The organism is Acinetobacter sp. 742879 (assembly GCF_000588535.1).
GTDB lineage: Bacteria > Pseudomonadota > Gammaproteobacteria > Pseudomonadales > Moraxellaceae > Acinetobacter > Acinetobacter pittii.
This window is the reverse complement of the sequence record NZ_JFYC01000006.1, coordinates 170,206-227,876: the sequence shown is the minus strand read 5'-3', so window position 1 is coordinate 227,876 and position 57,671 is coordinate 170,206. Positions and strand designations below refer to the sequence as shown.

General features: G+C 38.6%; 53 protein-coding genes, 1 pseudogene and 1 riboswitch (2 of these 55 only partly in view). Of the genes and pseudogenes, 32 read left to right on the top strand and 22 right to left on the bottom strand.

Features of this window, described 5'->3' with window-relative positions:
• The 7 genes from J690_RS14180 to sbnA all read right to left on the bottom strand — a co-directional run.
• Positions 1–1,599 carry the 5' portion of a TonB-dependent receptor gene (locus J690_RS14180; protein WP_032036573.1) on the bottom strand. 639 nt of this gene lie to the left of the window's left edge, so only the first 1,599 of its 2,238 coding nucleotides appear in the window; it begins with the start codon at positions 1,597–1,599; its stop codon lies beyond the left edge, outside the window.
• Positions 1,600–1,752: 153 nt separating this feature from the next.
• On the bottom strand, positions 1,753–2,526 hold the full coding sequence (locus J690_RS14175; RefSeq protein WP_032036571.1) for an HpcH/HpaI aldolase family protein: 774 nt from the start codon (positions 2,524–2,526) through the stop codon (positions 1,753–1,755).
• A complete protein-coding gene (locus tag J690_RS14170) occupies positions 2,519–6,046 on the bottom strand; it encodes an IucA/IucC family protein (protein ID WP_032036569.1) in 3,528 nt (1,175 codons plus the stop codon). The genes J690_RS14175 and J690_RS14170 overlap by 8 nt, the downstream gene beginning before the upstream one ends.
• On the bottom strand, positions 6,043–7,248 hold the full coding sequence (locus J690_RS14165; protein ID WP_032036567.1) for an MFS transporter: 1,206 nt from the start codon (positions 7,246–7,248) through the stop codon (positions 6,043–6,045). Before J690_RS14165 ends, J690_RS14170 begins: the two co-directional genes overlap by 4 nt.
• Positions 7,249–7,251: 3 nt before the next feature.
• Entirely contained in the window at positions 7,252–8,892 is a 1,641-nt protein-coding gene (locus J690_RS14160; RefSeq protein ID WP_081405177.1) for an IucA/IucC family protein, read from the bottom strand.
• A 71-nt stretch (positions 8,893–8,963) separates the two neighbouring features.
• Entirely contained in the window at positions 8,964–9,977 is a 1,014-nt protein-coding gene (sbnB, locus tag J690_RS14155) for a 2,3-diaminopropionate biosynthesis protein SbnB (protein ID WP_000067058.1), read from the bottom strand.
• Positions 9,978–9,998: 21 nt separating this feature from the next.
• A complete protein-coding gene (gene sbnA / locus J690_RS14150; RefSeq protein ID WP_005068826.1) occupies positions 9,999–11,003 on the bottom strand; it encodes a 2,3-diaminopropionate biosynthesis protein SbnA in 1,005 nt (334 codons plus the stop codon).
• 537 nt (positions 11,004–11,540) lie between these two features.
• Between sbnA and J690_RS24600 the strand changes: the two are divergent.
• Positions 11,541–11,606, top strand: a pseudogene (locus J690_RS24600) (hypothetical protein); the annotation flags it as partial.
• Positions 11,607–11,631: 25 nt separating this feature from the next.
• On the opposite strand, the gene J690_RS14145 reads toward J690_RS24600, so the two are convergent.
• Both J690_RS14145 and J690_RS14140 read right to left on the bottom strand, forming a co-directional pair.
• Positions 11,632–12,654 carry an ABC transporter substrate-binding protein gene (locus J690_RS14145; RefSeq protein ID WP_032036564.1) on the bottom strand — a complete coding sequence of 341 codons (1,023 nt, stop codon included), beginning with the start codon at positions 12,652–12,654 and terminating at the stop codon, positions 11,632–11,634.
• Positions 12,655–13,245 carry an ANTAR domain-containing response regulator gene (locus tag J690_RS14140; RefSeq protein WP_002115726.1) on the bottom strand — a complete coding sequence of 197 codons (591 nt, stop codon included), beginning with the start codon at positions 13,243–13,245 and terminating at the stop codon, positions 12,655–12,657.
• A 456-nt stretch (positions 13,246–13,701) separates the two neighbouring features.
• On the opposite strand from J690_RS14140, the gene J690_RS0104475 reads away from it, so the two are divergent.
• The 12 genes from J690_RS0104475 to J690_RS14085 all read left to right on the top strand — a co-directional run bounded on the left by J690_RS0104475 (position 13,702) and on the right by J690_RS14085 (position 28,902).
• Entirely contained in the window at positions 13,702–13,971 is a 270-nt protein-coding gene (locus J690_RS0104475; protein ID WP_306308256.1) for a hypothetical protein, read from the top strand.
• Positions 13,972–13,982: 11 nt separating this feature from the next.
• Complete coding sequence (nirB, locus tag J690_RS14135; protein ID WP_017385976.1) at positions 13,983–16,529, top strand: nitrite reductase large subunit NirB; 2,547 nt, start codon at positions 13,983–13,985, stop codon at positions 16,527–16,529.
• A gap of 12 nt (positions 16,530–16,541) precedes the next feature.
• On the top strand, positions 16,542–18,164 hold the full coding sequence (gene nirD / locus J690_RS14130; RefSeq protein ID WP_032036563.1) for a nitrite reductase small subunit NirD: 1,623 nt from the start codon (positions 16,542–16,544) through the stop codon (positions 18,162–18,164).
• 18 nt (positions 18,165–18,182) lie between these two features.
• Positions 18,183–20,963 (top strand): nitrate reductase, encoded by a 2,781-nt coding sequence (locus tag J690_RS14125; RefSeq protein WP_032036562.1) that lies wholly within the window; start codon positions 18,183–18,185, stop codon positions 20,961–20,963.
• Complete coding sequence (gene mobA / locus J690_RS14120; protein ID WP_005068841.1) at positions 20,960–21,589, top strand: molybdenum cofactor guanylyltransferase; 630 nt, start codon at positions 20,960–20,962, stop codon at positions 21,587–21,589. Before J690_RS14125 ends, mobA begins: the two co-directional genes overlap by 4 nt.
• Positions 21,590–21,737: 148 nt before the next feature.
• Positions 21,738–24,011, top strand: a complete 2,274-nt coding sequence (locus J690_RS14115; RefSeq protein WP_032036560.1) for a molybdopterin-dependent oxidoreductase — start codon at positions 21,738–21,740, stop codon at positions 24,009–24,011.
• A gap of 225 nt (positions 24,012–24,236) precedes the next feature.
• Positions 24,237–25,277, top strand: a complete 1,041-nt coding sequence (gene moaA / locus J690_RS14110) for a GTP 3',8-cyclase MoaA (RefSeq protein WP_081405173.1) — start codon at positions 24,237–24,239, stop codon at positions 25,275–25,277.
• Positions 25,278–25,532 carry a MoaD/ThiS family protein gene (locus tag J690_RS14105; protein ID WP_032036556.1) on the top strand — a complete coding sequence of 85 codons (255 nt, stop codon included), beginning with the start codon at positions 25,278–25,280 and terminating at the stop codon, positions 25,530–25,532.
• Between the two features lie 3 nt (positions 25,533–25,535).
• The gene (locus J690_RS14100; protein ID WP_032036554.1) at positions 25,536–26,021 is read left to right on the top strand and encodes a molybdenum cofactor biosynthesis protein MoaE; all 486 of its coding nucleotides are present in this window, start codon (positions 25,536–25,538) and stop codon (positions 26,019–26,021) included.
• Between the two features lie 23 nt (positions 26,022–26,044).
• Positions 26,045–26,968 (top strand): bifunctional molybdenum cofactor biosynthesis protein MoaC/MoaB, encoded by a 924-nt coding sequence (moaCB, locus tag J690_RS14095; protein WP_032036552.1) that lies wholly within the window; start codon positions 26,045–26,047, stop codon positions 26,966–26,968.
• Positions 26,968–28,203: a molybdopterin molybdotransferase MoeA gene (locus J690_RS14090; protein ID WP_032036551.1), complete on the top strand. Its 1,236-nt coding sequence runs from the start codon at positions 26,968–26,970 to the stop codon at positions 28,201–28,203. The genes moaCB and J690_RS14090 overlap by 1 nt, the downstream gene beginning before the upstream one ends.
• Before the next feature lie 216 nt (positions 28,204–28,419).
• The gene (locus J690_RS14085; RefSeq protein WP_032036550.1) at positions 28,420–28,902 is read left to right on the top strand and encodes a winged helix-turn-helix transcriptional regulator; all 483 of its coding nucleotides are present in this window, start codon (positions 28,420–28,422) and stop codon (positions 28,900–28,902) included.
• A 16-nt stretch (positions 28,903–28,918) separates the two neighbouring features.
• On the opposite strand, the gene J690_RS14080 is transcribed toward J690_RS14085, so the two are convergent.
• Entirely contained in the window at positions 28,919–30,310 is a 1,392-nt protein-coding gene (locus J690_RS14080) for an aminotransferase-like domain-containing protein (RefSeq protein ID WP_032036548.1), read from the bottom strand.
• A 123-nt stretch (positions 30,311–30,433) separates the two neighbouring features.
• Between J690_RS14080 and J690_RS14075 the strand changes: the two genes are divergently transcribed.
• The gene (locus J690_RS14075) at positions 30,434–31,297 is read left to right on the top strand and encodes a DMT family transporter (RefSeq protein ID WP_032036546.1); all 864 of its coding nucleotides are present in this window, start codon (positions 30,434–30,436) and stop codon (positions 31,295–31,297) included.
• Between the two features lie 2 nt (positions 31,298–31,299).
• Here J690_RS14075 and J690_RS14070 read toward each other — a convergent pair whose 3' ends face one another.
• Genes J690_RS14070 through tusD form a run of 4 tightly spaced genes read right to left on the bottom strand, consistent with a single transcriptional unit; the run spans position 31,300 to position 32,695 of the window.
• Positions 31,300–31,611: a TusE/DsrC/DsvC family sulfur relay protein gene (locus tag J690_RS14070; protein ID WP_002115694.1), complete on the bottom strand. Its 312-nt coding sequence runs from the start codon at positions 31,609–31,611 to the stop codon at positions 31,300–31,302.
• 18 nt (positions 31,612–31,629) lie between these two features.
• Positions 31,630–31,914 (bottom strand): DsrH like protein, encoded by a 285-nt coding sequence (locus tag J690_RS14065; RefSeq protein WP_032036544.1) that lies wholly within the window; start codon positions 31,912–31,914, stop codon positions 31,630–31,632.
• A 17-nt stretch (positions 31,915–31,931) separates the two neighbouring features.
• Positions 31,932–32,282, bottom strand: a complete 351-nt coding sequence (locus tag J690_RS14060; protein WP_002115699.1) for a hypothetical protein — start codon at positions 32,280–32,282, stop codon at positions 31,932–31,934.
• Between the two features lie 44 nt (positions 32,283–32,326).
• Positions 32,327–32,695 (bottom strand): sulfurtransferase complex subunit TusD, encoded by a 369-nt coding sequence (tusD, locus tag J690_RS14055; RefSeq protein ID WP_002115623.1) that lies wholly within the window; start codon positions 32,693–32,695, stop codon positions 32,327–32,329.
• Between the two features lie 65 nt (positions 32,696–32,760).
• Between tusD and galE the strand changes: the two genes are divergently transcribed.
• The 3 genes from galE to J690_RS14040 all read left to right on the top strand — a co-directional run bounded on the left by galE (position 32,761) and on the right by J690_RS14040 (position 36,082).
• Positions 32,761–33,768: a UDP-glucose 4-epimerase GalE gene (gene galE / locus J690_RS14050; RefSeq protein ID WP_032036542.1), complete on the top strand. Its 1,008-nt coding sequence runs from the start codon at positions 32,761–32,763 to the stop codon at positions 33,766–33,768.
• A gap of 116 nt (positions 33,769–33,884) precedes the next feature.
• A complete protein-coding gene (gene fumC / locus J690_RS14045; RefSeq protein WP_005068873.1) occupies positions 33,885–35,279 on the top strand; it encodes a class II fumarate hydratase in 1,395 nt (464 codons plus the stop codon).
• Positions 35,280–35,635: 356 nt separating this feature from the next.
• On the top strand, positions 35,636–36,082 hold the full coding sequence (locus tag J690_RS14040) for a DUF6097 family protein (protein ID WP_032036540.1): 447 nt from the start codon (positions 35,636–35,638) through the stop codon (positions 36,080–36,082).
• Between the two features lie 162 nt (positions 36,083–36,244).
• On the opposite strand, the gene J690_RS14035 is transcribed toward J690_RS14040, so the two are convergent.
• Positions 36,245–36,538, bottom strand: coding sequence for a hypothetical protein (locus J690_RS14035; protein ID WP_002115649.1), 294 nt, complete (start codon positions 36,536–36,538; stop codon positions 36,245–36,247).
• Positions 36,539–36,711: 173 nt separating this feature from the next.
• On the opposite strand from J690_RS14035, the gene J690_RS14030 reads away from it, so the two are divergent.
• Entirely contained in the window at positions 36,712–37,413 is a 702-nt protein-coding gene (locus tag J690_RS14030) for an alpha/beta fold hydrolase (RefSeq protein ID WP_032036539.1), read from the top strand.
• Here J690_RS14030 and J690_RS0104470 read toward each other — a convergent pair.
• Complete coding sequence (locus J690_RS0104470) at positions 37,408–37,671, bottom strand: hypothetical protein (protein WP_032036537.1); 264 nt, start codon at positions 37,669–37,671, stop codon at positions 37,408–37,410. The two genes, J690_RS14030 and J690_RS0104470, sit on opposite strands and share 6 nt — an antisense overlap.
• A 228-nt stretch (positions 37,672–37,899) precedes the next feature.
• Between J690_RS0104470 and J690_RS14025 the strand changes: the two genes are divergently transcribed.
• The 3 genes from J690_RS14025 to J690_RS14015 all read left to right on the top strand — a co-directional run bounded on the left by J690_RS14025 (position 37,900) and on the right by J690_RS14015 (position 40,737).
• Positions 37,900–38,343, top strand: a complete 444-nt coding sequence (locus tag J690_RS14025; protein ID WP_032036535.1) for a BLUF domain-containing protein — start codon at positions 37,900–37,902, stop codon at positions 38,341–38,343.
• A 242-nt stretch (positions 38,344–38,585) separates the two neighbouring features.
• Positions 38,586–39,077 carry a hypothetical protein gene (locus J690_RS14020; protein ID WP_032036533.1) on the top strand — a complete coding sequence of 164 codons (492 nt, stop codon included), beginning with the start codon at positions 38,586–38,588 and terminating at the stop codon, positions 39,075–39,077.
• Positions 39,078–39,227: 150 nt separating this feature from the next.
• Positions 39,228–39,316: riboswitch (glycine riboswitch) on the top strand.
• A 176-nt stretch (positions 39,317–39,492) separates the two neighbouring features.
• On the top strand, positions 39,493–40,737 hold the full coding sequence (locus J690_RS14015; RefSeq protein WP_005068883.1) for a D-amino acid dehydrogenase: 1,245 nt from the start codon (positions 39,493–39,495) through the stop codon (positions 40,735–40,737).
• A gap of 44 nt (positions 40,738–40,781) precedes the next feature.
• Here the strand turns inward: J690_RS14015 and J690_RS14010 are convergent, their stop codons facing one another.
• Positions 40,782–41,426 carry an A1S_1983 family putative colistin resistance protein gene (locus tag J690_RS14010; protein ID WP_032036531.1) on the bottom strand — a complete coding sequence of 215 codons (645 nt, stop codon included), beginning with the start codon at positions 41,424–41,426 and terminating at the stop codon, positions 40,782–40,784.
• Positions 41,427–41,526: 100 nt separating this feature from the next.
• On the opposite strand from J690_RS14010, the gene ispF reads away from it, so the two are divergent.
• Positions 41,527–42,018, top strand: a complete 492-nt coding sequence (gene ispF, locus J690_RS14005) for a 2-C-methyl-D-erythritol 2,4-cyclodiphosphate synthase (protein WP_002115651.1) — start codon at positions 41,527–41,529, stop codon at positions 42,016–42,018.
• On the opposite strand, the gene J690_RS14000 is transcribed toward ispF, so the two are convergent.
• From J690_RS14000 to glnL, 5 genes are all read right to left on the bottom strand, one after another.
• A complete protein-coding gene (locus tag J690_RS14000; RefSeq protein WP_014206995.1) occupies positions 42,006–42,530 on the bottom strand; it encodes a protein tyrosine phosphatase family protein in 525 nt (174 codons plus the stop codon). The genes ispF and J690_RS14000 overlap by 13 nt on opposite strands.
• Before the next feature lie 193 nt (positions 42,531–42,723).
• The gene (argF, locus tag J690_RS13995; RefSeq protein WP_014206994.1) at positions 42,724–43,644 is read right to left on the bottom strand and encodes an ornithine carbamoyltransferase; all 921 of its coding nucleotides are present in this window, start codon (positions 43,642–43,644) and stop codon (positions 42,724–42,726) included.
• Between the two features lie 112 nt (positions 43,645–43,756).
• Positions 43,757–44,410: a TetR/AcrR family transcriptional regulator gene (locus J690_RS13990; protein WP_005803466.1), complete on the bottom strand. Its 654-nt coding sequence runs from the start codon at positions 44,408–44,410 to the stop codon at positions 43,757–43,759.
• 266 nt (positions 44,411–44,676) lie between these two features.
• Complete coding sequence (gene glnG / locus J690_RS13985; protein WP_002115702.1) at positions 44,677–46,170, bottom strand: nitrogen regulation protein NR(I); 1,494 nt, start codon at positions 46,168–46,170, stop codon at positions 44,677–44,679.
• Positions 46,157–47,266, bottom strand: coding sequence for a nitrogen regulation protein NR(II) (glnL, locus tag J690_RS13980; protein WP_002115631.1), 1,110 nt, complete (start codon positions 47,264–47,266; stop codon positions 46,157–46,159). Before glnL ends, glnG begins: the two co-directional genes overlap by 14 nt.
• A 342-nt stretch (positions 47,267–47,608) precedes the next feature.
• On the opposite strand from glnL, the gene rimO reads away from it, so the two are divergent.
• The 10 genes from rimO to lpxD all read left to right on the top strand — a co-directional run.
• Positions 47,609–48,952: a 30S ribosomal protein S12 methylthiotransferase RimO gene (gene rimO, locus J690_RS13975; protein ID WP_002115588.1), complete on the top strand. Its 1,344-nt coding sequence runs from the start codon at positions 47,609–47,611 to the stop codon at positions 48,950–48,952.
• A 51-nt stretch (positions 48,953–49,003) separates the two neighbouring features.
• On the top strand, positions 49,004–49,732 hold the full coding sequence (gene pyrH, locus J690_RS13970; protein WP_000852257.1) for a UMP kinase: 729 nt from the start codon (positions 49,004–49,006) through the stop codon (positions 49,730–49,732).
• Positions 49,733–49,816: 84 nt separating this feature from the next.
• The gene (gene frr / locus J690_RS13965; protein ID WP_002115638.1) at positions 49,817–50,371 is read left to right on the top strand and encodes a ribosome recycling factor; all 555 of its coding nucleotides are present in this window, start codon (positions 49,817–49,819) and stop codon (positions 50,369–50,371) included.
• Between the two features lie 5 nt (positions 50,372–50,376).
• A complete protein-coding gene (gene uppS / locus J690_RS13960) occupies positions 50,377–51,129 on the top strand; it encodes a polyprenyl diphosphate synthase (RefSeq protein WP_032036529.1) in 753 nt (250 codons plus the stop codon).
• On the top strand, positions 51,129–51,953 hold the full coding sequence (locus tag J690_RS13955; protein ID WP_032036527.1) for a phosphatidate cytidylyltransferase: 825 nt from the start codon (positions 51,129–51,131) through the stop codon (positions 51,951–51,953). The genes uppS and J690_RS13955 overlap by 1 nt, the downstream gene beginning before the upstream one ends.
• Complete coding sequence (gene ispC / locus J690_RS13950; RefSeq protein WP_032036525.1) at positions 51,954–53,150, top strand: 1-deoxy-D-xylulose-5-phosphate reductoisomerase; 1,197 nt, start codon at positions 51,954–51,956, stop codon at positions 53,148–53,150.
• 1 nt (position 53,151) lies between these two features.
• Entirely contained in the window at positions 53,152–54,507 is a 1,356-nt protein-coding gene (rseP, locus tag J690_RS13945; RefSeq protein WP_032036523.1) for an RIP metalloprotease RseP, read from the top strand.
• 36 nt (positions 54,508–54,543) lie between these two features.
• Positions 54,544–57,054, top strand: a complete 2,511-nt coding sequence (gene bamA, locus J690_RS13940; protein WP_032036521.1) for an outer membrane protein assembly factor BamA — start codon at positions 54,544–54,546, stop codon at positions 57,052–57,054.
• 41 nt (positions 57,055–57,095) lie between these two features.
• Positions 57,096–57,596 carry an OmpH/Skp family outer membrane protein gene (locus tag J690_RS13935; RefSeq protein WP_016145644.1) on the top strand — a complete coding sequence of 167 codons (501 nt, stop codon included), beginning with the start codon at positions 57,096–57,098 and terminating at the stop codon, positions 57,594–57,596.
• Positions 57,597–57,600: 4 nt separating this feature from the next.
• Positions 57,601–57,671 carry the start of a UDP-3-O-(3-hydroxymyristoyl)glucosamine N-acyltransferase gene (lpxD, locus tag J690_RS13930; protein WP_032036519.1) on the top strand. 1,000 nt of this gene lie beyond the right edge of the window, so the window shows 71 of its 1,071 coding nt (coding positions 1–71); its start codon is at positions 57,601–57,603; the stop codon falls past the right edge of the window.

Below are 57,671 nucleotides of genomic sequence, written 5' to 3'. Positions count from 1 at the left end.
TTCACCAGCATTACGAATAATCAAACCAACATCAGGTAATTGGAAACCTTGGTTAAAAGATGCATAAATCGAGTGTTGGTCATCTGGAGAGAAAGTCACGTTAGCATTGTACAACCATGCATCAGCTTTCACTTTCCCCCCCTCAACGGTGTAAGGGTTGGGCTTACCTAATTGTGATAAAGGAACAAAGCTATCAATTTGGGCATAGCTGTCTTCATAACGCGTACCAGCTTCTGCTGACCATTGGTCATTAAAGCGGTGTTTTAACTGTATAAAACCACCCACACTTTGCGTAGTGAGTTCAGGTAAATAAATAAGTTTGCCAATTTTTACAAACTCTAAGCCACCAGATTGATCATAAATTTTTTGATCGAAAATATCTAAAGGCATTTCGCTTTTTTCGCGGCTAAAGTCACCACCCCAAACCAGTGAGGTGTCACCTAAAAACTCAAGTGGTGTAGTAACAGTTAAGCGGCTACCAAGTACATTATTTTCTTGATAGATCTGATCTACTTGTCCTCCACGATTTGCATTTTTTCGTGCATCAAATGGTGAAAAACGTGTAAAGAAGTCGCGATAATAAATTTGTGCATCAACCTTATTACCAAAAAAGTCTTTATGGTTATAAGTTAAATTGTAGATCTGGTTTTCGTTTTTATTTTGGTCTTTGAGCTTTAAGCCTTTAATTGCTTTCGCTGGTACAGTCCCAGCAGGAGCATTTTTCACACTTGGGTCAGATGCATAATCTGAGTCTTGCTCGGCATTATAATAGTTTGCAGCGAATTGTAGGTATTGGTTGTCATCAATATGATAACCAAGTTTACCACCGATACTATAGCCATCAGAATCATATAAATCGCCCTGACTTGGTTCTGGTGCAACACGGTCACCACTTGCATCGTACGGGCTACCAATACGCTGATAACCAAAGTCGAGCGCATAGTCAAAAGCATTAAAGCTGCCTGTGAAATATTGGTGAATATCGCCACTTAAAGCATTAGAACGAAAATTTGTTAAAGGCGTTTGGAGCCCAACGACTGTTTTTGCTGTAGGTTCGCCACCCGCAGCTTTTGTGGTAATTGAAATAATACCGCCTGCCGCGCCGCCACCATAAATTGCGTTACTGCCTCGAATGACTTCAATGTTGGCAATGCTTTCAGGGTCAATTGCTGAAAGTCCTCTTGATGTGTCTCGTGTCAGGTTCATTGGAACGCCATCCACCAAGATGAGAGCATTACGACCACGTAAAGTTTGACCATAATCGGTAATGGTGCGGCTTGAGTCTGATAGGCCCGGGACGGCTTTTGCTAAAACGGTTGCAATACTGCCAGATGAACCATTTCTTAAAAGTTCAATTTGTTTTTGATCTAGCTTGGTCACTTGCTTGGCAGAAGTAGAAAGTTCATCTGCGCGTGAAGCAGTAATTGTAATTGTCGGGAGAGCTTCGGGTTTCTTTTCTGTTTCTGTAGTTTCAGCAGGTGAAGCAGCAAAAGCTGAATTGGAAAGAATAATGGCCCCACCAAGTGAAAGGATTGGAATGATATTTTTTACTTCAGACTTCCTCGTAAAAAGTTTGTGACTTTTTATCTTATTTCCCATTGTCTCGCCCTGAGAGTGATTTTAAATTTGTCGAATTATAAGTGAGAATGATTGTAATTCACAATATCGTTGTTGGACAAAAAATAATAAAATTTATTTTTATTAATTGTTGTGTAGAGGAAGGTGCATCCATCGCTCTACACAACTGAAAATTTATGAGATTTCTTTATAAGAATTCAAATGATTTTGATGGGCACGGCGAATAATGCTGCGGTCATCACCGAGTACAAAAAGCTGAACGGATTGTTGTTTCCATGCCGCAATATCTTCAGGTTGTCGGGGAATAGCACAGAAATGCTTTTGACTATTTTTAGTCTTAGCATACATCTCTTGAACTTTTTCTTTCACTTTTGGATGGCTAGATTGCCATGGCATTCCCATAGATTGAGAAAGGTCGGCAGCACCTTCCAGAATAATATCAATACCTTCAACTTTTAATATTTCATCTAGTTGTTTCAGTCCTTCCAAGCTCTCAATCATGGCAACGACAACAGTTTCGTTTGCTGCGTGTTGAACAAAACTAGCTAAATCATCCATGCCATATCGATTTAACTTTGTCGAGTTGAGACCTCTTTGCCCAAGAGGCATATAGTGACAATAGTTCACGGCTTCTTGTGCTTGCTGAGCATTTTCTATACGCGGAAAAACAATACCCGTTACCCCTGCATCGAGCAGAGGTAGAACTAAATGGTTGGCGTTTAACGGCACCCTCACAAAGACATCAAGATTCATGGTTCTAGCGGCTAAAATCATCGTCTCGACTTGAGACGTAGTAAATAAAGTATGTTCCAAGTCGATAATAATAAAGTTGTAGCCCGCAAGTGCGATTTGCTCGACATTAATCGGAGAAGCTACGGAACAAAAGATTCCGTAGAGCGTCTCGCCATTTGCTATTCGTTTCTTAAAAGAAATCGAATGCTTATTCATATTCAATTTCCTTAATAAGGCTGAGCGGGTTCGGCGTGGTTTGTACTCTTAAGCGAATTTCCGGAAGGAAACGGCGGCTTGCGAGCTGTTCAATATCAATGGTGTCATCTGTAAAGTTAAACAATTCATATCGTTCGCTAAACTCTGGGTGAGCTTCTTTATGCTGATTAATGATGGTTCTTAACATGGTCCAGAATTTGATTTCATCGAAGTCATAATGTTCATTTAAGAAAATCGCTAACTCAGCCAGATTTACAAACCAAAGCGCATCTTGAGTAAAGTCTCTTAACTCATTTGGAGAGTGGGTTTCCAAGAACGAGTTCGGGTTAATCTTGGCATGTTCTTTCGGCGCATCTTGCAAGTTAGGTAAAAGGTTTGGCTCACGTAAAAGATGACGACTAAAACGAATTCCATCATGGAAATCTTTCAAAGCCGCTTTAACAGGTAAACCATTTTTATGAATCAGAACCATGTTTTGTGCATGGGACTCTAAAGCGAGGCCGTGGCACCATAAAATATGCATGATTGGTAAATAAGCATTGGTGAGTAATTTTTCTAACCAGAACTCGATACCGTACTCTTGAATCCACTCATCAATCAGCGGTTTTTGGTCTGTATCGAGTTGCATTAGTCCTGTTACTGGCGTTGCCGATTCGCCTTCTTTTAAGTAGCTGTAAATACTTTCGCGCCAAATGCAGGCGAGTGCGCCGTATTGAACAGGTAGCGCAATTTGCTGGTTAACTGAAAGACCGCCAATCTCTCTTAAAATAACAGGCTTGCGCTGTTTTTCTAAAATATGGTCTTGCTCAACAATGTTATAAAGCCAGTCACTCATTTTCGCCGCATTTTGAACGGTATGCGGTGCCAATACACGAGAGGTAGAAGTATTGACCAAGTTCATTGCCAATTTAAGAGAAAGCGCTGAGATGTCGCTAATATTTGATAATGTGCGAATCGACTGTTGCGGTAAATAAGTCGGACCTTCAATATCTAACGGGATGATCAGTTGGTTGCTAATAGCATCTTGATAATATAATTCAATAATTTTATCCCACTGCCACGGGTGAATTGGGGTAAGGATATAATTTTTAAACTCTACATTTTGCTCTTTCAATTGATCATTGATAGTTTGCAGATCTTTCTCTGAAAAATGCTGTTTATAAAGCTGTTCTAAGTTAATAGTTTCACTTAAAACTAGTTTGCATAAACTGTTATGAGTCGCCACCCATTGAACCGTAAAACCTTCAGAAAGCTCTGGTGCATATTTTTGATTTTCTTTTAAATCGAAGCCGATACGAGACTTAAAACTCGGGTGATATAAATGGGCGTTGGTAATCCGCGCTTCTTGTTCTAGGTATGGCAAGGTTCTTAAAGGTTGAACAGGGGCTTGGCTTAAAGTCTGCGCATGCTTAACATAAGTTAAATTGAGTTCATCATTAAAGTTTTGCCATTTAACTGGGTCAGCTTCAATAATATTTTTTAGATCGGCAAGTAGCGTTTTTAAGCTAGGACGAGTTTCAGCATCTAAACTAATATCAGAACGGACTAAGCTCGAAGGATTTAACTTAATTCGTTTAAAACTGAAATGTCGTTTAGCCGCGCAAGTATAAAAAACGGTATCGGAAATATAAAACTTGATCTGACCTTTAGAAAACTCGTATTTAAAAGTATTTTCAAAAATGAGTGCTTCTAATAATTGGCCCATCACGCGATTTTCCGCGAGGGTTTTATAATTGGTTTGTTGTGTTGGTTGAAGAGGGCAAAGTGCTTCTGCACCGCGATATTTATAAATAGGGTTTTCAACTTCAATCCAGATAGGATTGCCACCACTGTGGTAGAGCGTATTTAACATATTTGCCTTGATTGGTAATGTGAGTGAATTAATTAATAAATCGCGATATTGCTGGCCTTTGGCGCTAAAATTTTCTTGCGTGAGCGTAAGGCGTGTGGCTTGCCAAAGTTCAGATTCTTCAATGGCCGTAACTCGTGCAATTGCACTGATGAGATGAGCAATGTGATTGATCACAAGGTAATATTTTAAAAAGGTCCACGCATCTTTCTGAGAGAACCAAACGGTACTATCTTCAGAAATAGATGAGTCGTCTTCTATCATTTCTGGAACAATGCTAATGCCTTCCATATCTCGAAGAATAAGGCGATGTGGATAGCCGTTTTTAAATTCCATTAAACTATTTTGCATGTGCGCTTCTACGCTAATGCCTTTATTTGCAAACAACTCAATTAATGGAATGAGTGAAACTTTAACGTACTGTTTCCACCAGAAAGTAATGAAGTCTTTCGCGTCTTTCGATTGTAGATTTTGGTTGGGTGCCGCTTGCTGAATAATGCTTAAAAGCGGGATTTCATAGTTTTCATTTTCTTCAACCAAGCCACCTAGCATTCTGGTATTTTCTAATACCTCTGGCGTGAGTCCTGCTCTATAAAGAATGCCAAATGAACTTTCAAGCTCTGGAATTTTGACTGTTTTTGCCTCTAATTCCGGCAGAATCACAAGGTCTGGATATTGCTCATTAATTTTGTGATTAATAATAATTTTGCTCGCATCAATCGCGCGTTCCATCTCATCCATTGGGTTATTACGAATGAAACTGGTAATTCGTACATCAATTGATAGCTTTAAGAATAGATTCGATTGAGGTAACCACACTGTACGAACGGATGAGGTCGGCCATACGGTTTGACCTAAAGCTCCCAGATAGATCACGTCTTGGCTATCTAAATATTTCTTCAAAGATGGATGTTGAAGTAAGAAATTAGCTTGCCAAGGGTGGGTTGGCATTAACTCGTAATTTGCTAAGTTTTCTTGTAAGCGTTCTTTTGCAGTTTCTAAAACTTCATCTTCAATACGGTGAGAAGACTGTTCTTCACTTACAAGCTTTTGGATTAAAGAAGAATGAATTGCAAAGTAATGAAGTTGGAAACTTGCGCCTAACTCAGGGCTATACTTTTTCATGTCTTCTTTAGAAAAACCTAAATTGGCTTTAGAAGTCACATGAAAAGGGTGCCCATATAACATGCCTTGTTCAGTAGCCTGAAAACCACTAACTACTTTAGATGCTGTTTGAGATGGCTTATTTTCTAAAAAGAATTTTGTATTTTCGATACTATTGGCAATATCTGAGTACAGGTTCTTATTTTGATTTTTATCTTTAAATAAGCTATTCAACTCATCTGTAATCAGTTTCACTAACTGTTTAGGGTTGGTGAGTGAGTCAAAAGTATTTTCGTTTAAGTTTTGCAGGACAAAACCACGTTGATATCGGTGATAACCCGTAGTTGAAAGATGCTGAACTGCACCATAAACAATCGTGTTAGACGCATTAAACGTATAAGCAAAATACAGTGTGTCTGGTTGCTCAGCATATAGGGTGAATAAAGGAGAATCTTGAGCTGGGATAATGTGCTTTTCAAGATTTACTTTGAGTTCACGAAAGAAAGTATTCAGGTACTGTTCGAAAAGTTTATAAGACCATGCATCGGTTGTAATAATTGAGTTCATTCTTGTGCCTCTTCTAAAATTGTATCCATTAAGAATCTGTTCAAAATCACTACTAATCCCGCACCGATAAAAAATAGTGAGGTGCAGATTAATGCAGCAGTAATATTGAAAAATGAGTAGGTGAGCGTGATCGTGATTGGGCCAATAAGTTGTCCTAAGACAAAGGCACTGTTAGAAATACCAATCACTTTTCCTTGGCTTTGAGCGCCGGCTTTTAGAGAAATTGTATGTAAGATCGAAGGAATAAGGGCTGCAAAGCAGAAGCCTTGTATGAGTCGTAATACAAGAATCAGCCAGAGATTAGAAACCCAGATCAATGCGAAAATCGTGATGCCGCAAATTAAAGATGCGTAAATGAAGTTATTAAAAGAATCTCCTTTATCATCATTTCTTTTTCCCCAATAGGTTGCAGCAATAAATGCTGCTCCCCATGAAAGCGCATGAATTGTTCCCGTTAAACTCGCAGCAGATAACGATGAGTGAGTGCTTTGGCTTATTTCACTAATGTATAAAACAAAGCATGACACCAAACCAAAGCCGCCCGCTTGAACCAAAATGCCGGCGCTTAACCACGAAAAAATCGTTCTATCAAAGAAAGCTGGAAGCTTAGATTTCTCTTTGGTTTTTGTGACCTCTGTTTTAACGGGATTGGTTAATACAATTGATGCAATCACAATGAGTGTCATCACAACAAATGCTGTCGCGTTGAGTAATACTTCAACCCGCCATTGATCCATAAATATCCCGCCGAGCACGGGACCACATAGGCAAGCTAGCGCAACACTACTTTGTAGTTGCCCAAAAGCGGCACCACGTTGTTGTTCATTAGAAAGATATGAAACATAGGCATTTAAAATCACAGAAAGACCGCAAAAACCGAGTAAAATTCGCGCGAAAATAAACAGGTATAAATGCTGGGCGCTCGCCATGAGCAGTATTGAAATACAGAAACCAGCCAGAGAAAGTAACAAGGCTTTTTTATGGCCGAATGTGTCGGATAGGTGACCCACAATCGGTGCGGTAAATAAACTGCCAATAGCCGGAGCCGCGAGTGCCAAACCTGCCCAGATAGTGGGAGCACTCATATGCGACGTCAGTTTTTCCATATAGAGCGGCATGATCGGAATCAGCACCATAAGCCCAAAAGTGGAAAAAAACTGACAGAGCAAAATAATGAAATGATCTAGGCGAGATGAGCGCATGATTTAGATATCCATGGTCTCATAGCTAGAAACAGATAAGCTGTGATAAGGGTTTGGCGTACTTCCGATTTTACTTGGCATGCCTGTTGAGTCGCTTTCTTGCGCAAGTAGAGGCGTAAGTAGCTGTTTGAATGGCCAAGTCTTATTGTCAAAAAGATAGGTTTGAATTTGCGATTTTGTTCGTTCTGAAATGCGTTGAGTTTCCACAAAATCTTGAATAATGTCTTGAACCATCTCCCAAAAATCGCCTTCTGTACGATCCGTATACTTCAAGGTAGCTAAAGCAATCGGGTAGAGGTTAATTTGAATTCCTAGGGTAATGAAGTAATTAAATAAGTCTTCATTTTTAGTAAAGATAAGATTGTTCGGTGTGCTCGTATCGATGGTATAAATCGGAGGTGTAAAACCATTTTCTTCAATGGCTGTGGTACATATTCTTAAGGTATCGTGGTCACGCAAAACAAAGCATTTAAACTTATTATTTTCATAACACACCATAGTGTTTTGCCCGTGGCATTCAGGCATGATTCCTTTTGCCCAAAGCGTTAAGAATGTTTGAATAAAATGAACACTTAAGTCTTTTAGTAATGACCATTTGTCACCTTCAACGCCTAAAGTTTCCCAAGGGTCGACATACGTACAGCTTAAAGCTGACATAGTGATTGGCGTGACGTTTTTATCTTGGCAAAAGTCGGGTAAATGTCTGACTTGGCAGCCGATTACACCTAAATTCTTTACAATAGGCTCTTGTTTACCGAGCACCCACCAATGTGTTTCATTACTCAAAAAGAGGCGATTTTTTAATAAAGCAGTTTCATTAATGACTTCATTTAAAAAATCATAAGCCGTATGACCATTCATTAAATAACGGCCTGGCATGGAGCGGATTGCACCTAATGTTTTGGCATTGGTTGAGAGTTTTAAATGCAGAGTAGGGTTTGCGTTGTGAATAAGGGTTCTTAAAGAAGAAGTCGGTAAACCAATTGTGGTGACATGGTTTAGGTCAATACCTTCATACTTATTTTCTTCAAACTTTAAATAGCGATGTTGAGTCTCTAGTAAAGGCAGGGCTAAGTAATCATCTGAAAGCTGAGCCATTTTGTCAGCAATAAGACTTTCCTCAAATTCTGATAACAGAAGCTCTTTGTGAGGAATGGACTCCATATTATTGATCACATCATCTTTCTTAAAAGCCCACCAATACACCTCAATTTCTTTTTGAGTTGTGAGTGCTGCAAGTTCGCCTTTTGAGTGAGCGAACGGATGAAATGGACGATCAGCGACCAGTGATAGCAACTCACTAGTAATCAAAGGCGAAGAAAATGAAAGGGCTGACTGTAAAATTTGAGGAATTTTTTCAGCCGTCACTAAGTTGTCGAACCAATAATTAATCGCTTTTTGATGGTGTGGAGATGGCCACCAAGTTGCTTGGGTTAAATAGTTAAAAACTTCAGAAATAGAAATTTTAGAAGTTGTATTGCTCAAAAGGTTATGAAGCAAAACTTCGGGTTGGGTAACATAGAAAGGATTTACACCATCTACTTTTAAACAGCTGAAATAGAGTTCCAACTCATCATTGAGAGTAATTGCCATATAAGGCTTTTTATAGGAAATGTGATCTTTAAAATCTCCATAATTCTCCATGTAGAGTGCATCTATCGTTTTTTGTAGTTGTGCTGTGTAAATCCGATCTAACATTTTAGTTATTCCTATTCTTATAAAAGCGGTAGAACCGTGCCAACGTTTTGTTCTTGTGCGGCATTGAAGAACCATTTAGCGCAGACAATGTCATCAATCGCCATGCCCATTGGGTTGAGCAAAATGATTTCATCTTCGTGTTCACGACCGTTTTTATGACCAATAATGATGTCGCCAAGTTCAGCATGCAGTTTTTCACGGCTGAATAAGCCATCCTCAACGAGCACGTTGATGACTTTCTTTTCTCGGTTTGATTGGTCCCAGTCATCTACAATCACTTTGTCGACTTTTAAGAAGACTTCAGGCTCGATATCCATAATTGAAATATTTGAAACAAAGCAGCCTTTTTTAAGCCACTCAAATGGAATGTAAGGTTTATCTGAGACTGTGCAGGTAATGAGGACATCGGCTTGTTGAATCGCAGACTTAGCACTGTCATGAATTTCAATTTCTAGATTCGGATATTCTGATAAAAACAACGCTTTGAGTTTTTCAGCTGCTTCAGGGTTTACATCAAATAAATGTACTTTTTTCACTTGAGCATATTGTTCAAGCACAGTTTTAATCTGCATTTGAGCAATTGGTCCGCAGCCAATAACGGTAATGTCGGAAAAGTCTTTTTTTGCTAGATATTTAATCGAAACACCAGTAATTGCCGCAGTTCGCATGGCACTGATGAGACTGCCTTCCATCACCGCAACTGGATAATTTGTTTCTGAGTCATTTAAAACAATCAGTGCGCTGGCACGCGGAATATTGAATTTTTTAGGATTATGTTGTCTTGAACCAATCCATTTGATTCCGGCAATCGGGTCGTTGCCGCCTAAATAACAAGGCATTGCGATAATACGGTCGGCAATATGGTCTGCACCTTGCCAGCGAAGATAAGGTTTTAAAGGTTGAACAAACTGTTTATTTGCATGCAGGGTTAAACCTTCAGTAATTGCTTCAATAAATGAATTACTATGATTTGCGCCAAGATTTAATAAATCTGATTGACTTAAATAGCGAAGGGTAGCCAAATTGCTCATGAATATTTCCTAAGGAGAAGGTTAAACAACATTTTGTAAAGTAAGGTTTTCTTGGCGTCGTAAGTTTCGATTGAAGTGACGCTTCTTGATCATTTCGAACCATTCATCTTCATAAACCAGATCGAGATAACGATCGCCACGATCGGGCAACAGTGTTAAGACGCACGATCCATCAGGAATGGTTGGAATCAGTTTTTTGATGGCTGAAATTGATGAGCCACTTGAACCGCCAGCAAAGATTCCTTCATGCTCAAGAAGTTCTCGGCAACCGAGTGCCGACTCATAGTCATCTACATAAATGACATCATCAATTTCATCGGGGGAGAGTAGCGGTGGGACAGTACTTGCACCAATCCCAGGAATTTCACGTGGACCAGATGTACCACCGAACAATACAGAGCCGACGATATCGACTGCAATCACTTTTAATTCTGGAAATCTTTCTTTAAGGCGACGAGATACGCCCATAATCGTGCCAGAGGTACTTGCCCCAATCACGAGGTAATCAATCTTGCGATCAATTTGATTTAGGATTTCTTCTGCTTCTCCAAAATAATGGCTTTTCCAGTTATTTGGGTTTGCATACTGATTAATCCAAACAGCATTTGGAAGCTGTTGGCAGAGTCGTTTTACAGTGTCAATTCTGGTTTTTAAATAACCGCCGTTTTGGTCTTTTTCAGAGACCATCTCGATATTGGCCTTGTAGAGCTTCAACATTTGTAAGTTTGCTGAGGCAATTTTTGGGTCAATAACGGCAGTAAATTTTAATCCATATATTTTGCAAGCCATTGCAAGCGCAATAGCTAAGTTCCCTGATGAACTTTCAACAATATGACTGTCTTTATTAATCACTCCAGATTTCAGACCTTCCTGTAGCATGAATAATGCCGGACGGTCTTTAATGCTTCCTCCTGGGTTTAACAATTCCATTTTCGCAATCACTGAGATCGATTGATGCGTGAATAGCCTTGATAATTGTAGTAGTGGCGTTTTACCTATGCAGTCGAGAATATTTTCATGGATCATGGTAGATCTTCTCAGGTTTTTATGTGGTGTGAATGATAATGATTATTAATTTAATTATTATTACCATTTGTGCCATGATTGTTGCGGTTTGTAACTAAAAACAGGAGGGACTTAGAGGATTTTTCACTAATTTTTTTTATCTAATTATTTGAATCGTAATATTTAAGTTTTACAAAAGGATTAATAAATAAATCTTTTTAAATATAATGACATAGGCAATAAATTACTTTAGAGCTAAAAAAATTAATTTAATTAAGACAGATGCGAGAAATTATTTTGAAGAAATAAAATGAAATTTATGACCTCATCCGCGTAATTGATGCATCACTATTCTGTCTTGAGCATGGGTAGATTTAAGGCTTAAAGAAGAGATAAATATTTTAAGACTGACTTAAGATGCTTTGAATAATGAATTGAAATTGATCAAGTGGCAGTTATTGATATGAAAATGTCTGAAAATGATACGCTTAGATAGATATGATCATTTCCATAAGCGTTATATTTTCAACGGATCAGTTGAGTCCAGAAAGTATAGTAATGCGTGTTTCGCATTTTGTCTTATGGGTCTTTCAAGCTGTCTTTGTCATAAAAGACAGCTTTTTTTATGGTGATTTAATAAGTAGAAAAGTTATGAACGATAACGTTGTTTAGCTTGTTCATAAGCCTCAAGATTAATGCATTGAGCACCCAAGCTTGTGATTTGTGCTTGGTCGAGTTGAAGTTCATCCCATTTTTGCATTTGCTCGAGCAGCCAATAAAAGTCTTCTACTTTTGGAAGTGCACTTTCTTTTACTAAATGACGGACAATATCCTGAATCATATAGTATTTGTCGACATGTACTTCTTCTGAACAATGGAAGCGCACAATTCCAAACTCGACTAATAATTTTAAAATTGGAGCAAAATCGTCTAACTCACTCAATTCTTGTTGGGCTTTCATAATTGCCGTGGTGAGTGCAACCAGTGTTTGTGGATGCTGTTCAGCCCATTCTTGAGTTACGGCTAAAACCTTATCAGCCACAGGTGGAATAATGTTTTGACTTGAGCAAATCATTTTACTTAAACCCAGAAGCTCGCCTTGAGTATTCCAAGGTTCTCCTACACAAAAACCATCAATCACATGTTTGTCTAATGCTTCAACCATATAAGGTGGCGGTAATGTTTTGAGCTGGATAGATTGAGCAAGTTCAGGGTTTGCTAAAGCGAGCCATTCTCTTAAACAATAATGGTGAATAGAATGCTTAAATACATGCGCTAAAGAAATGGAGTGACCTTGTTCGAGATAATTTGCCACTTTTTGAGCCGTTACTTGGGCCGTATCATTTTTTTGAATTGCAAGTTGATGAGTAAGTTTTTGGCTTAAGCTAATGAAAGCACGGTTTTCACTTAAAACGAGTGATGTTTGTAGTGGCGTGCCAATTTGATCCGTGCCTACAGCCGCCGCAGGTAACATTGCAGATAAGCAATGCGCTGCATCTAATAGACCAAAAGCAAGACGGTCTCGAAGACTTGCCCATGATGCTTCTTTAACTAAAGTGACATCTAAACCCACCTCTTCAAAGAAGCCTCTTTGTTTTGCCCAAAGCAATACAAGACAATCAAGCAAAGGAATATAGCCGAGTTGTAATTGAGTCTTTTCTAATGTGCTCATTTATTCATCCTTTAGTTGATTGTTGAGTAATTTTTGGGCATCAAGTAACCGCCGTGCCATTTCTCCAATCGTTATACGGTGACTCATGGCATTTTTTCTGAGAAGTTGGAAAGCTGTATCTTCAGGCAGACCGTGGAGTTGCATGAGTAACACTTTGGCCTTTTCAACATCTTTACGGTCAGCCAGTTTGGTTTGAGCCTCTTTTAAGTCACCTTCGAGTTTTTTGTGTTTTTTATATTGCTCAATCGAGATTTCTAAAATGGTATGTAAACGGGCAGGGTCTATGCCATCTACAATATAAGCCGTTACTCCCGCATCGATGGCTTGTTTGATGGTGTCTTTATCTGAATTTTTAGTGAACAGGACAGTCGGTAGGTCATAGCTACTCACACAACTTTCAATAATGTCACGATGAGGATGATCCATATCGAGCAAGATCACATCGGCTTGTAAATGCTCGAGACGAAAAATATTTAAATGGTCCAAAGTAAGGCAAGCGACCACTTCAAAATCATTTTCAAGCAGACTTTTTCTTATATAGTCTGCTCGCGCATGATCATCATCAATAAGGGCTATTTTGAGTTTTGGCATAAGTTCAGAAAATCAGGCTAAGAAAATGCGCCAATTCGACGCGTTTTTTGTTATCAGGTTTTAAGCAAGATTAGTGCCATCCAAAACTAAACAAAAAATCCAGTTTAAGTGGCATTTCAGCGAGCTAAACAATGAATGTGGTCAGTCTTGGTGCAAAAATACGATTCATTTTGTGGCAAGACATATTTTTATCTTAACCATTTAAGTGTACAGCGATGGGGCAAATAGAATAAGACATTATTTTTATAAGATAGGTGGCGAAATTATATCTATATGAAATTAAAAATAAAAAATTTTTAAATTAAATTTATATAAGGATTGGCATGCAAAATGCTTACTTAATTACAGGTCGAAGACGACCATAAGTTTTAAAGACGGCCAACGATGTCCGTTCTGATCGAATTTGTGAGTGCAACTGTGCACACAAAGAATTTACGTTCAGTCGGAGTGAAGGCCATGTCTTTATTTTTATTGCATAAAAAAGTTACATCTGAATTATCTAATTTTTCAGTTCCAGCGATGCGAGCCTTCTCTATGAGGGGGCTCGCTTTTTTTATTTCTTTTTATGACTTTGCTGTGCATTGGGTGTCATTAACGAGTGGGAAAAATGGATTCCAAGCAGCTACATGCTTTGTGAGATTGATTCGCTTCTCGGTAGAACACAAGGCAAAAAAACAACGTCTATTTGAGAACGCAATAACGCAGCTTAAAAGCAACGTGATTTGAGGAGAAACACTATGAAATTGGTAATGATTGGTCATGGTATGGTGGGCCACAAATTCATCGAAGCCATTTTAGAAAAAGCAGATGATGAACTGGAAATCACGATTCTCGCGGAAGAACCTCGTATCGCGTATGACCGTGTGCATTTAACAGAATATTTCTCTGGGAAATCAGCAAAAGATTTATCTTTGGCGCGTTTTGACTTTGCTGATGCTCATGGCATTGACTTACGTCTAAATACAAAAGCAACTGCAATTGATACAGCTGCACAAACAGTCACAACCAATCATGGTGATGTCATCAGCTATGACAAATTGGTGTTGGCAACTGGTTCGTATGCATTCGTTCCACCAATTCCGGGTAATGACCGTGAAAACTGCTTTGTTTACCGTACGATTGAAGACTTAGACGCGATTCGTGCAGCGAGTCTTAATGCAAAAACAGGCGTAGTCATTGGTGGTGGTTTACTTGGACTTGAAGCTGCAAAAGCTTTACGTGATTTAGATCTAGAAACGCACGTTGTTGAATTTGCACCACGTTTAATGGCAGTTCAAATTGATGACTTGGGCGGTAAAGTTTTACGCCGTAAAATTGAAGACCTTGGTGTAAAAGTTCATACACAAAAAGCGACACAATCTATCGAATGTGGTAACAGCACTACACATGTAATGAAATTTGCAGATGGTAGCGAGCTTGAAGCAGATGTCATTTTATTCTCTGCGGGGATCCGTCCACGTGATGAGCTCGCACGCAATAGTGGTCTGGCGATTGGTGAGCGTGGAGGTATCGTCATTAATGATTATTGCCAAACTTCAGATAACAATATTTATGCCATTGGTGAATGTGCGCTTTGGCAAAATAAAATTTATGGTTTGGTTGCACCGGGCTATGACATGGCGCGTATTGCAGCAAAACACATTTTAGATGAAGAGTGTAATTGCTTCGCCGGTGCAGACATGAGCACCAAGTTGAAGTTGATGGGTGTGGACGTTGCCTCTGTAGGTGATGCACATGCCATGACTCCGGGTGCATTAAGCTATTTCTATGCAGATGAGCATGCGCTGGTTTATAAAAAGATTGTTGTAAATGCAGATAAAACCAAATTGTTGGGCGCGGTTTTGGTGGGCGATGCGAAAGAGTACAACGACCTTTTACAAATGATGTTAAACGGTCTGGCTTTACCTGAAGTGCCGGAAAGCTTGATTATGCCGGGCTTTGAACAATCAGCAGGTAAGTCTGGTGGTAGCGGTGTAGATTTACTTCCAGACAGCGCGACCATTTGTTCATGTAATAACGTATCAAAAGCGGACATCTGCCAAGCAATTAGCGATGGTTCGACCTCTTTAGGTGCATTAAAGAAATGCACCAAAGCAGCAACAGCATGTGGTGGCTGTGCACCATTAGTGACACAAGTGTTGAAGTCAGAGTTGCAACGTCAAGGTGTGACTGTAAATAACCACATTTGCGAACACTTCCCGTACTCGCGTCAAGAGTTGTATCACTTGGTTCGTGTCAATGAAATTAAGACATTCGATGATTTGATTCATCAACATGGTCATGGTTTAGGGTGCGATATCTGTAAACCTGCTGCCGCAAATATTTTAGCATCTTGCTGGAACGATTTCGTCCTTGAGCCAAGCCATGCAGGCTTACAAGACAGTAATGACTACTATTTGGGTAATATCCAAAAAGACGGTTCTTACTCGGTTGTACCGCGTATGGCAGGTGGTGAAGTGACTCCAGATGGTTTAATCGCGATTGGTCAAATTGCGAAGAAATATAACTTGTACACCAAAATTACTGGCGGTCAACGTGTTGACATGTTCGGGGCGCAAGTTCACGAGCTTCCATTCATTTGGGAAGAGCTGAATGCTGCGGGCTTCGAGTCTGGTCATGCTTACGGTAAATCATTGCGTACCGTGAAATCTTGTGTGGGTAGCACATGGTGCCGTTACGGGGTAGATAACTCGGTTGGTTTGGCGATTGAACTTGAAAACCGCTACAAAGGTTTACGTTCACCGCATAAATTAAAAATGGCAGTGTCTGGCTGTACTCGTGAGTGTGCGGAAGCGCAAGGTAAAGATGTGGGTATTATCGCGACCGAAAAAGGTTGGAACCTTTATGTATGTGGTAACGGTGGTATGAAACCACGTCATGCCGAGTTACTTGCATCTGACCTTGATAAAGCAACGCTCATCCGTTACATCGACCGTTTCTATATGTTCTACATTCAAACCGCAGACCGCTTACAACGTACCAGTGTATGGCGCGACAACATGGAAGGTGGTCTAGATTATCTTAAATCTGTAGTTGTGGATGATTCACTTGGTTTGGCTGCCGAGCTTGAGCGCCGTATGGAACACATTATTGGCACATATCAAGACGAATGGCGTACTGCGGTGGAAAATCCTGAAGTTCGTAAACGCTTCCAAACGTATATCAACGCAGGAGCAAATGAACAGGCCGATCCACACATTCAATTTACAACTGAACGTGGTCAAATTCGCCCATTAACTGAAGCTGAACGTTCAGAAGACCGTATTCCAATGGTTGAAGCATAAAGGAGAGTTTCTATGAATATTGTACAAGACAAAAATATGCTTCCTGATAATCAGTGGATTGACGTTTGCGCACTCGATGATTTAACCCCAAACACTGGTGCGGGTGCGCTAGTTGGTGGTCAAGCGGTAGCAATCTTCCGTGTGAGACATGAAAAACGTGTTTACGTGCTGAGCAATAAAGATCCGTTTAGCCAAGCCAATGTCATGAGCCGTGGGATTATCGGTGATTTACAAGGTGAGCGTGTTATTGCATCACCAATCTATAAACAACATTTCAGTTTAGCAACGGGCCGTTGTTTAGAAGATAAAGACCAAAAGCTTTCAGTTTATCCAAGCAAAATTGTTGATGGCCGTGTTTGGGTCAATGCAGTACCGCAAAAAACTTATATTACCAATACAGGTGTGTCTCAAGACAAACTTAAACTGGTGCTAATTGGAAATGGTTTGGCAGGGATGCGTTGTCTAGAAGATTTACTTGATATGGCCCCAGACCGTTATGAAGTCACAGTGATTGGTGAAGAACCTTGGGGTAACTATAACCGCATTATGTTATCTCCAGTTTTATCGGGTGAAAAAACCATTGAAGACATTATGTTGCATCCACCGAAGTGGTATGACGATAAAGGCATTAAATTTATTGCAGGTGATAAAGCCGTAAAAATTGATCGCCCGCGTAAAGTGGTTTACACCGAAAAAGGTCAGACAGTTGATTATGATCGTTTGATTCTGGCAACAGGCTCGGCACCATTTATTCCACCAGTTCAAGGTGTTGGCTTAAAGGGTGTGTTAACTTTCCGCGATATTTATGACGTCAACACCATGATTGAATACTGCGATTCAAAAACCAATGCAGTGGTGATTGGTGGCGGTTTGCTTGGTTTAGAAGCGGCGTATGGTTTAAAACAACGCGGTATGAATGTCACAGTATTGCATTTGATGGACCGTATTATGGAACGTCAACTTGATAGTCGTGCGAGCCAGTTATTACGTCATAGCATTGAGCAAAAAGGCATTCAAATCATTACCGAAGCCTATACCGAAGCGTTAATTGGTGATGAAAATGGGCATGTGAAGCAAATCCGTTTGAAAGATGGCACGGTCTTAGATGCAGACCTTGTGGTGTTCGCCGTGGGCATTCGTCCAAATATTGCTTTGGCGCAAAGTGCAGGATTACGTTGTAACCGTGGTGTATTGGTGAATGACACCATGCAAACATTTGACCCAAGTATTTATGCCGTGGGTGAGTGTATCGAACACCGTGGTCAAACTTTCGGTTTGGTTGAACCACTGTGGGGGCAAGCTTTTATTTGCGCGACCCATTTAGCAGAGCATGGCAGCTTAACTTTTAAAGCGCCAACCGTACCGACTCAGTTAAAGGTGAGTGGAGTCGATGTATTCTCTGCGGGTAATTTTGAGCCGAAAGATGATTATGAAGACATTATCCTGAACGATGAAAAACGCCAGATTTATAAGCGTATTATCATTCAAAGCGATCGGGTAATCGGTGCAGTACTGTTTGGTGATACTGAAGATGGCATGTGGTATGCAGAATTAATTGCAGACCAAACACCTGTTTCTTCATTTAGAAACAAACTGCTATTTGGTCGAGATTTTGCATTAAAAAATGCAGGCTAAATAGGGAAAGGAGCAGTTATGAATAGTATTCCAAGCGTTGAAGTCGATAGCTCCGATCATGTTGCAAAAACAATCAAAACAACATGTCCATATTGTGGGGTGGGTTGCGGTGTTAGCGTAAACGTCCAACAAAAACCTCAAGGACCTCTGGTACAAGTTGAGGGGGATGCTGAGCATCCTTCCAACTTTGGACGCTTATGTATTAAAGGTAGCCGTCTTGCGGATACTTTGGGGTTAGAAACACGTGTTTTACAACCAATGATGGGGCGCAAAGCTGATCGGGTGGTAACTACATGGGACGCGGCAATCAATAAAATTGCCAAGAAATTCCAATCTTGTATCGATCAATATGGTCGTGACAGCATTGCATTTTATGTTTCAGGTCAGCTTTTGACTGAAGACTATTATGTGGTGAATAAGTTTGTAAAAGGCTATTTGGGCACTGCAAATATTGATACCAACTCACGCCTTTGCATGTCATCTGCGGTGGCAGGTCACAAACGTAGTTTCGGTGAGGATATTGTCCCTGCAAGTTATGAAGATTTTGAACATGCAGACATGGTGGTATTGGTCGGTTCTAATACCGCATGGTGCCATCCTGTGCTGTATCAGCGGATTATGCAGGCTAAAAGCCACAATCCCGATATGTTTGTTGTGGTAATTGACCCACGTTTTACCAGTACTTGTGAACAAGCGGATTTACATTTACCGATTTTGCCGGGCCAAGATGTCGCTTTATTTAATGGCCTATTCCAATATCTATATCAAAATGGTCATGCCGATCAGGCATTTGTAGAGGCTTATACCGAAGGTCTGCAAGATGTTTTGGCAAGCAGCCACCCAGAAGCCGATATTGAATATGTGGCAAAACGTAGCGGTATTTCCTTAGACAAATTACAGCAGTTCTTTGAGAAATTTGCTCAAACTGAAAAAGTAATTACCCTATTTTCAATGGGTGTGAATCAATCAAGTCAGGGCGTAAATAAGGCCAACAGTATTATTAATTGTCATTTACTAACAGGCAAAATTGGTAAGCTCGGCGCCGCACCATTTTCGATGACAGGCCAACCCAATGCGATGGGTGGTCGAGAAGTGGGTGGCTTAGCCAATATGCTAGCGGCACACATGGACTTAGATAATCCATTACATCAAAAAGTAGTGCAAACCTTTTGGGATAGTCCATTTATTGCAACACAAGCTGGCTTAAAAGCAGTTGATTTATTTAATGCGGTTGAAGCCGGAAAAATTAAAGCCATCTGGATTATGGCAACCAATCCGGTGGTGAGTTTGCCAGATGCCGATCAAGTTAAACGTGCTTTAGAGAAGTGCGAGTTAGTCGTAGTATCAGATATCTGTGCCGATACCGATACTACGGCTTACGCCGATATATTGCTTCCAGCTTTAGGTTGGGGCGAAAAAGATGGCACAGTGACCAATTCTGAGCGTCGTATTTCACGTCAGCGCGCATTTTTACCTGCGCCGGGTGAAGCAAAAGCAGATTGGTGGTCTGTTAGCCAAGTCGCGAAAAAATTAGGCTTTAATGGTTTTGACTTTGCGAATGTAAGTGACATCTTTAATGAGCATGCAGCGTTATCTGCACAAGACAATGCAGACATAAATGCGCGTGAACAAAGTAATACTTTCCGTTATTTCAACTTAAAAGGTTTAATGAATCTGAGTAATGCTGAGTACGATGCTCTACAACCAGTACAATGGCCAGTGTGGAATAAAAACCAAGATGCTAAAGCGGTTCAACAACTGTTTGGCAAAGGGCAGTTTAGTCATAAAAATGCCAAGGCAAAATTGATTCCGACTGTTGCCATTGATCCAGTACATGCAGTTTCAGAAGATTATCCGCTCATTTTGAACACGGGACGTATTCGTGATCAATGGCACACCATGACCCGTACTGGTTTGTCGCCAAATTTGACCAGTCACCGTGCCGAACCATTTTGCGAGATTCATCCGAGTGATGCCTTAAAGTTTGGTGTACGTGATCAAGGTTTAGTAGAAGTTCGTTCGAAATGGGGCAGCTGTGTACTACGTGTAACATTCTCGTCGGGTGTCCGTCGTGGGCAAATTTTTGCACCGATTCACTGGACTGAACAGGTTGCATCCGATGCCCGCATTGGTAAAGTCGTTAATCCAGAAGTTGATGCAATTTCAGGTGAACCTGAGTTCAAACATACGCCTGTAACTATTCAGCCGTTCTATACCACTTGGCAAGGTGTGCTCTATATTCGTGAAGGATACGATTCGCATATTCAAGAATCGCTACATCACTGTGCATGGTGGACCAAAGTCAAAATGGTGAAAACCAATCGTTATGAACTTGCAGACCGCCAAACTTTTCATGATACTCAAAAGAATCTGAAAAGCTTTTTACCATTTGCCGATGAAACCTTTGAATGGTTAAGCATAGAAGATATCTCTTCACAACTGAGCCATAGCGTTATTTTGAAAGATGGCATTGTAATTGCAAGTCTATATATTGCACCGCCAGATTTATTGCCAGACCGTGATTGGGTAGCGAGTCTGTTTAAACGAGAACGTTTGAGCGCCTTGCACCGAAAAGCTTTACTAGCGGGTATGCCAATGTCGGCTACTAATAATGATGGGCCTTTAGTGTGTAGTTGTTTTAAAGTAGGTAAGAATAAAATTATCGACGTGATAAAAACACAAAACATTACCCATGAAAAACAGGTTACTGCATGTTTAAAAGCAGGTGGGAACTGTGGTTCATGTTTACCTGAGATTCGTGGCTTGATTAAAGCTTGCCAACAAGAGGTGGAAGTGTGAATAAGGGATATCCCGTAACTGATCTGGTCATTTTGGCGGGTGGACAAGCCCGCCGTATGAATGGTTTAAATAAGCTGTTGCAGCAATTTGATGGCGATACGCAACTACTCAAAATTCATCAAAAACTAAAGTCATCTGTATCTGAAATTTGGGTAAATAGTCATCGTGATTATTCGATTTATCAAAGTATTGTGCCTGATATTAAGTGTTTTCAAGATGATGCTTCCGGTTTTTTCGGCCCACTTATGGGCATGAAAAGCGCATGGTCACATGTAAAAGCAGATTATGTTTTGTGTATTCCCTGTGATGTGACGTATATACCTACGCAAGTCGTTGCGAAATTACACAGCGCACTACGCAAAAATAAACAAGCTCAGGCAGCCTATGTTTCAATTAATGGGGATGCTTTATACCCATTTTGCTTATTAAAGCGTGAAAGCCTGATTACGATACGAGAGCAAATTGATAAACAACGATTAAGTTTAAAAGAGTGCTTTAAGCTTTTACATGCACAAGTCGCCGTATTTCAAAAACAAAACTTATTTTTTCATAGCATTAACTCTTTGGATGAGCTCCAACAATATAAACAAATCAATGCTTTTAAAGAGATATTTACCGCGAGTTAAACATTAGATTCTATCAATTTACAAACTAAAGTGATGTTATAAACAAATTTTAAATGATGCGTTCTTGACTATCTAATATATAAGTTCTATTTTGGAACTTGTTATTTTAATTCTAGCTAGATGTATAAAAATAAACGGAGCCAGAAAAATGATGGACGCAGCTCAGCAAAGTAAAACAGATGTGACCGCATGTATCTTATGTTCTAGAAATTGCGGTTTAAGTGTTGAAATTAAAGATAACCAGTTTGTCAAAATTAAAGGTGATCCCGAACATGCTTTTTCTCAAGGTTACATTTGTCAAAAAGCTGCCAGATTACAGCATTACCAGCAACACGCAGACCGTTTGACTACACCTTTAAAACGTCAGCCCGATGGATCATTTCAAGAAGTGAGTTGGGACGTAGCCATACAAGAAATTGCTGATCGATTAGTGCAGATTAGAGATGATTTTGGTGGGACTGCTTTTGCTTCGGTTGGGGGTGGTGGCCAAGGCAATCATTTAGGTGCAGCGTATGGTCGACAACTTTTGCTGGCCATGAAAAGTTATTATGCTTACAACTCACTTGCTCAAGAAAAAACGGGTGATTTTTGGCTCAATGGTCGTTTATTTGGTAGTCAGGCTTGCCATACCACAGAAGATGTTGAACACGCAGATTATGTACTTTTTATTGGAACAAATCCTTTTCAGGCCCATGGCATTCCCAACGCTCGAGACACGCTAAAACATATTAAGAAAGATCCGAATCGAACCATGGTGGTGTTTGACCCGCGTGTTACCGAAACAGCCAAACAAGCAGATATCCATGTGCAATTAAAACCAGGGACGGATGCTTTTTTAATGTCAGCCATGATTGCGATCATTATTAAAGAAAAGCTTTATGATGCAGCGTTTATTGAGCAGCATACGCACGGTTTTGAAGACGTAAAAGCTGCATTTAATCATGTCCCGATTGAAGACTATATTGCTAAAGCTGATGTACCTGTCGATTTGATTTATCAGGTTGTTCGAGACTTTGCTAAAGCAAAAAGAGGCTGTGTGCGGATTGATTTAGGTATTCAACATACTTTGAATGCGACTTTAAATGGTTATTTAGAAAAGCTTTTATACTTACTGACAGGGAACTTTGGAAAACAAGGTACTAATAATTTACATACTATGTTTATTCCAATCTTAAGCGATACAGATGAAAGAAAGCCGAAATATAGACGTAGTGTTTACCATAAAATGTTCCCGATTTCCGGGTTTTTCCCGCCTAATATTTTACCCGATGAAATCTTAAAAGCAGGGGAAAAGCGAATTCGTGCTGTGTTTGTAGATAGTTGTAATCCACTATTAACCTATCCTGATACACCAGCTTTTGAGGAAGCATTTAAAGCATTAGATTTATTGGTGGTAGTTGATGTTGCGATGACAGAAACAGCGAGACTTGCGGACTACATTTTGCCAGCGCATACCCAGTTTGAAAAATGGGAATTTACTGGTTTTAATTTGGAATTTCCTAAAAATGGTTTTCACCTACGTCATCCTGTATTGGCCGCTCAAACGAATACTTTGCCAGAGGCAGAAATTTATACACGATTACTTGAAGCCATGCAGGTGATTCCAAAACGCTTTCCAATTTTAGAAAAAATAGCTGCGGTCGACTCGAAAAAAACAGCCTATTTACCTTACTTGTCGGCATTGGGACTTACTTTTGCACGAAATAAAAAATATATTCCTTTTGCTGCTTCAATTATCTACCGTACTTTAGGTAAGCAGTTAGAAAACTCAGCTGGTTCAGTTGCTTTTTTATTGCCGCTGTCGATTCAATATGTTGTGTTACACACCAAAGCGGTAAGTCGTGCAGGGTACAAGGGTAATCCGTTAACACAAGGTGTCAAACTATTTGAACAAATTTTAAAGCAACGTTCAGGTATAGTTTTATCGCAACATGAATATGATGAAGTCTGGAAACTGGTAGCTTATAAAGATAAGAAAATACGTCTAGCTATTCCCGAGATGTTAACTGAGCTCACAAATTTAAAAAATCATCCGGTTAATGTTGAAGAATTTCCATTCATACTTTTATCAGGTGAGCGACGTAGCTATAACGCCAATCAAATTTACCGTGACCCAGCATGGCGAAAAGTAGATGCTGAAGGAGCTTTACGAATTCATCCTGAAGATGCAGAAGCCTTAAGTGTAGCTGTGGGTGATCAAATCAAATGTATCTCACAACATGGAGAAATTCAGGTTACTGTAGATTTTGATGAGGGAATGCGAAAAGGAGTTGTTTCGCTTCCACATGGTTATGGCATGCGCTTTCAAGGTGGAGAACCTATTGGACCACAATTAAACATGCTCATTTCTGGTGAGCATTGTGACCCTTTATCTAAAACACCGTACCATAAATATGTACCCATCCGTTTAGAAAAGTGCTAGAAATAAAGTAGGGCATATAAAAGGTTGACGCCGCACTGATTTCGTAAAGCTTTAAAGTTTGAACTAAAACGATACGGCCGAAATTTCAAATACAACCCAAAAAATTATGGATGATAGAATTGGAACAAATTTTGCAATAAAGATCAAAGCACTACTAAGGCGAAATTTTAAAAGTTTAATTGCTCTTAATGAGTGCTTGCAATATTTGAACTGTTCTCGATATGAGTGCAAATAATGAAACAATATCACTCTGAAACTGCGCCAATGCTTTTGCAAGATCAATATGGGCGTATCAAGCGAAAGTTACGTATTTCAGTAACTGATCGCTGTAATTTTAAGTGTGTGTATTGCATGCCTGAACATCCTGAATGGCTAAATAAACAAGATTTGCTTAGTTTTGAGGCGCTCTTTCAGTTTTGCAGTTTTATGGTGCAACAAGGTATTGAAAGCATCCGTATTACGGGTGGTGAACCATTAATGCGTCAAGGTATTGTTCATTTCATTCGCGATTTACAAGCTTTAAAAGCATTAGGTTTAAAGCGTATTTCAATGACCACTAATGGACATTATCTTGCAAAATACGCTCAGCAATTAAAAGATGCTGGTCTAGATGATTTAAATATTAGTTTAGATAGCCTAGATCCGACTCAATTTAAAGAGCTCACTAAGAAAAAGTTAGAACCAGTTCTTGAGGGTATTCAAGCTGCAAAAGATGCAGGGTTACCTTTTAAAATTAACTGCGTGTTAATGAAAAATAAAAATGACGATCAAATCCTACCTATGGTGAAATGGTCAATCGCCAATCATATTACGCTACGTTTTATTGAATTCATGCCACTTGATGGTGATGCACTCTGGTCAAATAAAGATGTGGTAAGTGAAGCTGAAATTCTACAAGCGTTGCAACCACATTATTCAGTACAAGTGATTGAGCAGCAACATGAGCCAGCGCGTCAATATCTACTTAACAATAGTTACGCGCTAGGCATCATTTCTACCATTACTCATTCATTTTGTCATCAATGTGACCGTATACGACTAACGGCACAAGGTGAACTCTATAACTGTCTCTTTGCGCCGCAGGGTTTAAATATTAAGCCACAGCTTCAAACGCTGGTAAGTAAACAACGTACACCAGAATACGATATGTATATCCAAAATTTAAAGAATTTGGTCCATCCTTATATTTGGCATAAAGCTAAAGGCTTTCATGCCTTACAACATCAACAAACCCGTAAAATCAGTATGCATATGCTTGGGGGATAAATGCAGCAATCTATCCAAATTAAAATCGAATCATTTGGTGCAATTGAAAAATTGCTTCCACAAAATCTTTCGTTAGTTTTCCCCACCGATATTTTAGTGAAAGATGTCTTAGATGAAATTGTTTCATTGCATCCAGAATGTACACAGGCCATGGAAAAATGTGCATGCGCTATTGGCGATAATGTCATAACCAGGCAAGCTGCCTTAAATCAGCCATGTACTTTGGTTTTATTATCACCAGTTGCAGGAGGATGAGCCATGCGAGATTTTGCACGTATTCAAGAGCAGGTTTTAAGACTAGATATTTTTGATCCTATTGAATCTTTTCCAGAATGCGGTGGAATTGATATTTTTATGGGTACAGTTCGTAATCACCATGAAGGTAAAGCGGTTAAGGCTTTGAAATATACCTCGTATAAACCGCTTTCTGAAAAAATGATACGTGAAATTGAACTGGAAATTGAGAAAAAGTATCAGGTATCTTATGTGCGAGTGGTCCATCGGATTGGGCATCTAGATGTCGGTGAAACAGCCATTATTGCAATTGCTTATGCAGCCCACCGCCGTGAAGCTTTTCAAGCATGCGAAGAAGCAGTTGAGCGGGTAAAACATGAAGTGCCTGTTTTTAAAGAAGAGTTCTTTACAGATGGCACGAGTCATTATGTAGAGGGCTGCTGTATTCGTAAGGATGCACCGCAAGAACACAAGCATCACCATCATGCCGGTCATGAACACTCACACTGAAATAAGCAAGACTAGGATAAATAATGAAAAACGTAGGAATGAAGCCGGAAAGTTATCGTGTTGCTGAAGCACAAGCAATTTTATATGCACCACCGCACTGTATTGAATTATTAAGACAAGGAAATACTGAAAAAGGGGATGCATTAAAAACCGCACGTGTTGCAGGAATTTTGGCAGCAAAACGAACTGATGAGCTGATTCCTTTGTGTCATCCACTGCCGATTTATCGGGCAGATGTTGAATATGAACTAGAACATGATTTTGTAAAGATCGTTGCCGTAGTTGAAACCATTGGTCCAACTGGCGTAGAGATGGAGGCCTTAACGGCTGCCAGTCTCGCAGGTTTAACCATTTACGACATGTTAAAACCGCATTGTGAACCAGAAGAACTCTGGATGGACCAATGTAAATTGCTTAAGAAAAAAGGCGGTAAATCACACTTTAAGCGAGTTCTTCGTCAGCCTGTTTCGGCTGCGGTTATTGTGTTGTCAGACACCGTAGCAGCGGGTAGAAAGCCCGATACTGCCGGAAAATCTGTGGTTGAAACTTTAACCGAGGCAGGATTCGATCCGATTCACTACCAGATTTTGCCAGATGAGGCGGAAACTTTAAAAAACTTAGTGGTTGAGCTGAGCAAATCATATGCTTGCATTATGACCGTCGGCGGTACTGGAATTGGTAAGCGTGATATTACTGTTGATACGCTAGAGCCACTTCTTGAGCGTAAGCTAGATGGCTTAATGGAAGCTGCGCGTTCATTTGGACAAAAACGCACGCCATATGCTGCAATGTCGCGTGGCGTAGCTGGTTTTATTGATCGTTCTTTAGTGGTGACTTTACCGGGAAGCCGTGGTGGAGCAAGCGAATCAATGGCTGCTATCTTGCCAGCATTAGTGCATATTTTTGATGTTTGCCGTGATCTACCGCATCCGGGAGGCTATGAGTAATGACTGGTTGTGGTGCAGAACGTGGGTTGATTAGTGTAGATGAGGCAATTGAGCTGATTAGTAACCGACCTAAAAAATTAGGTTCAATTCAGCAATCTCTTCAAAATAGCCTAAATAGATATCTTTCTAAAGAAATTTATTCAGAAATTAATTTGCCAAGCTTTTCTCAAAGTGCTGTGGATGGCTATGCACTTTGTTGTCATGCCGAAGATTTAAATAATCAAAAGTTTCAGGTTACTGGTGAGATTCGTGCTGGAAGCGAAAGTCATGACATTTTGAGTGAAGGTCAAGCAATTCGTATATTTACGGGCGGCAAAATTCCTGAAGGGACAACGCATGTAGCGAGGCAAGAAATCGTATCGGTTGTTTCACCTCAAGAGATTTGTTTAACGGAGCATATACGCCCTCAAGCTGATATTCGTTTTACTGGCGAAGAAATCCAGCAAGGGCAGTTACTTGCACAAGTTGGACAATTTTTGAATATTGGAAGTTTGGCTGCCTTAAGTATGACGGGTGTGCAATCAGTTGAGGTCTATCGTGCACCGAAAGTCGCTGTTTTGATCACGGGTGATGAAGTTGCCGAAACAGCAGAAGATCTAGCTGAAGGTAAAATTTTTGATGCAAATGGCCCATTACTAAAAGCTTGGTTTCAAGATTATGGTTTAGATGTTGAACTCATTCATGTGGCAGATGAAGCGGAGCAAGTCACGCATTACTTTAATGAGTTAAAGTATAGTCATGATGTCATTATAACTACAGGCGGAGTGTCAGTAGGTGATTATGACTTTGTTCGACCATGCGCTTTTGAGACTGGCTTTGAACAGATCTTTTGGAAAGTAAAACAAAAGCCGGGTAAGCCACTCTTTTTTGCTGAATATTCTCATCCAGAAACAGATCACCGTTGTTATTTGCTGGGGTTGCCCGGTAATCCTGCTGCGGTCTATGTGTCTATGCAGGTTTACGGTAAAGCATTGCTTGACACTTTACAGGGAAACTCGGCAGGACCAGATTGGTTTAGTGCGATTTTAGATAACGATTTAAAAGAAGATACACGCGAGCGTTTTTTACGAATGCATGCCTATTTTGATAATGGTCAACTCAAAGTTAAAAGTCTGGCAAAACAGCAATCACACATGCTCAGTAATTTAATGCAAGCCAATTGTCTGGTCCGAATTCCGGCAAGTGCAAAATTGGAAGCGGGTTATATATTGAAGGGCGTATTTATTTCAAATTAATAACCAGTAATGATAAATATAACTCACTATATAACTGAGTGAGTTATATTTATTAAGCAATTTTAAATAATAACTTTTAATTTTTTATAATGAAAATTCTTTCATAAGCTTGATAAGAAGTTATTTTAATAATGAATGTTGCATAAATCGTGCTAAGTGGTTTAGGGTATAAACAATAGGGCCATTAGGCTAGGAAATATCGAGGAACGCATAAAGATGAAATGGGACGACATCGGTGATCAACCTTGTTCGGTTGCTCGTATGCTATCAGTGATTGGCGATCGATGGACGATGCTAATATTACGTAATGCTTTTATGGGAATACGCCGTTTTGACGATTTTCAAAAGTCATTAGGTGTCACTCGTCATGTCCTTTCGGATCGTTTAAAGCGGTTGGTTGAATATGAAATTTTAGTCAAATCTCCTTATTTTGATCGTCAGGAACGCTTTGAATATAAATTGACTGATAAAGGTTTTGAACTTTATCCAATTATTTTGTCTATGGCGAATTGGGCAGACAAATGGATGGATCAAGGCTTAGGCAAACCTTTAGAATATCGTCATAAAACATGTGGCCATAAATTTGAACCAGTGATGGTATGTTCGGTTTGCCGTGAACCTTTACACGCAAAACAAGTTCAGGTTTCAGCTGGGCCGGGTTATTTTGCATATATACAGCAACAACAGAAACAAGCTTAATTTCTTTTACTACCAATTATAAAGACTCTTGTTGAATCGCATCAGCTAGAGTCTTATAGATGTGGTCATGATTTGACTGGGTTACATTAAAGCGTATGAATTGGCCAGCATTAGAAGCTTGGCTAAAAGCATTTCCTGGCGCAAGAATAACCTGATGATTAATACAATATTTTGCAATTTCTGAAGCTTCAACTCCCTTTGGCAAATGACACCAAACAAAAATTCCAGCTTGAGGCTTAATCCATGGTTTTATACCCAATGGTTCTAACTGAGTAATGGTATCGTGCATCGCTTTTGCTAATCGGACCTTTAATAATTCTATATGTTTACGATAAGATCCATCTGTTAAAGCACTTAATAAAACTTCAGCTGATACACCATTATGAGAAAAGCTTGTGGCAATTTTCAGGTCAGTGAGCTGATCAATCCATTCTGATTTAGCAATAATATAACCACAACGAATAGATGCGGATAACGTTTTAGAAAAACTCCCAATAAAAATGACACGTGAAAGATTATCCAAAGCAGCAAGCCGAGGAGCAGGGCTATATTCAAAATCTGAAAAAATATCATCTTCAACGACAATCAAATTGGATTGTTCAATAAGTTTTAAGAGTTGATGGGCTGTAGCAAGAGACAGCGTCGCACCAGTTGGATTGTGAATTCCTGAGTTAGTGATATAAAGACGTGGATTGTAAGTCTCAATTGCTTCTTTAAATGCCTTTAAGTCAGGGCCTGTTGGTGTGTAGGGAATACCAATAACTTTGACTTGATGGACTTTAAGCAATGCATGAAAGTTGAAATAACAAGGATCATCAATCAAAACTACATCATCGGGCTTTAGTAAAAATCGGCAGACCAAATCAATCGCTTGAGTTCCTGAGTCTGTTAAAAGCACTTGATTAAGATTTGCATTGATACCTTTTGCTTGAGCGCGTCTTGCCAGTAAATCACGTAGAGCTGGTAGTCCTAATGGCGTTGAATAACCCATCAAACAATCATCTGGGCTTCTTGCGGCCGATCTTAATGCTTTACGAATACTATCTAATGGCATCCAGTCATCAGGTAACCAACCGCAACCGGGTTTAAAAACATCTGCTTTCGCCTCCAAAGATTGGCGTGAAATCCATAATGGATCGACTGAGCGATCTAATTTAGGACCTAATTCGCTTAAAGAAAGAGGGGCAAGCGGACCAACAATATAGAATCCAGACCCACTTCTTGATTCGATTTTGCCTAGAGCAATTAATCTTTCATAGGCTTCTACAACCGTTGATACAGAAAAGCCAAGATTATTTGCTAACTTACGAACGGAGGGTAAGCGTGCTCCAGGCATTAAAGACCGATTTTTTATTTGTTGCTCAATCTCTGAAATGACAATTTCAATTTTGGTTTTGTTCTGGTTCACTGACTTACAATCCGAACTGTACTGGTTATTAATACATTACAGTTCTTTAAAATTGTACTGCTTTGTATCTGGTTTATTCACCTTAGCACAGCTTAAATTCTTCGTATAGTGACGGAGAAAATTATGAATAGGTTTATGAATGGCTGGGTGAATGGTTTTATTGGCGTGGCTATTTTTGCGGGATCACTACCAGCAACACGCGTAGCCGTAATGGGTTTCGATCCTGGTTTTCTAACTGCGGCACGTGCGGCAATTGCAGGTATTTTAGGCCTTATTCTTATTTTGGTTTTAAAACAAAAAAAACCAGCCAAGCAAGATTGGTGGCCTCTTGCCATCGTTTCTTTAGGCGTGGTGATAGGTTTTCCTCTATTTACAGCGCTTGCTCTGCAATACATGAATGCAGCTCATTCAATCGTTTTTGTTAGCCTTTTACCGCTTGCAACGGCAATATTTGCTGTACTCAGAGGTGGAGAAAAGCCGAATCATTTTTTCTGGATATTTGCAATCTTGGGGAGCGCGGTTGTATTTGCTTATATGTTCTTCATCTCTGGTGATACCTCACTTGGGATAGGAGACTTTTATATGTTAATGGCGATCATTTTTTGTGGCTTTGGCTATGCAGAAGGCGGTGTACTTTCAAGAAAAATAGGGGGGTGGCAGGTCATTTGTTGGGCGCTAATTTTGTCACTACCTTTTATGCTGTTTCTGACTATTTTCTATATGCCAGCTTCATTTCAGAGCGTATCTACATCAGCTTTGGTCGGCCTTATTTATGTGTCTTTATTTAGTATGCTCATTGGTTTTTTCTTTTGGTACAAAGGACTTGCGCAGGGAGGAATTGCTGCGATTAGCCAACTACAACTCTTACAACCTTTAATGGGATTAGGTATTGCTGCGGTCTTGTTACACGAACAAGTAAGTTGGTCAATGTTGGTGGTTACAGCAGCAACGATTTTATGCGTCGCTGCCGCCAAAAAGTTTACCTAATTTTATAAGCAATTTGCTGGTTTAGGGATCCCTGCTAAACGACTTAAGTGACGGGCTACTAAACCAGTATTAAATTGTTGCTGTAAAACCGCATTATTAATCTCTGGACTAACCGTTTTCATTAAAAATTTAATGAGTGGGCGAGTTGCTGGAGAGTGTCCAAACTGCTGATAAAACTGACGTACAGCTGCTAAAACTTCAAAATGCCAATCGGTGAGTTCAAGATCAAGCGATTTGGCAAGTTCTTGCGCAACTTCAGGATTCCAGATTGTGTAATCAACCAAATGACCATCTTGGTCTAATTCTAAATTCATGAAACCAGCCTAAATATATTATTTAAGAGAAATACAACGATTAAACGTTAAAACCAGATCAGCAAATTGATCATAATCTAATACCTTCACCTGATATAAAATATCCGTATCGATTAAATCTTTTTCGATGCTTAAACATGAAACAGATTCAAATGGTTGAATCATTTCAGCAGAAAGGTGTGCAGTTGCATCACCCATAAAAACAATTTGGTCACCTACCTGAAAAAGATTGCGTAATTCATCAATAATTTTCGGCGTAGAATGGTAAGAAGATTGCACAAGATAAAGTGTTGACGGATTCATTAAACTTACACCTTTATCTACCAATATAGAACATGATCAAAAGATTGAATAAACTCAGCATTCAACTGAACGAATTCAATTTCTTGTTCGGTTTTTTGTACAAGAGGATGCTGCTGATTTTTACATTCAATCAGAATAGGGCTCAAGTCGTAGAACTCAAAACTTTCGACCATATTTGAGGCCACTTTGAAAGCCTGACGAAATTGATCAAAGCTCAAATCATTTTGCAAAAGACTAAGAGCTGCATCTTTCAATAATACTTTGACTGGTGAGCCAAAGGTTGCTAAAACCATAGTAGCAGAAAGGCTTTCATTGATTTGAAGACTGGTTAAATTGGCTTGGCTTAAAATGACGAGTACAGATTTCACACAATATACCTTTTAAAAGCAACAATCTAAGCAAACAAAGTAACTTAAAATTGAATAAGACGAGATGCTGACTGTACTGCATCAGCAAGTTCACCTAACCCGACAAGTTCAAAGTCTTTGGCAAGGTTGTGATGAGTAAGGTGATGGCGACTGGCATTTTCTGCATCCGTAATACCACGAGCGAGGGCAGCACTCACACAAACAGGAAGACGAATCGCAAGCTTTTGCCATTCATGCGTTAAATTACGCTGGTCGTCAGGAACCCATTGAAAATCATTAGCAACCTGCACGCCATCTTGGTAAAAGAATACACGGAAGTCTTCATTTTTACTTTTGAGTGCCTGAGCAAGTCCTAACGCATGCCAAGCATGAATGGAAGTAGGAGCAGAGGTAATTAGTAGTAATGTACTCATTGAGAATTCACTATGGTCATACGTCTAAATGGGCGTAGATACATTAAGAGAAAGGTAAGTATACAATGATTTTAGTGACAGGTGGTTTAGGCTTTATCGGTTCACACATTGCGTTGAGTCTAATGGCTCAAGGGCAAGAGGTGGTAATCGTCGATAATTTGGCTAATTCAACCTTGCAAACTTTGGAGCGGCTAGAGTTTATTTCTGGTATGTACGTTCCATTTGTCAAACTTGATGTACGCAATACACCAGCGCTGAATAAGGTGTTTGAGCAATATTCAATTGATGCAGTTATTCATACTGCCGGATTCAAATCAATTGAAGAATCTAACCTTAAACCTCTTGAATATTATAATGATAATGTTAGTTGTATCATGAGCTTGCTTCGTGCCATGCAACGTACGGGTGTTCGTCACTTTATTCATCTGTCTAGCCTTGCAGCTTATGGGAAATCTGGCTTGCAATTGAGTGAAACAGAAGAATTTAATTATGCTTATCCTAATCCCTACATTAAGTCTCAACAGATGATTGAAGAAATTATCCGTGATACTTATAAAATTGACCATGAGTGGAAAATTGCGATTCTACGATTGTCTAATATCGTAGGTGCATTTGAACATGGGGTACTCGGAGAGTATGTCGCTCAGCTCCCTAAAAATATTGTTCCGCTTGCGATGCAAGTCGCAGCAATGCAACGTGATTTAATTGAATTACAAGATCAAGCTGAAACGTCAGATCATACGACTGAACGTAGTTTTTTACATGTTTTAGATTTATGTGAAGCCGTCATTGCGAGCTTACATTGGCTGCGTGAACAAACGCATTGTTGTGAAGCATTTAATATTGCACATGACCAAGTTCATTCAATTCGTCAATTACTCGATGAAATTTCACAAGTCACTCAAGCTGAAGTTCCTACACAATCAGCAATTTATAAACATGTCGAGTTAGATCAAGTTGGTGCTAATATTGAGAAAGCAAAAACCTTATTGCAATGGACACCGAAGCGCCCATTAAAACAAATGATCGAAGATGAATGGCGCTTCTATCAAAATACTTTAAATGGAAGATAAGATAATGATTCTTATTTACAATACTGGTATGCTTGAGTACGATATTCAAAATTAACTAGCCAGAGCAAACACTTGCTTCAGCCCGTGAGTTCTTTATTGAGATAACCGAGGTTTCTATGCAAACACGAATTGAACATGACACTATGGGTGAGATTGAAGTTCCAAATGAAGCATTGTGGGGGGCACAGACTCAACGCAGCTTACAGAACTTTAAAATCGGGCAGGAACGATTACCCCGTGCCATGATTCGAGCGATGGGTTTGGTAAAAAAGGCTGCTGCAATAACCAATGCTGAACTTGAACAACTACCACAAGATTTAAGTCAATATATTGTGGGTGCTGCTGAAGAGGTCATTGATGGCAAGTGGGATTCCCAATTTCCTTTAGTTGTCTGGCAAACAGGTTCTGGTACGCAAAGCAACATGAACTGTAACGAAGTGATTGCCAATATTGCAAACCAGAAATTAGGGCAAGCCTTAGGTGCTCAAAAACCAGTACATCCAAATGATCACGTTAATCGTGCTCAATCAACAAACGACTCCTTTCCAACGGCCATTCACGTGGCAGCAAGTTTGCAAATTAATGAATTACTCATCCCTGCTGTAGAGCAGCTCAAAGCGACTTTGCAAAAAAAGTCAGATGAGTTTCAGGATATTGTTAAAATTGGCCGTACCCATTTGCAAGATGCTACTCCATTAACCTTAGGTCAAGAATTTAGTGGCTATGTATCACAGCTTGAGCATGGATTGGTTCGACTACAACAAGCTTTAAGTGGTTTATATGAGTTGCCATTAGGTGGCACAGCGGTAGGTACAGGATTAAATGCACATCCTGACTATGCAGTAAAAGCAGCAGCTCAGCTTGCATTACTCACAGGTTTACCTTTTGTAACCGCGCCTAATAAATTTGAAGCACTAGCAGGACGGGACGCCGCTGTTTTTGCATCAGGTGCATTGAAAACTTTGGCTGTAAGCTTAAACAAAATTGCGAATGATATTCGTTGGCTGGCAAGTGGACCTCGTTGTGGTTTTGGTGAAATCCGTATTCCAGAAAATGAGCCTGGTTCAAGCATTATGCCTGGGAAAGTAAACCCAACACAAAGTGAAGCAATGACCATGGTTGTTGCGCAAGTGCTTGGAAATGATACGACTATTAACGTAGCAGGTGCTTCAGGTAACTTCGAATTAAACGTCTTTATGCCAGTGATTGCTTATAACTTATTGCAATCTATTCAGTTACTTGGCGATGCATGTAATAGCTTTAATGATCACTGTGCGGTGGGAATTGAGCCTAATCGCGATAAGATTGATCACTTCTTGCATAATTCTCTGATGCTAGTTACAGCTTTAAATCCAGTAATCGGCTATGAAAATTCTGCAAAAGTTGCAAAGACTGCTTATAAAGAAAATAAAACGTTGAAGCAGGTCGCTGTTGAGCTTGGTTTGGTTACAGCGGAACAATTTGACGAAGTAGTTAAACCTGAAAAGATGGTTTCACCAAATAGTAAGTAATCTATCTAAAAATAAAGATATTTTTAGAAACTCAATCAATAAAAAGGCACTTTTGAGCTATTTCAAAAGTGCCTTTTTATTTTAATAATTCGAATACTTAACTCCTATGAAAACTTACTTTTTAATAATCGTATAATTCAGAATAAAATATCAATCGTTCTCATAGTGTAAAAAAATTGAGAAATATAGTGAGAGGAAGCTATGTTTAGTAATCTTTGGAACATTTTCGGCTTCTCGTATTTCTTTTGAATATTTTTTAACTCAGCTCAATTTATTACTTTTGTGTTAAAAAGTACTTTTAATCATAAAATTTGCCTTAAAATCCATGGTTTTACTAATTACATTCTGGTTTTTCTATGGGAAATTTAACAATTTTAGGTGAGGCATTAGAAAGTGCAGAAATCTTGAAAAACATTCAATATCATATTAAAGACAACAGATTACCTATATCATTAAAAGATGATTTGAATAAGCAAGTTATTGAAGTTGAAAAATATTTTGGAGAAGATGATTTTGAAAAACTAGAAGTTAAGAAAAATAAAATCAATATATGGACAGGAGTTCTTGCGGTTCCAATATTGATTTATTGTATTGCATTATTCTTAAGTCGATATGTACATAACTTTGGTATCAATATTGATGTAGATGTCATAAATTATATGTTATTCGATAACATATTTAAATATATATGGATTGTCATAATTTATGCAGTCATATTCTTTGGATTGATTGGATACTTTTATATACTTAATAACCACAGCAAAAAATTAATTGAAAAGAATGTGAATAAACTTCTTAGCTAAATATGTTTAAAATCTTTAAGCATATAATATGCTGTGCATTCGGTTATCTGTTTGTACAGATAAATCATTAATAAAAGTGTACGCGCTAATATTTATATAAAGCCCTCAAATGAGGGCTCTTTTGGGGGTAGGATTTAGCTTTTATCTTAAAATTTGAAAATATCAAAGTAAGCCGTCTATGTATTCCCAACCATGAGATTTCATAGCTTCAAACTTCTTTTTTAGCTCTTCTTTTTCGTACTCATGTATATCGCGTGCTAAAAGAACATGATATGAGTTAGATTCTGGTTCTATAGTCACTTCAATAATCTCTACTGGTTCAATCACTCCACTCTCAGTTAAACCAGAGTCTATAAAACACATTCCTTTTACAGGAATAACAGTACAATCATATTCCTTAGAAATAAAATAATTATTTGCTGAAGCGGAATACGTACGTGATGCTCTAACTTTCATGTGTATCTCCTTCAAGCATAAAAAGGGAATGTTTTAGTCTGGCGTGCTTCCACAGTTATTTCTGTTTAATTTATATAGTGATTTTATTTTTTACTTCAATATTCTAATTATAGATTTTTTATTAGCATAAAATACTGTTAGCTATAATTTACAAGTAAGGTATTAAAAAACTTATGAATCAAAAGCCAATTTCAGTTGTTTTAATTCCTGGTTATATGCTTGATGAATCTCTCTGGAATGAACTCATAGATGAAATGCCTAAAGAGTGGAATATATATAGAGCTACTTTAAAACAAGGGCAAACAATCAAAGAAATTGCTCAAAATATTGTTGAACATGCGCCACAAAGCTTTGTACTGATTGGATTCTCACTTGGAGGATATATCGCTAGATCTATAGTGGAGCAATTTCCTGAAAAAGTTAAGGCACTTATTTTAATAGCGTCTTCACTACGCTCAGATACAGAAGAACAGAAGAGTCAAAAGTTAACGGCGATTAAACTTAACTCTGGGAAAAATTTCCATGGGCTAAGCTCAATATCGATTGAAAAAACACTTCATCCATCAAATGTGCAGAATCGTACTCTTGTAAAAAGAATCCAAGAGATGGGGAAAGCTTTGGGTTATGAAGAATTCGTTAAACAATCTATGTTAGATAGAAGCTCTTATGATATGAGTAAAATCACATGTCTAACTTTAATCATTTCTGGTGCAGAGGACCAGCTGCGCTCTAAGGAAGAAGCTATAGAATTATTAGATCAGTTACCCCATGCAAAGCTTGAGATAATTAATAATACTGGCCATATGATTCCGATGGAACAGCCGAAAACATTGGTTTCAGTGATTTTAACTTGGTTAAGTACTTATCTTTCATGAGGGCCTAACTTTCGTTTTCTTCGTCAGAATCTTTATAATCCTGAAAACTTGATTGTCGAGTTTGATCTTTTGATGAATAGTTGCATGATCAAGCTGATCCCATAACTCAAATGGAAAAAACTCTGAACTATGATCAAATATCCATAACCATTGGTAGCTATTGTTAAGGGTATTCTTATCAAAACGAACATCTTGAACTTTAATAATCTTAAACTGTTTATGATGTTCGTCTTGAAGAATAACTTCATGATTCTCCATTAGACATCCATACATTAAAGATAATTTTCAATTGTACTAAAATTAATAGTGTCTAATTAGCTTGTTAGGTTGGCATTAATTTACAAAAGATTTCGGGTTGTTAAAGTTTGTCATTTTCAAAAAGAAAATAATCTTTACTTTTGAAATACAAGGTTTTAAATAGCTTACATTGTAAGAAGAGAGGGTAGATGTCAGAATGGACATTAAAATCTATCTTCGAGTATCGCTATGAGTTTAATAGGCTTTATGTATGCAAGTAAAACCAATAGTGAACATAGTCAAATAAAACAAGATTTAATTGATATTCTCACCGAAGCTGTCAAATTCAATTCACATAATGATATTACAGGAGTGCTTTACTATGGTAATGGATACTTCTTGCAGTATTTGGAAGGTGAGAAAGAACAGGTCGAATCGCTATTTTATAAATTAATTTTGAAAGATTCGAGACACCAGAACTGTGAAATCATCTTTTCAGAACCATCCGAACAACGGCTATTTAAACATTGGAGTATGAAATTTGCTCCCATTAACACGAAAATAAAAGAGTTCTTTCATCATCATCATGTTGATGAGTTTAATCCTTATCTGCTTAACACTACATCTATACCGTCTTTTATTGAATTGCTTGTAGATCAACCAAATTATAAAGTTGATCAATATCAAGGTTAATCGAAACCAAGAATTACAACGGATTTTTGATGTTCTATTTAAAGTTAAGCTCTCTTCGGAGAGCTTTTTATCACAAAGACTGAAACTTTCACTAATTAATGGCGAATTGGCGTTGAATAAGCCGTCATAATTGTTAAAATGCCCACCTTGTCCTGTTTTTATATTGTTTTTTTGTTTTGCATGTATTTTGCAAAGTTAGAGATAAAATTATTAAAAACAGCTGCTTAGTTAAGGATTTTTGAATGCTCTCTATTTATTTAACAGATACCCAACAACATGTGCAATTTAATGATTATCCTAGTGATCAGCCGGTTAAGTTTCTGTTAAATCTTAAAAAGATTTTCCCAAGTACAGCGGATTTATTATTACCAGTTTTACCTGAAGATAATGATCTAGAAAACGTAACGTGGGAATCAACCTCAAAAGATTTTGAAGTTTTTAAAAAGCTATTAGCAGGATGGGGTGTTATTGAGCTTCGTTTAAATGCAATTACTGCTTATAAAGATAAAAACTTTGCAAATGAGCTAGTGAAACAAGCACAGGTAAAACGTAAGAAAACAGCCCAAAAGAACCATCAGCTTTCTTTAGTTGCTTTGGATTATATTTTTATGCACGAAGTTCATGCATTGATTGATGCTGAACTGGTCACTATTGGTGAGAAATTCTACTTACCAACCTTGCGTGAGCAATGGAAGGGTACGGTTTCAGCCCAAGTGCTCAACGGAAAACTCTAATTTAAGTGTAAAAGGTGAATTTATAAAAATTCACCTTTTTTATTTTCTAATTAAATCAGTGTCTTATAATTTTAAGATTGCTTATACAAAAGTTTACAAGAAAAGAATGCGTTTTTTTCAATGTGGCAGATACATTGCTTATATAAATACAAAATTATTGCGGGAGAGAGGTTCTTTAAGAACCCGCCGAAGGAGCAACAAGCCCGGAAACTCTCAGGCAAAAGGACTGTAATAATTAAAAAATCTGGAGAGAAGCTTAGATTTATAAGAATGGAAAACAATAACTTATAAATTATAAACTCACCGAAGGGGAAGATCTAAACGTTAAAAGGTAACGTTGGGGTCGAAACTCTCAGGTACCAATGACAGATGGGCTGTACTGATGAAATGTTCTTGCATTTCTGAGGAGTCTGTTATGCCACATGTTATTGTGATAGGTGCGGGAATCACAGGGGTTACCTCTGCTTATGAATTATCGCAACTGGGTTATCAAGTCACAGTGATTGATCGACATTTATATCCTGCAATGGAAACATCATTTGCCAATGGAGGGCAATTATCGGCTTGTAACGCCGAAGTATGGAACCAAAAAGCCACCGTCATTAAAGGCTTTAAATGGATGAGACAAAAAGATGCTCCTCTATTGTTGAACCCTTCATTTAGTTTGCATAAGTATAGTTGGTTAGTTGAATTTCTATCACATATTAAAAACTATGAAGCGAATACGATTGAGACGGTCCGTTTGGCATTGCTCGCTCGTAAGCGTTTGTTTGAAGTTGCTGAAAAAGAGCAGCTTGAGTTTGATTTGGAGAAACGTGGAATCCTCCATATGTATCACAGTAAGGCTGACTACGAGATTGCTAAACAAGTTAATAACGTATTGAACAAAGGTACATTGGAACGCTATTCGGTTTCACCTGATGAAATGAAAACAATAGAACCATCTTTGACGGGTGACTATTTCGGTGGCTATTACACACCAAGTGATGCGACGGGTGATATTCATAAATATTCAACCTCTTTGGCTGAGAAGACTAAAGAATATGGCGTTCAATATAAGTTCGGCCTAGAAGTTATGGATATTAAGTGCAGCGCAGACAAAGTAGTTGTAACTTGTCAACCAAGTGCTGAGCATCCTTATCTGGTTGAGTCCGATAACATTCAGCTTGAAGGTGATGTACTTGTTGTTTGTGGTGGTGTAGGGAGCTATCAACTTGCCGATATGATTGGTGAGCGAGTAAATGTGTATCCAGTAAAAGGTTATTCAATTACCGTGCAATTAAAAGATGAGCACAGTGTAAAGAATGCTCCTTGGGTGAGTTTACTAGATGAAAGTGCAAAAATTGTGACTTCTCGTTTAGGTAAAGATCGACTCCGTGTGGCAGGGACTGCTGAGTTTAATGGCTATAACCGCGACATACGGGCTGATCGTATTCAACCATTAGTGAATTGGGTTAATCGTAACTTTGATATTTCAACTGAGCATGTGGTGCCTTGGGCAGGGTTAAGACCAATGATGCCGAATATGCTGCCTGTTGTTAAGCAATCTAAACAACCTCGTGTTTTTTATAATACAGGGCATGGGCATTTAGGTTGGACTTTGTCTGCGGCAACTGCAGTTTTAGTCGGTCAGGATATTGCGCAAAAATATCCAGCGTAGAAAGTAAAAAGCCAGTGTTCAAACACTGGCTTTTATTTTAAGCGTTAGTCATATAAACGGTAGATTCCGCTAAAACGTTCACAGCCTTTTTGCTGGGTTTTCACATTAAGTAAAGCTTTTTGAAAATTAAACTGATATTTACAGTTGTGCTCATTGTCTAAAATTTCACTTTTTTGTTCAGGTGAACTATAGGCCATCAATGAGATCGTTTGAGTTTCTTTGCGGTTATTTGGATTGCGGTATGCTATCCCTTCAATCTTAATTTTATCTTTCGCGAGCTGATGGACTTGAATGTGTACAGGCTGAGTTGCTATATGTCCATTTTCAAACTTAAGATAATGCTGGGTAAGCGTTTGCTTAAGTGAAGCATAAAAATTTAAGTCATCAGTACGTAAATCAAACTGTTGTTGAATACATGTATTACTCTTGCATTGCTGAGTATGTTTAGACCATAACTTTTGTGTATCCTGTAAAAGCTGTAAGGGGGCATCAGTAACTAAATATGCAGAAAGATATTTATTATTGAGTTCTTTTCTTGATTCACTAAATGTTTTTGAACAGATTTTAAGCTCAGCTCCAGTATTGGGGCAGTCTATTGATTCTGCAAAGACAAGAGGTGAACATAAACAACTCAGTGTCACGACAAAACTTAATCTTTTCAATTGATTCATATCAGTATTAGACAGCATGATCGCTTATACTTTCAGTCTACTTTGCTAGGTGTACTATAGCGAAACAGAACGGCTGAATACAAGATTTCTTAAGTTTTTATGGAAGGTAATAATTTATATGGTTGCTCAGATTCGTATTGGACAAGGAATGGATGTACATGCCTTTGAAGAGGGGAACTTCGTTACATTGGCGGGTATTCAAATTCCACATACACATGGTTTGAAAGCGCACTCTGACGGTGACGTTGTACTTCATGCGCTATGTGATGCTTTATTAGGTGCTTTAGCGCTTGGAGATATTGGACAACATTTTCCTGATACTGACCCAGAATACAAAGGCGCAGATAGCCGAGTATTGTTAAAGCATGTTTATCAATTAATCTTAGACCGTGGTTATCAGTTAAATAATGCCGATATTACGGTGGCTTGCGAGCGTCCAAAATTAGCTAAGCATAATCTTGAAATGCGTCAAAGCATTGCTGATGTTCTAAATGTAGATATTAATCAAATTAGTATTAAAGCAACGACAACCGAAAAACTTGGGTTTACCGGTCGTCAAGAAGGTATTTTGGCTACAGCGACTGTTTTAGTCTCTCATCACACCAAGTGATCGGCCTGCTGCAAAGACTGTTGAAGTTCTAAAGTTGCCTTACGGCCTTGTAGCTGTAAGGTAATACTATGGATGAGTCCAGTCCAAGTCTCATTAGGTTCCCAAATTTCGTGTAATAAATCCTGAGACATAGGCATATCCATATTCATATAAAACTGTCTATAGACATACATAAGGCAACTTACGCGTTTATTTTTGGCGCAATGTATCCAAATAATTTCATTTTGCACTAAATGATCAATCAAATCTAAAACTAATAAGCACTGCTCAGCAGAAGGCATCTCCCAATCAATTGGAATATGAATATAATTTAACCCAAAGTCTAAACAAATACGGTCTTCATTCTCAAGATGATTTGAAGCATTAGTTAAAGCAAGGTTAATGACTGTGCTACAACCAAACTCTTTAATCAATTTTAGTTGTTCAGCAGAAGGCTGGGCCGAGCTAAATAAATGTTCATGAATAATCGAAAATGCGGGAATTTGAGATAATGATTGTTCAAGGGTTGTCATGATCGCACTCTACAAGAGTAGGCTTAGCTTATTGTGTAGAATGTTATACACGATTCTAGAGAATAGTTGAAATACAGCCTGCTTATATATTCAGCAACGTTATCAAATTTTTAAAAATAATTAACTGGAAGAGTACAAGTCTTATAAAATAAAAAACAGCATCATTTAAGATGCTGTTTTTTTAACTCAAAATTTAAGCTTTTTTTAGATTTTCAGTCAATAAAAATTCGACTAAAGCTTTTTGAGCATGGAGACGGTTTTCTGCTTCATCCCATACGACTGCATTTTTATAATCGAGCATGGTTTCAGAAATTTCTTCGCCGCGATGAGCAGGTAAGCAGTGCATGAATAAACAATCTGGGTGAGCAAGGCTCATTAATTTTTCGTTAACTTGAAAATCAGCAAAGGCTTTTTCACGAAGTTTTTGCTCTTCTTCTTGGCCCATACTTGCCCATACATCAGTCACAATAAGGTCAGCATTTACTGCTGCATCTTCCGCATTATCATAAAGCTCAACGCAATGACCAAACTCCGCTAAAAATTCAGGTTTAGGTTCATATCCTTTTGGCGATGCAATTTTGAGTTTGAAACCCATCATGTGCGCAGCTTCAATATATGAATTACACATATTATTGCCATCACCAATCCAAGCAACGGTTTTGCCTTCAATGCTGCCGCGATGTTCAATATAAGTCTGTAAGTCAGCAAGTAACTGGCATGGATGATGATCATCAGTTAAGCCGTTAATTACAGGAACTTTTGAATAAGATGCAAAGCGTTCAACAATGTCATGACCGAAAGTACGAATCATCACAATATCAAGCATACTTGAAATTACACGTGCTGAATCTTCGATTGGTTCACCACGGCCTAATTGTGTGTCACGAGGCGATAAAAAAATCGCACTACCGCCAAATTGGTTAATACCTGCTTCAAAAGAGATACGTGTACGCGTACTTGATTTCTCAAAAATCATTCCCAATACTTTACCAACAAAAGGCTGGTAGACCTTATTGTCATGTTGCATTTTTTTAAGCTCGCTTGCGCGTTCTAAAATGCGATTAAGTTCTAGAGTGGATAGATCACGTAAAGTTAGGAAATGTCTTAGAGCCATGTAGCTACTCCATAATAATTGTTTTGAAATACAACAATTATCTGTTGTTGGCTGGGTGGATGTGGGGAAAAAGAAGTCTACTATACTATAAGCATTTTAAAATGCAAAAGAATTAGACTTTATGATGGCCTTTTAAGAAAATATCTACACAATATTCAATGTAATCAAAAGCTTCTTTCTCATCTGGAAGAGCTGGCATACCCATAATCATACGCCATTCAATATCTCGTAAAATCCCAAAATACATGAGTGAAGAATAATACGGAGAATTACAGGTAATTTCGCCTGATTTATCCGCAAACTCTAATGCTTGAGTAAGTGTATTTTGTAAATTATGTACCCATTTGTCATATAAGTATTGTATGAGGACAGTGTTACATTCGGTCTGTTCAATAATAAGTCTTAAAAATGCAACATGTTCGGGCTGAATAATATGAATATATACACGATTAAGTGTTTGAATCAGATATTCTCTTAAAGTGCTTTTCTCTGGTTGGAATGGAATGCAAATATCTTTAAAAAACATTTCACGTTTATGATCACATATAGCCGTAAAAAGTCCTTCTTTATTGCCAAAATATTTATAAATAGAAGCCTTAGAGCCACCTGCATGATTAACAATATCATCGAGAGATACAGCATCATATCCTTTCTCTAGGAACAGCTCGGTCGCGCTTAACAATAGAGCTAAACGACGTTCAATACCGCGGCGTGTTTGAGGTTTCTCACATGCAAGGTGATGTGAATCCAGGACTGAATCATGCATAAAATTTAATAACAACAACTGACTTTGCTTATCTAGTATAGCAAAACTATCTTTAGTGATGGTCATAACCATTTTTTTAGATCATATGCTGAACAGTAAGTGGCTAATTCAAAAAATAAACTAATAGAAAATATAAGCTTAGTGTAGGTTGTAGAAGGGTTTAATGATGTAACCTTATGTTTGTATTATATTTTAATCAAAAATCTGATTGAAAAACAAAGCGGCTAAGAATGACTTAACCGCTTTGAAGTTAAATAATGAGATTTCTAGGCTTCAGTTTGAGTAACCTTGTGCTCATCTTCTTCGTCATCATCTGCAGAATCCATTCCAAGTTCCTTTAACTTGCGTGTTAAGGTGTTGCGACCCCAACCTAATAATTCCGCTGCGTGACGTTTGCGTCCACGTGTTTGTTGCAAGGCTGCGTTAATCAATGTGCGTTCAAACATTGGTGTGGCAATATCCAAAATTTTCATTTCACCATTTTTAAGCTTTTGAATAGCCCATTGATTTAGTAGTTCATCCCAATGATGTAGAGAAATACGTTCAAATGAAGGTGCTGGTTGACTAGAATCACTATTCTTTTGCAATGGAACTTGTTTGAGCTCAGAAGGTAAATCTTCCGGATAAACTTCGCGGCCCGTAATCATTACAGTTAGCCAGCGGCAAGTATTCTCAAGTTGTCGTACGTTACCTGGCCATGGTAACTGTTGCATATAGTCTGTCGTCTCGGTACGTAAGATTTTTGGACTTACGCCAAGCTCTTTACCTGCACGCGCAAGGAAATGCTGCGCAAGCATTGGGATATCTTCACTACGGTGGGCAAGCTTAGGAATGTGAATACGAATCACATTTAAGCGGTGATATAAGTCTTCACGGAAGCGACCTTCATTTACCAGTTTCTCTAGATCCTGATGCGTTGCCGCAACAATTCGAACATCTACTTTAACGGGAATGTGTCCGCCTACACGATAGAACTCACCGTCAGCGAGTACGCGAAGCAATCGAGTCTGAGTTTCAAATGGCATATCACCAATTTCATCAAGGAACAGTGTTCCGCCATTTGCCTGTTCAAAGCGGCCTTGATGCTGAGTATTTGCCCCTGTGAAAGCGCCTTTTTCATGACCAAATAACTCGGTTTCAATCAAGTCTTTTGGTATCGCAGCCATATTTAAAGCAATAAAAGGCTTGGCACGGCGTGGGGAGTGCTTGTGTAAAGCATGAGCAACTAATTCTTTACCCGTACCCGATTCACCATTAATTAAAACAGTAATATGAGATTGCGATAAACGGCCGATAGCACGGAAAACCTCCTGCATTGCCGGAGATTCACCAATAATTTCTGTTGATTGAAGAGGTGAGGCTGTTTTTGTAGCTTCTTGCTGTTGTAGTTTATTAATATGCAGGATCGCACGATTGACTAAAGCTAAAGCTTCATCAATATCAAAAGGCTTTGGTAAATATTCAAACGCGCCTGTTTGATAGCTTGATACAGCAGACTCTAAGTCAGAATGTGCTGTCATAATAATGACAGGTAAATCTGGATGAGTGTTTTTGACTTTAGATAAAAAAGTTAAACCATCAATTCCAGGCATGCGGATGTCAGTTAAGATGACATCGGGAGCATCATGGTGCAAACGTTCAAGCGCAGTTTGAGCTTCTTCAAAATTGGTAACATCAAAACCCTCTTCTTTAAAGGTCTTTTCCAATACCCATCGCATGGCGCGATCATCATCAATAACCCATATTTTATTTCGCGACACGGTCTGACTCCCAAGGTAAATATAAGCTAAAAATTGTTTTTCCAGGAACAGATTGGCATTCAATCATTCCGTTATGTTGATGCATAATATTCTGTGCAATACTCAGGCCAAGCCCAGTACCTTTTGCTCGTCCAGTAACCAATGGATAGAATACTGACTCCAAAATACTTTCAGGAATGCCTGGTCCATTGTCCTCTATATCGACTCGCACTGTAGATCGATTTAGTACACCGTTAATCGTGACAAGACGTTGTATACGTGTACGTAGAATTAACTCTGGTTCGTGATCTATAAAAAATGCTTTGTTTTCTGTTATAGCTTGAATTGCGTTTACACTAATGTTGAGCATGACCTGTATTAACTGATCACGATCGGCATTAACATCGGGTAAAGACAAATCATAATCTCGTATAATTTTAATTTTCTTCTTTGTCTGGTTGGCGATAAGTGAACGCACTCGCTCCAAAGGCTCGTGTACGTTAACATTTTCATAACTTGGGAGTTGTCTAGAACCCAACATGGTATCTGCCAAGTTCGTTAAGCGATCTACTTCATTAATAATGACATCTGTAAATTCAGCATAACTTTTATCATTCAAACTGCGTGCGAGTAATTGAGTTGCACCACGAATACCTGCCAGTGGGTTCTTAATTTCGTGCGCAACGCCACGCACAAGCTGCCTAGCCACCTGATGTTGTTGTACCAGATTTTCTTCTTTAGAAATCTTTAACATACGATCAATCGGATTGAGCTCAATCAAGAGTAATGGGTGATAACTTTTACCTGCGTTTAATTGAGACACTGTGTAATCAACATGAAGGTCTTTGAAGTTGACATTAATAACCGCTTCTCGACGAGTATAAGGTTGACCCGTTTTAATAGTGTTTAATAAAGCTTCATGTGTATTAAAAGTATCATCTGGTGCATGAAGTAAGTTCAAAACCGGCTGTCCTGAAGCTCGAAGCAAACTAATGTCAAATAGTGCTTCGCAGGCAGAATTTAAGTAAAAAATATTCAAGTTACTATCGATCAATAAAATCGCAGTAGTTAAATTGTCTACCAATAGGCGATAGTCGATAGGGTTGTGTTGATCCATTAGCGAATCGTTCCTGTCTTAAAATAGCGCAATGGCATCTTCATTGGTTATCGGATTTTCACCGTTATAGAACATGAACGATGCAAAATATACGCCAACTTTGTTTATGGGTTATTTTAAAGTTTTAAAGTATTTAAAAACGCGCTGAAATCGGTCTTTATATCGGTTGATCAAAACTGATGGCTTAAATATAGATAATAACATGATCCAACTTGGTGCAAAGATGAGTTTTGGTGCAAATGTTGGTCGTATTTTGGTGCATTACACAAAGAGTAGGCTTTCCACCTATGCTTGAGACAAGAAAAGACATACAATACGCGCATTCAAGTGGAGCGCAGATTCATGAAGACCCCCAAAGTCGGTTTTGTTTCTTTAGGTTGTCCTAAGGCATTGGTAGATTCTGAACGAATTTTAACTCAGTTAAAGACTGAAGGTTATCAAGTTGCATCAGATTATGATGGTGCTGATTTAGTTGTTGTTAATACCTGTGGTTTTATCGAATCTGCGGTACAAGAGTCGCTAGATGCAATTGGCGAGGCCATGAGTGAAAATGGTCGAGTAATCGTTACTGGATGCTTAGGTAAAGACGAAGATAAAATTCGTCAAATGCATCCAAACGTTTTAAAGGTTACTGGTGCAGCAGCTTATCAAGATGTAATGGAAGCTGTACATGAATATGTACCAGCACCACCTAAACACAACCCGTTTGTTGATTTGGTTCCTGAACAAGGAATTCGCTTAACACCAAAACATTATGCCTATTTAAAAATATCTGAAGGATGTAACCATCGTTGTACCTTCTGTATTATCCCAAGTATGCGTGGTGATCTAGTATCACGTCCAGTTGGAAGTGTATTGGAAGAAGCCGCTGCGCTTAAAAGAGCAGGTGTTAAAGAAATCTTGGTTATTTCCCAAGATACGTCAGCATATGGTGTAGATACCAAGTACAAACTTGATTTCTGGAATGGCCAGCCTGTTAAAACAAAATTCTTTGATATGTGTGAAGCACTAGGCCAACTTGGTATCTGGGTGCGCTTACATTATGTTTATCCATACCCACATGTTGATGCGGTTATTGACTTAATGGCACAAGGTAAAATCCTGCCATATCTTGATATTCCATTCCAACATGCAAGCCCTCGTATTCTTAAGTTAATGAAGCGCCCGGCTCACAGTGAAAATACACTCGAAAAAATTAAATTGTGGCGTGAAAAATGCCCGGATCTTGTGATTCGTTCTACATTTGTAGTGGGTTTTCCAGGCGAAACTGAAGAAGATTTTCAAATATTGCTCGATTGGTTAGTTGAAGCTGAACTTGATCGTGTTGGCTGCTTTACCTACTCACCAGTAGAAGGCGCTACGGCAAATGATTTACCCGATCATGTGCCTGAAGAAATTAAGCAAGAGCGTTACGAGCGCTTTATGCAAGTGCAGCAACAAATTTCTGCTGCTAAGTTGCAAAAACGTATTGGTCAAACGATGACTGTATTAGTCGATAGTTTGGAAGATGAATATCCTGTTGCTGTTGCACGTTCTTATGCAGATGCTCCGGAAATTGACGGTAATGTCTTTGTAGAAGATATCGATAAGAGCACTATTCAACCAGGCGATATGTTGGAAGTCGAAATCACCGATGCGGATGAATACGACTTATTTGCAAAGTTAATTAAAATTAAGTCGGTTTAATCGATAACGATTCAAAAAAGCATTCAGTTTAAGAGGTTTTGGAGCAAACTCATGGCGGAAACAATTAGCCCCCGTTATTCACGCATTTTATTAAAACTATCTGGTGAAGCATTATCAGGTAACAAAGACATGGGTATTGATGCTCAAGTCCTTGATCAAATGTCCCTTTCAATTGCTCACTTAGTTGGCTTGGGTGTGCAAGTGGGTATCGTTGTTGGTGGCGGTAACTTGTATCGTGGTAGTCAGTTGCAAAAGGATGGCTTGGTTGGTCGTGTAACAGGCGATCAAATGGGTATGCTTGCAACTGTAATGAACGGTTTGGCTATGCGTGATGCATTAGTTCGCCGTAATATCAGAACTCGCCTTATGTCTGCATTACCAATTGGTACAGTAGTGGAGTCTTATTCAAGTCGTGATGCGATTCGTCACTTGAGTCAAGGTGAAGTTTGTGTTTTTGTTGCTGGTACAGGAAATCCATTCTTTACGACTGATACGGCAGCTTGCTTACGCGGAATTGAAATTGAAGCAAATTTAATTCTAAAAGCGACCAAAGTAGATGGCGTATATAATAAAGATCCAAGTAAATACGAAGATGCGGTTAAATATGATCATTTAACCTTTGATCAAGTATTAGACGAAAAACTTGGTGTTATGGATTTGACAGCTATTTGTTTATGTCGTGACCATAATGTGCCATTACAAGTTTTTGATATGAATAAATCAGGCGCGCTATTGTCAGTAGTCATGGGCGAAAAAGAAGGTACACGCGTTACTAAATAATGTACGTGTTGACGAAAGCTCTTTATACTAGCGCTAAATTAAATTTGTTAAAACATCCTTGAATAAATAAGTAAGGTAGATCATATGATTAACGATCTGAAAAAAGACAGCGAACAGCGTATGTTAAAAACTCTTGAGTCTTTGGAACTAGGGTTTGCTAAAGTTCGTACCGGCCGTGCACACCCATCAATCTTAAATGGGGTAATGGTTCCTTACTACGGTTCTGATGTGCCTTTAAATCAAGTGGCAAACGTTGGTGTTGAGGATTCTCGTACACTTCTTGTTCAGCCATTTGAACGTACAATGGTTTCAGCTATTGATAAGGCAATTCGTGAGAGTGATCTTGGTTTAAACCCAATTACAGCGGATGCAATTCGTGTACCTTTACCTGCATTAACTGAAGAAACACGTCGTGATATGCAAAAAATTGCGCGTAGCGAAGCTGAAAATGCAAAAGTTGCAATTCGTAATATTCGTCGTGATGTATTAGGTGATATCAAAGCATTATTAAAAGAGAAAGAAATCTCAGAAGATGATGAGCGCCGTGCAGGTGATGATATCCAGAAAATCACTGACAAATATGTTGCAGAAGTAGACAAGCGTCTTGCAGCGAAAGAAGCAGAATTGATGAAGGTCTAAATTTTATGACCGATTCAGAAGAGTATCATCTTCCTAAGCATGTTGCCATCATCATGGATGGCAACAACCGCTTTGCAAAAAAAAATCAAATGCAAAAAGGTGATGGACATCGAGAGGGTAAAAATGTTCTTGATCCTATCGTTGAACATTGTAAAAAAACAGGTATTCGTGCTTTAACGGTTTTTGCATTTTCAAGCGAAAACTGGAATCGACCACAATTTGAAGTCGATCTGCTTATGAAGCTTCTTGAAGAAACTATTCATGAGCAAATACCTCGCATGAAGAAATTTAATATTGCTTTGCGTTTCATAGGTGATCGTTCCAGATTACCGTCACACCTAGTTGCCTTAATGGAAGATGCAGAGCAACAGACAGCACACCATAACACTATGACCTTAACTATTGCTGTGAGCTATGGTGGGATGTGGGATATTGCAAATGCAGCAAAACAAGTTGCTGAAGCGGTTTCCCGTGGTGAATTTGGTGCTGATCAAATAAATGTTGATTTGTTCGAAAAATATGTCAGTCTAAACGATCTGCCAGCTGTGGACTTATTGATCCGTACAGGTGGAGATTATCGCATATCTAATTTCTTGTTATGGCAAGCAGCATATGCTGAACTGTATTTTACTGATACTTTATGGCCAGAATTTACAGTACAAGAATTCGATTATGCATTGAATGTTTTTTCAGGGCGTGAACGTCGTTTTGGTAAAACATCTGAACAAATTCAGCAAGAGAAAATAGAGAACTTATAATGTTAGAGCGGATTGTTACCGCATTGGTACTTGTTGCAGTTGTTTTAGGCTGTATGTTTGCTACGCAATCACATTATCCAATGTTGGTTCTTATGATTGTAGCAGCAGGGGTTGCGGGGTATGAATGGTATAAATTAATGCCTCGTGAAACTGTAAATGCTGTAAAGTCAAAAGCTTGGTGCTACGGTCTGCTTGTTGCATCCGTTTCGGGCGTTGCTCTATTTTTCCATGATATTGCATTACTGTTGTGGTCAGCTTCAATTTTGACTTGGCTTGTAAGCGTTTATTGGGTCAAATCTTTTCCTGAATTTGATGGGTGGTATAACGCTACTCTATATGTAATTGGCATTATTTTAGTTTGTGCTGCGGTAACTTCAATTTTTGTTGTCTGGCAAAGTTCGCCATGGTGGTTAATGTATCTGTTCTTACTCGTGTGGGGTGCAGATAGTGGTGCTTACTTTGTTGGCCGTAAATTTGGTAAAAGAAAACTAGCTCCAACCGTAAGTCCGAACAAATCAGTGGAAGGTTTGTATGGTGGTATTATTACGACCATACTGGTAATGTTGGTTGTGCAATACCAATATCTAAATTTAACTTTAATTCAGCAAATCCTGTTTCTTATCTTGTCACTGATTACAGTATTCGGTTCAGTTTTAGGTGATTTATTTGAGTCGATGATTAAACGTCGTGCTGGTATTAAAGATTCTGGACGTGTACTACCTGGTCATGGTGGTGTTTTAGATCGTATTGACTCTTTACTTGCTGCAGCCCCGATCTTTGCAACGGGAATGTATATATTAAAACTTATTGGTGTAGATTTATAAATGACACAATCTGTTTGCATATTGGGTGTAACCGGTTCCATTGGGCAAAGTACCTTAAAAATTTTAAATCAACATCCTGATAAGTATTCAGTATTTGCAATTTCAGCTCATAGTCGAATTTCTGAATTGGTTGATATATGTAAACAATTTCAACCAAAAGTTGTAGTTGTTCCAAAGCAAAAAGTTGACGAATTAGCAGTTTTATTTGTAAAGAATGAATTACAAAATATTGAAATTTTGACTGATCAGGAAGGGCTGGTAAGTATCGCATCTCATCCAGATGTTGATGTAGTTATGGCTGCAATTGTTGGAGCCGCTGGTTTATTACCAACATTAGCGGCTGTAAAAGCTGGTAAACGCGTATTGCTTGCTAATAAAGAAGCCTTGGTCATGTCTGGTGAAATCATGATGCAAGCAGCACGTGATCATCAGGCATTATTATTACCAGTAGATTCAGAACACAATGCTATTTTTCAATCATTACCTCATAATTATTTAGAGGCTGAAAGAAATGGACAACCGCAACAGGGTGTATCAAGAATCTTATTGACCGCTTCAGGTGGACCATTTTTAAACCATTCGTTAGAACAATTAGAAAAAGTTACTCCTGCACAGGCTTGTAAGCATCCCAACTGGTCTATGGGACAGAAAATCTCAGTTGACTCAGCTACTCTTATGAATAAAGGGTTAGAGTTGATCGAGGCATGTCATTTGTTTTCAATATCTGAACATTTTGTTACAGTTGTTGTTCATCCACAAAGTATTATTCATTCTATGGTGCAATATGTTGATGGTTCAACATTGGCGCAAATGGGTAATCCAGACATGTGTACACCGATTGCTCATGCATTAGCATGGCCAGAACGTTTACAGACTAGTGTTCCCGCTTTAGATTTATTTGAGTATTCTCAGCTTAATTTTCAAGCACCGGATATCCAGAAATTTCCAGCACTTGATTTAGCCCGTCAGGCAATGCGTGCGGGAGGGCTGGCACCTACTATTTTAAATGCTGCAAATGAGGTTGCCGTTGCTGCATTTTTAAACCAACAGATTGGATTTACAAATATCCCACAAGTGGTAGAGCATACTTTGCAAAAATTGGAAAACTCAGTTGCTGATAATATCGAGTCTATTTTAAATAAAGATAAAGTAGCACGACATGTAGCACAGCAGTATATATCAAGTATAGGAGGCTGAAATGAGTGCATTATTTATGATTGCAGCAGCAGCTCTCTTGCTCGGTCCATTAATTGCAATTCATGAGTTCGGTCATTATTGGGTGGCACGAAAACTTGGTGTTAAAGTTTTAGTCTATTCCATTGGTTTTGGTCCGACATTACTTAAATGGACATCAAAAAAATCTGGAATTAAGTACCAACTTTCAGCTTTGCCTCTAGGTGGTTATGTAAAAATGCTCGATGAGCGCGAAGGTAATGTTGCAGAGCAAGATTTACCTTATGCATTTAACCGTCAAAAACCATGGAAGCGTATAGCAATTGTTGCGGCTGGACCTTTAATTAATTTGATTTTTGCTGTTTTACTTTTCTGGATTTTATTTTTACCAGCACAGGAACAACTAAATACAAGAGTGGGTAAAGTTATACCCAACTCGCCAGCAGCAACAGCTCAACTACAAGTAGGTGACAAGATTATTGCTGTTGACGGAAAGGAAACGCAAACTTGGGAAAAACTTAATTTTGCTTTGATTGATCGTGTAGGTGAAACTGGTAGCTTGAATATCGATGTAGATCGTGCAGGTACTGAGAAAAATATTGTTTTACCAATTAAAGATTTTTTAAAAAACCAAAATGAATCAGCTTTAGATGTATTAGGTTTTTTACCCTATCGTCCCGTTATTCCTGCTGTTGTAACGGAGTTGACTGCAGATGGGGCAGCAATTCGTCAAGGAATGAAAGTCGGTGATCGTATTGTTTTAATTAATGGTCAAGTAATGAAAGACTGGTTTGATGTTGTGGAAGTTGTGCAACATTCACCAGAAAAATTACTAAGTATTGATGTGTTGCGTAATGGTCAACTCGTTCATTTGCAAGTCATGCCTCAAGGAAAGCGTGACAATATGGGGCAAGTGAGCGGTGTCTTAGGTGTAAAAAGTGATGCAGGAAAAATTACAATTCCTGACGAATATAAGCAAACAATTCAATATACTCCAATACAAGCTTTCCAGATGTCGCTAGATAAGACTGGCCAAATCTCTAGCATGATATTGAGTTCGATAGTAAAAATGGTTAAGGGTTTAATTGGTTTAGAGAATCTTTCTGGACCAATTACAATCGCGAAAGTAGCGGGACAAAGTGCAGAAATGGGATGGCAGACTTTCATCTCATTTATGGCTTTAATGAGTGTAAGTCTTGGAATTTTAAATTTATTACCAATTCCAATGCTAGATGGTGGACATCTCGTTTATTACATTATTGAGGCTATTCGTGGTAAGCCTGTTTCTGAACAAATACAAATGTTTGGTCTAAAAATTGGTATGGTACTGCTCGGTAGTATGATGCTTTTAGCTTTATTTAACGATTTTATGCGTTTGTAAACGTATATGGATTTATAACTTACTGGAAAAACTGGCATGCGGCACACACATTTTTTAATGCCTTTGGCACTTGTTAGCGCTATGGCAGCGGTACAACAAGCATATGCAGCTGATGATTTCGTTGTTCGAGATATTCGTATAGATGGATTGGTCCGTCTAACTCCTGCAAATGTTTCTACCATGTTGCCAATCAACAGTGGCGATCGCGTTAATGAACCGATGATCGCAGAAGCAATTCGAACATTGTATGCCACTGGACTTTTTGACGATATTAAAGCATCAAGAGATAACGATACTTTAGTTTTTAATGTCGTAGAGCGCCCAATTATTTCAAAGCTTGAATTTAAGGGTAATAAACTTATTCCTAAAGAGGCTTTAGAGCAAGGCCTCAAAAAAATGGGCATTGCTGAAGGCGAAGTTTTTAAGAAGTCAGCTTTACAAACAATTGAAACTGAATTAGAGCAGCAATATACTCAGCAAGGCCGTTATGATGCTGATGTAACTGTTGATACGATAGCTCGTCCAAATAACCGTGTTGAACTTAAATTAAATTTTAATGAAGGTACGGCTGCTAAAGTTTTTAATATCAATATTATTGGTAACACTGTTTTTAAAGACAGCGAAATTAAACAAGCTTTCGCAGTTAAAGAAAGTGGCTGGGCTTCTGTTGTAACCCGTAACGACCGTTATGCTAGAGAGAAAATGGCAGCGAGCCTTGAAGCTTTGCGTGCCATGTATCTGAATAAAGGTTATATCAATTTTCATATCAATAACTCTCAGCTTAATATCAGTGAAGATAAAAAGAATATCTTTATTGAAGTTGCTGTTGAGGAAGGTAGCCAGTTCAAATTCGGTCAAACCAAGTTTTTAGGTGACGCACTTTATAAACCTGAAGAACTGCAAGCTTTAAAAATTTATAAAGATGGCGATACCTATTCTCAAGAAAAGGTAAATGCTGTTAAGCAATTGTTATTGCGTAAATATGGTAATGCTGGTTATTACTTTGCAGATGTAAATGTCGTTCCGCAAATTAATAATGAAACGGGTGTTGTTGACTTAAACTATTATGTAAACCCAGGTCAGCAAGTAACCGTACGTCGTATTAACTTTACAGGTAATAGTAAAACTGCCGATGAAGTATTGCGTCGTGAAATGCGTCAAATGGAAGGCGCTTTAGCGAGTAATGAAAAAATTGATTTGTCTAAGGTTCGTTTAGAGCGTACTGGATTCTTCAAAACAGTTGATATTAAACCGGCTCGTATTCCAAACTCACCAGATCAGGTGGATTTAAACGTAAATGTTGAAGAGCAACACTCGGGAACTACAACATTAGCGGTAGGTTACTCACAAAGTGGTGGTATCACATTCCAGGCAGGTTTGAGTCAAACTAACTTTATGGGAACAGGTAATCGTGTTTCGATCGATTTATCTCGTTCTGAAACTCAAGACTACTATAACTTAAGTGTTACCGACCCTTACTTCACGATTGATGGTGTAAGCCGCGGTTATAACGTTTACTATCGTAAAACAAAGCTAAATGATGACTATAACGTTAATAACTATGTTACCGATAGTTTCGGTGGTAGTTTAAGTTTTGGTTATCCAATTGATGAAAACCAAAGCCTAAGTGCCTCTTTAGGTATTGATAATACTAAAGTAACGACTGGTCCTTATGTCTCTACCTATGTCCGTGATTATTTATTGGCAAATGGTGGTAAAGCAACAAGTAAGGGTTCATATTGCCCAACAGATTCTGCTGGTAATTCGCAGATCGATAGTACTACTGGTCAATGTAAAGTTCCTGAAGAGACTTATGATAATGCATTTGAAGGTGAATTCTTTACTTATAACTTGAATTTAGGTTGGTCATATAACACTTTAAATAGACCAATTTTCCCTACTTCAGGTATGTCACATCGTGTAGGTCTTGAAATTGGTCTACCAGGTAGTGATGTTGATTATCAAAAATTAACTTATGATGCTCAAGCATTTTTCCCAATCGGTACTACAGGTTTTGTACTTCGTGGTTATGGTAAGCTTGGCTATGGTAATGATTTACCATTCTATAAAAACTTCTATGCGGGTGGTTATGGTTCAGTTCGGGGATACGATAACAGCACTCTGGGACCTAAATACTCAAGCGTAAACTTACAAGAAACAAAAACCAATGACCCTTCTCCAGAAGAGGTTGGTGGTAATGCTTTAGTTCAGTTTGGTACAGAGCTTGCTTTACCATTACCATTCAAAGGTGATTGGACTCGCCAAGTACGACCAGTCCTTTTTGCTGAAGGCGGTCAAGTATTTGATACTAAATGTGATGTTGGCTCTTATTCTATGATGATGAATGGTCAGCAAATTGCAGATGCTAAAAAATACTGTGAAGACAACTACGGTTTTGATTTAGGCAATATGCGTTATAGCGTAGGTGTTGGCTTCACATGGATCACTATGATTGGGCCATTATCTCTTAGCTATGCATTCCCTCTAAATGACAAGCCTGGTGATGAAACTAAAGAGATTCAGTTTGAAATCGGTCGTACTTTCTAAGTACGACTTGACTAAACAATGAAATAAGGAAACAAATTAAGATGAAAAAATTAAATATATTAATGTTAGGATTAGGCCTTACAGTTTCTGCTATGACGAATGCAGCTGGCTATGGTGTTATTGATCTTGCTAAAGTTGTTGAAAGTAGTACTTATTTAAAACAACAAAATGCAAGTTTAAATCAATCTGTTAAACCAACAACAACTCGTCTTGAGCAGTTGGGTAAAGAGTTAGAAGGTCTTCAGCGTCAAGCCCAAACGCAAGGGCAAAAAATGAAAGAAGATGATATTAAAAAGCTTCAGACTCAATATCAGTCAAAATTAAATGAATTTAATTCAACTCAACAAGGCCTGCAGTCTAAAGTTCAAACTAGTTTGCAAGGAATGAACTCAACTTTTGAGACTCGTGTGAAGCAAGCAGCTGAACAATTACGAAAAGAAAATAATCTTGACTTCATTTTGAATAAAAATTCGACCGTTGCCTATGACGCTAAATATGATTTAACTGATAAAATGATACAAAAGGTTAATTCAATGAAATAAATTAATGAAAGTGCAACATTATCGTTTAGATGAACTAGCTCACCTAGTTAATGGTGAGTTAGTCGGTGCGGGTAG

Coding starts and splice junctions, on each gene's coding strand:
- J690_RS14175 (WP_032036571.1), bottom strand. CDS start 2,526: ATGAATAAGCATTCGATTTCTTTTAAGAAACGAATAGCAAATGGCGAG.
- J690_RS14170 (WP_032036569.1), bottom strand. CDS start 6,046: ATGAACTCAATTATTACAACCGATGCATGGTCTTATAAACTTTTCGAA.
- J690_RS14165 (WP_032036567.1), bottom strand. CDS start 7,248: ATGCGCTCATCTCGCCTAGATCATTTCATTATTTTGCTCTGTCAGTTT.
- J690_RS14160 (WP_081405177.1), bottom strand. CDS start 8,892: ATGGAGAATTATGGAGATTTTAAAGATCACATTTCCTATAAAAAGCCT.
- sbnB (WP_000067058.1), bottom strand. CDS start 9,977: ATGAGCAATTTGGCTACCCTTCGCTATTTAAGTCAATCAGATTTATTA.
- sbnA (WP_005068826.1), bottom strand. CDS start 11,003: ATGATCCATGAAAATATTCTCGACTGCATAGGTAAAACGCCACTACTA.
- J690_RS14145 (WP_032036564.1), bottom strand. CDS start 12,654: ATGAGCACATTAGAAAAGACTCAATTACAACTCGGCTATATTCCTTTG.
- J690_RS14140 (WP_002115726.1), bottom strand. CDS start 13,245: ATGCCAAAACTCAAAATAGCCCTTATTGATGATGATCATGCGCGAGCA.
- J690_RS0104475 (WP_306308256.1), top strand. CDS start 13,702: ATGTCTTTATTTTTATTGCATAAAAAAGTTACATCTGAATTATCTAAT.
- nirB (WP_017385976.1), top strand. CDS start 13,983: ATGAAATTGGTAATGATTGGTCATGGTATGGTGGGCCACAAATTCATC.
- nirD (WP_032036563.1), top strand. CDS start 16,542: ATGAATATTGTACAAGACAAAAATATGCTTCCTGATAATCAGTGGATT.
- J690_RS14125 (WP_032036562.1), top strand. CDS start 18,183: ATGAATAGTATTCCAAGCGTTGAAGTCGATAGCTCCGATCATGTTGCA.
- J690_RS14115 (WP_032036560.1), top strand. CDS start 21,738: ATGATGGACGCAGCTCAGCAAAGTAAAACAGATGTGACCGCATGTATC.
- J690_RS14105 (WP_032036556.1), top strand. CDS start 25,278: ATGCAGCAATCTATCCAAATTAAAATCGAATCATTTGGTGCAATTGAA.
- J690_RS14100 (WP_032036554.1), top strand. CDS start 25,536: ATGCGAGATTTTGCACGTATTCAAGAGCAGGTTTTAAGACTAGATATT.
- moaCB (WP_032036552.1), top strand. CDS start 26,045: ATGAAAAACGTAGGAATGAAGCCGGAAAGTTATCGTGTTGCTGAAGCA.
- J690_RS14090 (WP_032036551.1), top strand. CDS start 26,968: ATGACTGGTTGTGGTGCAGAACGTGGGTTGATTAGTGTAGATGAGGCA.
- J690_RS14085 (WP_032036550.1), top strand. CDS start 28,420: ATGAAATGGGACGACATCGGTGATCAACCTTGTTCGGTTGCTCGTATG.
- J690_RS14075 (WP_032036546.1), top strand. CDS start 30,434: ATGAATAGGTTTATGAATGGCTGGGTGAATGGTTTTATTGGCGTGGCT.
- J690_RS14070 (WP_002115694.1), bottom strand. CDS start 31,611: ATGAATTTAGAATTAGACCAAGATGGTCATTTGGTTGATTACACAATC.
- J690_RS14065 (WP_032036544.1), bottom strand. CDS start 31,914: ATGAATCCGTCAACACTTTATCTTGTGCAATCTTCTTACCATTCTACG.
- tusD (WP_002115623.1), bottom strand. CDS start 32,695: ATGAGTACATTACTACTAATTACCTCTGCTCCTACTTCCATTCATGCT.
- galE (WP_032036542.1), top strand. CDS start 32,761: ATGATTTTAGTGACAGGTGGTTTAGGCTTTATCGGTTCACACATTGCG.
- fumC (WP_005068873.1), top strand. CDS start 33,885: ATGCAAACACGAATTGAACATGACACTATGGGTGAGATTGAAGTTCCA.
- J690_RS14040 (WP_032036540.1), top strand. CDS start 35,636: ATGGGAAATTTAACAATTTTAGGTGAGGCATTAGAAAGTGCAGAAATC.
- J690_RS14035 (WP_002115649.1), bottom strand. CDS start 36,538: ATGAAAGTTAGAGCATCACGTACGTATTCCGCTTCAGCAAATAATTAT.
- J690_RS14030 (WP_032036539.1), top strand. CDS start 36,712: ATGAATCAAAAGCCAATTTCAGTTGTTTTAATTCCTGGTTATATGCTT.
- J690_RS0104470 (WP_032036537.1), bottom strand. CDS start 37,671: ATGGAGAATCATGAAGTTATTCTTCAAGACGAACATCATAAACAGTTT.
- J690_RS14025 (WP_032036535.1), top strand. CDS start 37,900: ATGAGTTTAATAGGCTTTATGTATGCAAGTAAAACCAATAGTGAACAT.
- J690_RS14020 (WP_032036533.1), top strand. CDS start 38,586: ATGCTCTCTATTTATTTAACAGATACCCAACAACATGTGCAATTTAAT.
- J690_RS14015 (WP_005068883.1), top strand. CDS start 39,493: ATGCCACATGTTATTGTGATAGGTGCGGGAATCACAGGGGTTACCTCT.
- J690_RS14010 (WP_032036531.1), bottom strand. CDS start 41,426: ATGCTGTCTAATACTGATATGAATCAATTGAAAAGATTAAGTTTTGTC.
- ispF (WP_002115651.1), top strand. CDS start 41,527: ATGGTTGCTCAGATTCGTATTGGACAAGGAATGGATGTACATGCCTTT.
- J690_RS14000 (WP_014206995.1), bottom strand. CDS start 42,530: ATGACAACCCTTGAACAATCATTATCTCAAATTCCCGCATTTTCGATT.
- argF (WP_014206994.1), bottom strand. CDS start 43,644: ATGGCTCTAAGACATTTCCTAACTTTACGTGATCTATCCACTCTAGAA.
- J690_RS13990 (WP_005803466.1), bottom strand. CDS start 44,410: ATGCATGATTCAGTCCTGGATTCACATCACCTTGCATGTGAGAAACCT.
- glnL (WP_002115631.1), bottom strand. CDS start 47,266: ATGGATCAACACAACCCTATCGACTATCGCCTATTGGTAGACAATTTA.
- rimO (WP_002115588.1), top strand. CDS start 47,609: ATGAAGACCCCCAAAGTCGGTTTTGTTTCTTTAGGTTGTCCTAAGGCA.
- pyrH (WP_000852257.1), top strand. CDS start 49,004: ATGGCGGAAACAATTAGCCCCCGTTATTCACGCATTTTATTAAAACTA.
- frr (WP_002115638.1), top strand. CDS start 49,817: ATGATTAACGATCTGAAAAAAGACAGCGAACAGCGTATGTTAAAAACT.
- uppS (WP_032036529.1), top strand. CDS start 50,377: ATGACCGATTCAGAAGAGTATCATCTTCCTAAGCATGTTGCCATCATC.
- J690_RS13955 (WP_032036527.1), top strand. CDS start 51,129: ATGTTAGAGCGGATTGTTACCGCATTGGTACTTGTTGCAGTTGTTTTA.
- ispC (WP_032036525.1), top strand. CDS start 51,954: ATGACACAATCTGTTTGCATATTGGGTGTAACCGGTTCCATTGGGCAA.
- rseP (WP_032036523.1), top strand. CDS start 53,152: ATGAGTGCATTATTTATGATTGCAGCAGCAGCTCTCTTGCTCGGTCCA.
- bamA (WP_032036521.1), top strand. CDS start 54,544: ATGCGGCACACACATTTTTTAATGCCTTTGGCACTTGTTAGCGCTATG.
- J690_RS13935 (WP_016145644.1), top strand. CDS start 57,096: ATGAAAAAATTAAATATATTAATGTTAGGATTAGGCCTTACAGTTTCT.